This is a genomic window from Pseudomonas sp. SORGH_AS_0199, assembly GCF_031453735.1.
Classification (GTDB): Bacteria; Pseudomonadota; Gammaproteobacteria; order Pseudomonadales; family Pseudomonadaceae; genus Chryseomonas; species Chryseomonas aestiva.
Window position 1 is genome coordinate 565,460 of the sequence record NZ_JAVJAE010000001.1, and the last position, 55,639, is coordinate 621,098.

52 protein-coding genes and 3 pseudogenes (1 of these 55 only partly in view) are annotated in these 55,639 nt (G+C 64.9%); 18 read left to right on the plus strand and 37 right to left on the minus strand.

Annotated features, from left to right (window positions below):
* Positions 1-88 carry the final stretch of a GNAT family N-acetyltransferase gene (locus tag QE444_RS02695; RefSeq protein WP_178083879.1) on the plus strand. It extends 362 nt beyond the left edge of the window, so only the last 88 of its 450 coding nucleotides appear in the window; the start codon falls outside the window, past its left edge; the stop codon is at positions 86-88.
* Positions 85-756 (plus strand): GNAT family N-acetyltransferase, encoded by a 672-nt coding sequence (locus QE444_RS02700; protein WP_273860997.1) that lies wholly within the window; start codon positions 85-87, stop codon positions 754-756. Before QE444_RS02695 ends, QE444_RS02700 begins: the two co-directional genes overlap by 4 nt.
* A gap of 4 nt (positions 757-760) precedes the next feature.
* On the opposite strand, the gene QE444_RS02705 is transcribed toward QE444_RS02700, so the two are convergent.
* From QE444_RS02705 to QE444_RS02730, 5 genes are all read right to left on the minus strand, one after another.
* Complete coding sequence (locus QE444_RS02705; protein WP_007160094.1) at positions 761-1,195, minus strand: CBS domain-containing protein; 435 nt, start codon at positions 1,193-1,195, stop codon at positions 761-763.
* Positions 1,196-1,261: 66 nt separating this feature from the next.
* Positions 1,262-2,107, minus strand: coding sequence for a metal ABC transporter permease (locus QE444_RS02710; RefSeq protein WP_280310155.1), 846 nt, complete (start codon positions 2,105-2,107; stop codon positions 1,262-1,264).
* Entirely contained in the window at positions 2,107-3,723 is a 1,617-nt protein-coding gene (locus QE444_RS23470; RefSeq protein ID WP_405046400.1) for an iron chelate uptake ABC transporter family permease subunit, read from the minus strand. The genes QE444_RS02710 and QE444_RS23470 overlap by 1 nt, the downstream gene beginning before the upstream one ends.
* Positions 3,720-4,613: a metal ABC transporter substrate-binding protein gene (locus tag QE444_RS02725; protein ID WP_309737304.1), complete on the minus strand. Its 894-nt coding sequence runs from the start codon at positions 4,611-4,613 to the stop codon at positions 3,720-3,722. The genes QE444_RS23470 and QE444_RS02725 overlap by 4 nt, the downstream gene beginning before the upstream one ends.
* Positions 4,614-4,810: 197 nt before the next feature.
* Positions 4,811-4,942, minus strand: a complete 132-nt coding sequence (locus tag QE444_RS02730; protein ID WP_256664437.1) for a hypothetical protein — start codon at positions 4,940-4,942, stop codon at positions 4,811-4,813.
* A 135-nt stretch (positions 4,943-5,077) separates the two neighbouring features.
* Here QE444_RS02730 and QE444_RS02735 point away from each other — a divergent pair, with 135 nt between their 5' ends.
* Positions 5,078-5,635, plus strand: coding sequence for a hypothetical protein (locus QE444_RS02735; protein WP_280310149.1), 558 nt, complete (start codon positions 5,078-5,080; stop codon positions 5,633-5,635).
* 12 nt (positions 5,636-5,647) lie between these two features.
* Positions 5,648-6,514: an SDR family oxidoreductase gene (locus tag QE444_RS02740; RefSeq protein WP_309737306.1), complete on the plus strand. Its 867-nt coding sequence runs from the start codon at positions 5,648-5,650 to the stop codon at positions 6,512-6,514.
* Positions 6,515-6,571: 57 nt separating this feature from the next.
* On the opposite strand, the gene oadA is transcribed toward QE444_RS02740, so the two are convergent.
* Both oadA and QE444_RS02750 read right to left on the minus strand, forming a co-directional pair.
* Positions 6,572-8,377 carry a sodium-extruding oxaloacetate decarboxylase subunit alpha gene (gene oadA, locus QE444_RS02745; RefSeq protein WP_273860990.1) on the minus strand — a complete coding sequence of 602 codons (1,806 nt, stop codon included), beginning with the start codon at positions 8,375-8,377 and terminating at the stop codon, positions 6,572-6,574.
* Positions 8,378-8,390: 13 nt separating this feature from the next.
* A complete protein-coding gene (locus QE444_RS02750; protein ID WP_158890719.1) occupies positions 8,391-9,806 on the minus strand; it encodes an acetyl-CoA carboxylase biotin carboxylase subunit in 1,416 nt (471 codons plus the stop codon).
* 138 nt (positions 9,807-9,944) lie between these two features.
* Here QE444_RS02750 and QE444_RS02755 point away from each other — a divergent pair, with 138 nt between their 5' ends.
* Entirely contained in the window at positions 9,945-10,919 is a 975-nt protein-coding gene (locus QE444_RS02755; protein WP_285386037.1) for a LysR family transcriptional regulator, read from the plus strand.
* On the opposite strand, the gene QE444_RS02760 is transcribed toward QE444_RS02755, so the two are convergent.
* A complete protein-coding gene (locus tag QE444_RS02760; RefSeq protein ID WP_081594569.1) occupies positions 10,849-11,070 on the minus strand; it encodes a PA3496 family putative envelope integrity protein in 222 nt (73 codons plus the stop codon). The genes QE444_RS02755 and QE444_RS02760 overlap by 71 nt on opposite strands.
* A 74-nt stretch (positions 11,071-11,144) precedes the next feature.
* The gene (gene hexR, locus QE444_RS02765; RefSeq protein ID WP_017639169.1) at positions 11,145-12,014 is read right to left on the minus strand and encodes a transcriptional regulator HexR; all 870 of its coding nucleotides are present in this window, start codon (positions 12,012-12,014) and stop codon (positions 11,145-11,147) included.
* Between the two features lie 340 nt (positions 12,015-12,354).
* Here hexR and QE444_RS02770 point away from each other — a divergent pair, with 340 nt between their 5' ends.
* From QE444_RS02770 to QE444_RS02780, 3 genes are all read left to right on the plus strand, one after another.
* The gene (locus tag QE444_RS02770; protein ID WP_309737307.1) at positions 12,355-12,873 is read left to right on the plus strand and encodes an Hcp family type VI secretion system effector; all 519 of its coding nucleotides are present in this window, start codon (positions 12,355-12,357) and stop codon (positions 12,871-12,873) included.
* Positions 12,874-13,006: 133 nt separating this feature from the next.
* Positions 13,007-15,175: a DNA helicase II gene (uvrD, locus tag QE444_RS02775; protein WP_187980742.1), complete on the plus strand. Its 2,169-nt coding sequence runs from the start codon at positions 13,007-13,009 to the stop codon at positions 15,173-15,175.
* A gap of 2 nt (positions 15,176-15,177) precedes the next feature.
* Positions 15,178-15,606 (plus strand): EamA family transporter, encoded by a 429-nt coding sequence (locus tag QE444_RS02780; RefSeq protein ID WP_309737308.1) that lies wholly within the window; start codon positions 15,178-15,180, stop codon positions 15,604-15,606.
* Positions 15,607-15,786: 180 nt separating this feature from the next.
* On the opposite strand, the gene QE444_RS02785 is transcribed toward QE444_RS02780, so the two are convergent.
* A complete protein-coding gene (locus QE444_RS02785; protein ID WP_309737309.1) occupies positions 15,787-17,547 on the minus strand; it encodes a cation:proton antiporter in 1,761 nt (586 codons plus the stop codon).
* Between the two features lie 271 nt (positions 17,548-17,818).
* Between QE444_RS02785 and QE444_RS02790 the strand changes: the two genes are divergently transcribed.
* From QE444_RS02790 to QE444_RS02805, 4 genes are all read left to right on the plus strand, one after another.
* Positions 17,819-18,676: a TIM44-like domain-containing protein gene (locus tag QE444_RS02790; RefSeq protein ID WP_309737310.1), complete on the plus strand. Its 858-nt coding sequence runs from the start codon at positions 17,819-17,821 to the stop codon at positions 18,674-18,676.
* Positions 18,677-18,856: 180 nt separating this feature from the next.
* Positions 18,857-19,258 (plus strand): SMI1/KNR4 family protein, encoded by a 402-nt coding sequence (locus QE444_RS02795; RefSeq protein WP_133860206.1) that lies wholly within the window; start codon positions 18,857-18,859, stop codon positions 19,256-19,258.
* 68 nt (positions 19,259-19,326) lie between these two features.
* Complete coding sequence (locus tag QE444_RS02800; RefSeq protein ID WP_027598710.1) at positions 19,327-20,085, plus strand: SDR family NAD(P)-dependent oxidoreductase; 759 nt, start codon at positions 19,327-19,329, stop codon at positions 20,083-20,085.
* 59 nt (positions 20,086-20,144) lie between these two features.
* Positions 20,145-20,627, plus strand: a complete 483-nt coding sequence (locus QE444_RS02805; protein WP_133860207.1) for an acyl-CoA thioesterase — start codon at positions 20,145-20,147, stop codon at positions 20,625-20,627.
* A gap of 127 nt (positions 20,628-20,754) precedes the next feature.
* Here QE444_RS02805 and QE444_RS02810 read toward each other — a convergent pair whose 3' ends face one another.
* Positions 20,755-21,717, minus strand: coding sequence for an energy transducer TonB (locus tag QE444_RS02810; RefSeq protein ID WP_280310132.1), 963 nt, complete (start codon positions 21,715-21,717; stop codon positions 20,755-20,757).
* 131 nt (positions 21,718-21,848) lie between these two features.
* Positions 21,849-22,805, minus strand: a complete 957-nt coding sequence (locus QE444_RS02815; protein ID WP_309737311.1) for a CobW-like GTP-binding protein — start codon at positions 22,803-22,805, stop codon at positions 21,849-21,851.
* A 51-nt stretch (positions 22,806-22,856) separates the two neighbouring features.
* Between QE444_RS02815 and QE444_RS02820 the strand changes: the two genes are divergently transcribed.
* Positions 22,857-23,207 carry an NADH:ubiquinone oxidoreductase gene (locus QE444_RS02820; protein ID WP_158890705.1) on the plus strand — a complete coding sequence of 117 codons (351 nt, stop codon included), beginning with the start codon at positions 22,857-22,859 and terminating at the stop codon, positions 23,205-23,207.
* Positions 23,208-23,225: 18 nt separating this feature from the next.
* Here QE444_RS02820 and glmS read toward each other — a convergent pair whose 3' ends face one another.
* The 21 genes and pseudogenes from glmS to rpmH all read right to left on the minus strand — a co-directional run bounded on the left by glmS (position 23,226) and on the right by rpmH (position 43,328).
* Positions 23,226-25,061 carry a glutamine--fructose-6-phosphate transaminase (isomerizing) gene (gene glmS / locus QE444_RS02825; protein ID WP_309737312.1) on the minus strand — a complete coding sequence of 612 codons (1,836 nt, stop codon included), beginning with the start codon at positions 25,059-25,061 and terminating at the stop codon, positions 23,226-23,228.
* A gap of 66 nt (positions 25,062-25,127) precedes the next feature.
* Positions 25,128-25,898 carry a DeoR family transcriptional regulator gene (locus tag QE444_RS02830; RefSeq protein ID WP_309737313.1) on the minus strand — a complete coding sequence of 257 codons (771 nt, stop codon included), beginning with the start codon at positions 25,896-25,898 and terminating at the stop codon, positions 25,128-25,130.
* 54 nt (positions 25,899-25,952) lie between these two features.
* Complete coding sequence (gene glmU / locus QE444_RS02835) at positions 25,953-27,320, minus strand: bifunctional UDP-N-acetylglucosamine diphosphorylase/glucosamine-1-phosphate N-acetyltransferase GlmU (protein WP_309737314.1); 1,368 nt, start codon at positions 27,318-27,320, stop codon at positions 25,953-25,955.
* 154 nt (positions 27,321-27,474) lie between these two features.
* Positions 27,475-27,901, minus strand: a pseudogene (locus tag QE444_RS02840) (F0F1 ATP synthase subunit epsilon).
* A 38-nt stretch (positions 27,902-27,939) separates the two neighbouring features.
* Complete coding sequence (atpD, locus tag QE444_RS02845) at positions 27,940-29,316, minus strand: F0F1 ATP synthase subunit beta (protein ID WP_017641466.1); 1,377 nt, start codon at positions 29,314-29,316, stop codon at positions 27,940-27,942.
* 30 nt (positions 29,317-29,346) lie between these two features.
* Positions 29,347-30,210 (minus strand): F0F1 ATP synthase subunit gamma, encoded by an 864-nt coding sequence (atpG, locus tag QE444_RS02850; RefSeq protein ID WP_133860215.1) that lies wholly within the window; start codon positions 30,208-30,210, stop codon positions 29,347-29,349.
* A gap of 48 nt (positions 30,211-30,258) precedes the next feature.
* Complete coding sequence (gene atpA, locus QE444_RS02855) at positions 30,259-31,803, minus strand: F0F1 ATP synthase subunit alpha (RefSeq protein ID WP_017641467.1); 1,545 nt, start codon at positions 31,801-31,803, stop codon at positions 30,259-30,261.
* An 18-nt stretch (positions 31,804-31,821) separates the two neighbouring features.
* Positions 31,822-32,358 (minus strand): F0F1 ATP synthase subunit delta, encoded by a 537-nt coding sequence (locus tag QE444_RS02860; RefSeq protein WP_007160121.1) that lies wholly within the window; start codon positions 32,356-32,358, stop codon positions 31,822-31,824.
* Positions 32,359-32,370: 12 nt separating this feature from the next.
* Positions 32,371-32,841 carry a F0F1 ATP synthase subunit B gene (locus QE444_RS02865; RefSeq protein ID WP_007160122.1) on the minus strand — a complete coding sequence of 157 codons (471 nt, stop codon included), beginning with the start codon at positions 32,839-32,841 and terminating at the stop codon, positions 32,371-32,373.
* A 55-nt stretch (positions 32,842-32,896) separates the two neighbouring features.
* The gene (gene atpE, locus QE444_RS02870) at positions 32,897-33,154 is read right to left on the minus strand and encodes a F0F1 ATP synthase subunit C (protein WP_003097235.1); all 258 of its coding nucleotides are present in this window, start codon (positions 33,152-33,154) and stop codon (positions 32,897-32,899) included.
* A gap of 139 nt (positions 33,155-33,293) precedes the next feature.
* Positions 33,294-34,157, minus strand: a complete 864-nt coding sequence (gene atpB, locus QE444_RS02875) for a F0F1 ATP synthase subunit A (RefSeq protein WP_133860216.1) — start codon at positions 34,155-34,157, stop codon at positions 33,294-33,296.
* Between the two features lie 16 nt (positions 34,158-34,173).
* The gene (locus QE444_RS02880) at positions 34,174-34,578 is read right to left on the minus strand and encodes a F0F1 ATP synthase subunit I (RefSeq protein ID WP_133860217.1); all 405 of its coding nucleotides are present in this window, start codon (positions 34,576-34,578) and stop codon (positions 34,174-34,176) included.
* A 146-nt stretch (positions 34,579-34,724) separates the two neighbouring features.
* The gene (locus QE444_RS02885) at positions 34,725-35,597 is read right to left on the minus strand and encodes a ParB/RepB/Spo0J family partition protein (protein ID WP_309737316.1); all 873 of its coding nucleotides are present in this window, start codon (positions 35,595-35,597) and stop codon (positions 34,725-34,727) included.
* A 9-nt stretch (positions 35,598-35,606) separates the two neighbouring features.
* Positions 35,607-36,401 carry a ParA family protein gene (locus QE444_RS02890; protein ID WP_133860219.1) on the minus strand — a complete coding sequence of 265 codons (795 nt, stop codon included), beginning with the start codon at positions 36,399-36,401 and terminating at the stop codon, positions 35,607-35,609.
* Between the two features lie 9 nt (positions 36,402-36,410).
* Entirely contained in the window at positions 36,411-37,055 is a 645-nt protein-coding gene (gene rsmG / locus QE444_RS02895; RefSeq protein WP_309737317.1) for a 16S rRNA (guanine(527)-N(7))-methyltransferase RsmG, read from the minus strand.
* Positions 37,055-38,947 carry a tRNA uridine-5-carboxymethylaminomethyl(34) synthesis enzyme MnmG gene (gene mnmG / locus QE444_RS02900; RefSeq protein WP_187980753.1) on the minus strand — a complete coding sequence of 631 codons (1,893 nt, stop codon included), beginning with the start codon at positions 38,945-38,947 and terminating at the stop codon, positions 37,055-37,057. Before mnmG ends, rsmG begins: the two co-directional genes overlap by 1 nt.
* 444 nt (positions 38,948-39,391) lie before the next feature.
* Positions 39,392-40,756: a tRNA uridine-5-carboxymethylaminomethyl(34) synthesis GTPase MnmE gene (mnmE, locus tag QE444_RS02905; protein WP_187980754.1), complete on the minus strand. Its 1,365-nt coding sequence runs from the start codon at positions 40,754-40,756 to the stop codon at positions 39,392-39,394.
* Between the two features lie 63 nt (positions 40,757-40,819).
* Positions 40,820-42,536, minus strand: a pseudogene (yidC, locus tag QE444_RS02910) (membrane protein insertase YidC).
* 2 nt (positions 42,537-42,538) lie between these two features.
* Positions 42,539-42,787, minus strand: coding sequence for a membrane protein insertion efficiency factor YidD (yidD, locus tag QE444_RS02915; protein WP_133860224.1), 249 nt, complete (start codon positions 42,785-42,787; stop codon positions 42,539-42,541).
* Positions 42,780-43,181 (minus strand): ribonuclease P protein component, encoded by a 402-nt coding sequence (gene rnpA / locus QE444_RS02920; protein ID WP_133860591.1) that lies wholly within the window; start codon positions 43,179-43,181, stop codon positions 42,780-42,782. The genes yidD and rnpA overlap by 8 nt, the downstream gene beginning before the upstream one ends.
* 12 nt (positions 43,182-43,193) lie before the next feature.
* Positions 43,194-43,328, minus strand: coding sequence for a 50S ribosomal protein L34 (gene rpmH, locus QE444_RS02925; protein ID WP_017641476.1), 135 nt, complete (start codon positions 43,326-43,328; stop codon positions 43,194-43,196).
* 526 nt (positions 43,329-43,854) lie between these two features.
* Here rpmH and dnaA point away from each other — a divergent pair.
* The 4 genes from dnaA to gyrB are packed head-to-tail and all read left to right on the plus strand — an operon-like array spanning position 43,855 to position 49,987.
* Positions 43,855-45,318: a chromosomal replication initiator protein DnaA gene (dnaA, locus tag QE444_RS02930; protein ID WP_133860225.1), complete on the plus strand. Its 1,464-nt coding sequence runs from the start codon at positions 43,855-43,857 to the stop codon at positions 45,316-45,318.
* Between the two features lie 28 nt (positions 45,319-45,346).
* Positions 45,347-46,450, plus strand: a complete 1,104-nt coding sequence (gene dnaN / locus QE444_RS02935; RefSeq protein ID WP_309737318.1) for a DNA polymerase III subunit beta — start codon at positions 45,347-45,349, stop codon at positions 46,448-46,450.
* 10 nt (positions 46,451-46,460) lie between these two features.
* Positions 46,461-47,570, plus strand: coding sequence for a DNA replication/repair protein RecF (recF, locus tag QE444_RS02940; RefSeq protein ID WP_309737319.1), 1,110 nt, complete (start codon positions 46,461-46,463; stop codon positions 47,568-47,570).
* Positions 47,567-49,987, plus strand: a complete 2,421-nt coding sequence (gene gyrB, locus QE444_RS02945) for a DNA topoisomerase (ATP-hydrolyzing) subunit B (RefSeq protein WP_133860228.1) — start codon at positions 47,567-47,569, stop codon at positions 49,985-49,987. Before recF ends, gyrB begins: the two co-directional genes overlap by 4 nt.
* 386 nt (positions 49,988-50,373) lie before the next feature.
* Here the strand turns inward: gyrB and QE444_RS02950 are convergent, their stop codons facing one another.
* The 4 genes and pseudogenes from QE444_RS02950 to glyQ form a co-directional block, all read right to left on the minus strand.
* Positions 50,374-51,123 carry a 1-acyl-sn-glycerol-3-phosphate acyltransferase gene (locus tag QE444_RS02950; protein WP_187980756.1) on the minus strand — a complete coding sequence of 250 codons (750 nt, stop codon included), beginning with the start codon at positions 51,121-51,123 and terminating at the stop codon, positions 50,374-50,376.
* Positions 51,123-51,665, minus strand: coding sequence for a D-glycero-beta-D-manno-heptose 1,7-bisphosphate 7-phosphatase (gene gmhB / locus QE444_RS02955; protein ID WP_285386024.1), 543 nt, complete (start codon positions 51,663-51,665; stop codon positions 51,123-51,125). The genes QE444_RS02950 and gmhB overlap by 1 nt, the downstream gene beginning before the upstream one ends.
* A gap of 3 nt (positions 51,666-51,668) precedes the next feature.
* Positions 51,669-53,726: a glycine--tRNA ligase subunit beta gene (glyS, locus tag QE444_RS02960; protein WP_273860977.1), complete on the minus strand. Its 2,058-nt coding sequence runs from the start codon at positions 53,724-53,726 to the stop codon at positions 51,669-51,671.
* Positions 53,726-54,692 (minus strand): annotated as a pseudogene (gene glyQ, locus QE444_RS02965) (glycine--tRNA ligase subunit alpha). Before glyQ ends, glyS begins: the two are co-directional and overlap by 1 nt.
* 344 nt (positions 54,693-55,036) lie before the next feature.
* On the opposite strand from glyQ, the gene QE444_RS02970 reads away from it, so the two are divergent.
* A complete protein-coding gene (locus tag QE444_RS02970; RefSeq protein ID WP_309737320.1) occupies positions 55,037-55,621 on the plus strand; it encodes a DNA-3-methyladenine glycosylase I in 585 nt (194 codons plus the stop codon).
* The last annotated feature ends 18 nt before the right edge of the window (positions 55,622-55,639 follow it).

Genomic DNA, 55,639 nt, shown 5'->3' on the forward strand with positions numbered 1-55,639 from the left:
CAACTACCCGGGGCGTCAGCTCTATGATCGCATCGCCACCCGCTCCGGTTTCATCCAGTACCGCCACCTGCTAGGAGACAGACCATGACCCCTCTCGACTGGACCCCGGCCCTTCCGCCCCAGCCCCGCTTGCTGCAGGGTCGCCATGTACGCCTGGAACCCCTGAACCCTCAGCGCCACGGCGACGATCTCTGGGAGGCCCTGCACGACCAGGACCCGGCCCTGTGGGACTATCTGCCCTATGGCCCCTTCACCGAGCGGGCGGTCTTCGACAGCTGGCTGGCGGGCCTGGCCCAGGGGCGCGATCCCTTGTTCTACGTTGTGGTGGATCCCCACCATGGCCGCGCCCTGGGGCAACTCAGCCTGATGAGCATCGTCCCCGAACACGGCAGCATCGAGATCGGCCATGTCGCCTTTGGCGGGCGCCTGCAGCGAACGCCCCTGGCCACCGAAGCCTTCTATCTGCTGATGCAGGAAGCCTTCGCCCTCGGCTATCGGCGCCTGGAGTGGAAGTGCGACGATGCCAATGCCCGCTCGAAACGCGCGGCCGAACGGCTGGGCATGCGCCATGAGGGGCTGTTCCGGCAGCACCGGGTGGTCAAGGGCCGCAACCGCGATACCGCCTGGTTCAGCCTGCTGGATCACGAATGGCCAACGGTGGACGCCGGCTTCCGGCACTGGCTGGCGGCGGAGAATTTCGACGCCGAAGGGCGCCAGCTCAGCGCCCTTGCTGTAAGCGCCGGACGGACCGGCTGACCCGTCACTCGCCGCGGATATAACCCTCCAGATGGCGAATCAGCTCCGCCTGCTGGACGGTGGTGGCCTTGACCAGATCGCCGATGGACAGCAGCCCGATCAGCTTGCCGTTGCCCATCACCGGCAGGTGGCGCAGGTGGTGGTCGGTCATCATCTGCATGCAGTCGCCCACGGTCTGCTGCGGCAGCACGATGATGACCGCCTCGGTCATGATCTCGCTGACCGGGGTCGCATAGGAGGAACGTCCCTGCAGGGCCACCTTGCGCGCATAGTCGCGCTCGCTGACGATGCCCACCAGCTCGCCGTCGCGCATCACCGGCAGCGCCCCGACGTTCTTTTCCGCCATCAGCCGCAGGGCGTCGAGCACCCAGGCGTCGGGGGCGATGGTGTAGACGTCCTGCTGGGTCTTCAGGGCGAGCAACTGGGCGACGGTTTTCATTGTGGTTCTCCTGAGGTAAGGCGAGCGTGACCGGAAACGCCTGGCAGGGCCGGTCAGCCGATTACATCAGGCCACCTGAACGCCCTTGTCGCCCGAACGACGTCGATCCCGCCACAGGCGCCATGCCAGGGCCAACAGGAAACCGGCCGTCAGCAACACCACCAGGGTGGGCGCCGGCGCGCTGTCCCAGACCAGGCTCAGCAGCACCCCGCCCAGGGCCGCCGTCACGGCCAGCGCCGTGGCCACCAGCAGCATCCAGCCAAAGGAGCGGGTCAGCAGGAAGGCGGTGGCGCCGGGGGCGATCAACAGCGCCACCACTGGCACCATGCCCACCGCCTGCAGGGCGCCGACCACGGTCAGGGCGATCAGGCCGAGCAGGCCGTAGTGCAGCAGCCCTACCCGCAGGCCCAGGGCCCGTGCCTGGGCCGCATCGAAGGCCAGCACCAGCAGGTCGCGCCAGCGACAGGCCAGCGCCAGCACCACCAGGCCGGCGATCACCGCCATCTGCCAGAAGGCCTCCGGGGTCACCCCCAGCAGGTCGCCGAGCAGGATGTGGTCCAGGTGCAGCTCGGTGGGCAGCCTGGCGTGCAGCACCAGGCCCAGGCCGAACATGCCGGAAAAGACCACGCCCATCAGACTGTCCTGCTTTACCCGGCTGTGCCGCTTGAGATAGCCGGTGGCCAGGGCGCAGCCCAGTCCCGCGACAAAGGCGCCCGCCACCAGCGGCGCGCCCAGCGCCGACGCCAGCACCAGGCCGGGAAACACCGCGTGGGCAATGGCATCGCCCAGCAGCGCCCAGCCCTTGAGCACCAGAAAGCAGGACAGCAGTGCCGCGGGCACCGCCACCAGCACGGCCATCAGCAGTGCCTGGCGCATGAAGTCGACTTCCAGGGTCAGCCACAGCCAGTCCATCAGCCCGCCTCCGCCGTCTGCCGCGCCCGCCGGCGGTTGGCCAGCAGGCCGTGACGCGGCGCCAGGACGAAGGCCAGCAGGAAGATCAGGGTCTGCAAGACCACCACGCAGCCACCGGTGGCGCCGTCGAGGAAGTAGCTTAAATAGGTGCCCAGCAGCCCGCTGCCGACGCCGATGGCGACGCTGATCAGCACCACCCGGGAGAAGCGGTCGCTGAGCAGATAGGCCGTCGCCCCCGGCGTCACCACCAGGGCGATGACCAGGAAGGCGCCCACTGTCTGCATCGCCGCCACGGTGCTCAGTGCCAGCAGGGTGAAGAACAGCAGTCGGTATGCCGTGGGATTGAGGCCGCAGGCACGCGCCTGGCCCTCGTCGAAGAACACCAGCAGCAGATCGCGCCACTTGAGCAGCAAAACCAGCAGGGAGAGGGTGGCGATGATCAGCAGCTGGCGACTGGCCTCGGGGGTGATGGCCAGGATGTTGCCGAAGACGATGGTCTGGATGTCCACCGCGACCGGCGCCAGCGAGACCAGGAACAACCCGCCGCCAAAGAAGGCGCTGAAGATCAGCCCGATGATGACGTCTTCCTTGAGCCGGGTGTATTGCCGCAGACCGAGCATGGCCCCGGCCGCCGCGCCACCGGCGAGAAAGGCGCCGAGGGCCAGCGGCAGGCCGAGCAGATAGGCGCCGGCCACGCCGGGCACCACGGCATGGGACAGGGCATCGCCGATCAGCGACCAGCCCTTGAGCATCAGGAAGGCGGAAAGGAAGGCACACAGCCCGCCCACCAGCGCCGCCGCGCCCAGGGCGTTTCTCATGTAGCCGTAGGCCAGGGGTTCCAGCAGCCCTTCCATCAGGCACGCTCCCGGCGCCGCGGCGCCGCCTGGCCCGCCTCGAACAGGCGCAGCGCGCCGCCAAAGGTGCGTTCCAGATTTTCCCGGGGTAAAGACCTCGGCCGTCGGTCCCTGGGCCAGCACGGTGCGATCAAGCAATACGGTGCGGTCGCAGAAGCGCTCGATGCTGGCCAGATCATGGGTCGACACCAGCATCGAGCGACCCTCGCCGCGCAGGGCCTGGAGCAATTCGATGATGGCGCGCTCGGAGGTGGCGTCCACCCCGGTGAAGGGTTCGTCCAGCAGGATCACCCGGCTGTCCTGGGCCAGGGCGCGCGCGAGGAAGACCCGCTTCTTCTGGCCGCCGGAGAGTTCGCCGATCTGCCGCTTGCGCAACTCGGTCAGCCCCACCCGGGCCAGGGCGGCGTCCACCGCCTGATGATCGGCGGCGCGGGCCAGGCGCAGGAAATTCATGCGGCCATAGCGACCCATGAGCACCACGTCTTCCACCCGCACCGGAAAGTCCCAGTCCACGTCTTCGCTCTGGGGGACGTAGGCGACGAGGTTGCGCTTGAGCGCCTGGGCCACCGGCAGGTCATCGACCCGTACCTGGCCAGTGCGCAGGGGCACGAAACCCATGATCGCCTTGAACAGCGTCGACTTGCCGCTGCCATTGACGCCCACCAGGGCGGTGATGGAGCCGCCGGGCACCACCAGACTGGCGTCGCGCAGGGCGGTGTGGCCATTGCGATAGGTCACGCCGACCCCGTCGAGGGCGATCATGGCGCCAGCCCCTTGACCAGGGTTTCGGTGGTGACCCGCAGCAGGTCGAGATAGGTGGGCACCGGTCCCTCGGCGGCGCTCAGGGAATCCACATAGAGCACCCCACCGTAGCGGGCGCCGCTCTCCCGTGCCACCTGCTCGGCCGGGGCGGCGGAAACCGTGCTTTCGCTGAACACCGCCGGAATCCGCTCGGCGCGTACCGTCTCGATCACCCGGCGGACCTGCTGCGGCGTGCCCTGGGCATCGGCGTTGATCGGCCAGAGATAGAGCTCCCTGAGCCCCAGGTCGCGCGCCAGGTAGCTGAAGGCGCCCTCACTGGACACCAGCCAGCGTCGCTGTTCGGGAATCGCCTGCAGCTGCTGGCGCAGGGGTTCGAGGGTGGCGGTGATGCGCGTCTTGTAGGCCTCGGCGTTGCGCCGGTAGGTGTCGGCCTGGCCCGGGTCATGCGCCACCAGGGCATCGCGGATGTTGTCGACGTAGATCAGTGCTGCCCGGGGCGACATCCAGGCATGGGGATTGGGCTTGCCGGCATAGGGGCCCTGGGCGATGGCGATGGGCTCGACGCCCCGCGAGACCACCGCGCTGGGCACATCCTTCATGCGGCTGAAGAAGCGCTCGAACCAGAGCTCCAGATTCAGGCCGTTCCACAGCATCAGCTGGGCATCGCGTGTCTTGAGCAGATCGCCCGGGGTGGGCTGGTAGTTGTGGATCTCGGCGCCGGGCTTGGTGATGGATTCCACCCGTGCGGCATCACCCGCCACATTGCGCGCCATGTCGGCGATCACCGTGAAGGTGGTGACTACCTTGAACGGCTCCGCGGCCTGGGCGGCGTTGCCCAGCAGCACTCCCAGCAGACCCGCCAGGGTCCAGCGTCTCGTCTTCTCCAGCATCCAGCCCGCCTCTCGGTGGTTATAGCCTTGGCTAAATTAGATAGCACAACCTATCAGAGGTGCAGGGAGACTTTGTAACCTGGGATGAGAGGGGTCCAAGACAGAGACGAACAGGGGGAAGGTGCCTCGCCCAAGACGCAACGGAGGCACTGATGAAGGGGGCAGAGGCCGCCCGGCCCCTGCCTGATCGGCAGGGATCAGTGCGCGGCGTGGACCGTCATGCCGCGAGAGCGCTCGGGCTGGGTCTCCAGTGGGCGACGTTCGGCGTGCCCGTCGAGCAGCTTGTCCAGCAGACCACGCAGGGCGCGTTTCTTGAGATCTTTCAGCATCGCGAATCCTCCCGGGATCGTTATAGCCTTGGCTATATTAAATAGCAGACCCTATCGAGAGGTGTTAGTGCTTTTTCTCAATCAGATAAATAGAGGCGCCCTAAACAGCAGGCGCTAGCGCGCTCGGACGTGCTGTTGCACCATCTGCAGCACGGCAACATCCAGGCGCGTCCGGACATCGCCCACTTCGAGGGCGACCAGGTGGTGTTTCGCGATGGCAGCCGGGAGAGTCTCGACCTGGTGCTCTATGCCACCGGCTATCGCTGGAGTTGCCGCTACGCTGCCGACTACTTCACCTGGCAGCACGGCCGGCCGCAGCTCTACCTGTCCATCTTCAGTCGCGAGCACCGCAACCTGTTCGGCATCGGCTACCTGGAGACCAATTCCAGCGCCTACAAGCTGTTCGACCAGGAAGCCCACCTGATCGCCTGCCACCTGGCCGACCAGCTGCAACGGCCGCACCAGGCGCGCGAATTCCAGGCGCTGATCCAGCAGGACGATCCAGACCTCTCCGGCGGCATCCGCTTCGTCGACTCGCCGCGCCACGCCGTCTACCTGGAGGTGCACGCCCTGCAGACCTACCTGCGCCAGCTGCGCCGCCGGCTGGGCTGGAGCGACCTGACCCCGGGCTATTTCGATCCCCTGCGCCAGGCGCCCGAGCCGCTTCCGGCCAGCCTGGCCACCCCGTCCTGAGCGAGCCTGCCCATGAGCGACGTCATCCTGATCACCGGTGCCGCTGGCGGCATTGGTCAATGCCTGGCGCGGCAACTCAGCCACCGGCCCGTCCAGTTGGTCCTGGTGGACCGCGACGCCAGGGGCCTGGCCGCCCTGCGCGCCGAACTGGGCGAAGCCACCCTGACCTACGCCGCCGATCTCTGCGACGAAGACCAGCTCGCCGCCCTGATCGACTTTGTCCAGCAGCGCTGCGGTCGCCTCGACGCCCTGGTCAACAACGCCGCCATCGTTCGCGTCGGCCCCCTGACCGAACGCAGTCCGACCAGCATTCGCCAGGAGCTCGACATCAACCTGCTGGCGCCCCTGCTGCTCGCGCGCCTGGCCATCCCCCTGCTCAGGCGCTCGACCAATGCCCGGCTGGTCACCACCGTGTCCCTGGCGGGCATCTTTCCCACCCCGGAGAGCCCCGTCTATTGCGCCAGCAAGTTCGGCCTGCGCGGCGCCATGCTCGCCCTGGCCCAGGATCTCGCGCCCCAGGGCATCCGCGTCTGCTGTGTCCTGCCGTCGGCCACCGACACCCCGATGCTGCGCCACGAAGCCATCGCCGGCGGCAATGCCCTGCAATTCATGGATCCGCCCCAGTCGCCCGAGACGGTGGCGCGGCTGCTGGTCCGGGTGCTGGATCGACCGCGGCTGGAAAGCGCCCCGCGCGCCGGCGAACTCTGGCTGAGCCGGCTGGCGATGCTGGTCCCCGACCTGCTGCCGCGCGTCTTGCCGTTCTTTCAGCGTCGCGGCGAACGCGGTCTGCGCCGCTATCTCAGCGACCTGGAGCAGCGCGGCCTGGCCGAGCGCCACGAGGGCGCCTGGCGCCTGCGCCCGGACGACCGGCCCGACTAGCCCGCCGGCGGAAACAAAAAAAGGGGCCCGAGGGCCCCAAGGGAAATCGAAGTGATCTCAGCCTTCGATTTCGATCAACACCTCGCCCGGATTGACCCGGTCGCCCTTGGCCACCCGTACCGCGGTGACGGTGCCGGCGATGGGGGACTGGATCTCGGTTTCCATCTTCATGGCTTCGGTGACCAGCACGCCCTGCCCGGCCTTGACCTGATCACCCTCCTTGACCAGCACCTCGACGATGTTGCCCGGCATGGTGGTGCTGACGTCGCCCGGACGCTCCGCCTGACGGCGTCGTTGGCCGCCCTCGGCGACGAACTCACCGCTGGCTTCGAACACCACCTCTTCCGGCACCCCGTCGATGGACAGGTAGAAGTGCCGCTTGCCCTCGCTCTTGAGGCCGATACCGGTGATGTCCACCTGATAGGTCTCGCCATGCACGTCGACGCTGAACGCGGTCGGCACGCCCTGGCCACCCACCGCGGCCACGCCATCGGCCGACGGCATGGGCAGCAGGGCTTCCGGCACCAGGGTCCCGGCGGCGCGCTCCTCGAGGAACTTGCGCCCGATGTCGGGGAACATGGCGAAGGTCATCACGTCCTCTTCGCTCTTGGCCAAGTCGCCGATCTCGGCACGCAGTCGCGCCAGCTCGGGGCTGAGCAGATCGGCCGGACGCACCTCGATCACCTCTTCCTGGCCAATGGCCTGCTTGCGCAGCTGCTCGCAGATGGCGCCCGGTGCCTTGCCGTAGCGGCCCTGCAGATAGAGCTTCACCTCGTTGGTGATGGTCTTGTAGCGCTCGCCGGCCAGCACGTTGAAGAAGGCCTGGGTGCCGACGATCTGCGAGGTCGGGGTCACCAGGGGCGGGTAGCCCAGGTCCTTGCGTACCCGCGGGATCTCTTCCAGCACCTCGTTCATGCGATTGAGGGCGCCCTGCTCGCGCAACTGGTTGGCCAGGTTGGAGATCATGCCGCCCGGTACCTGGTTGACCTGTACCCGGGTGTCGACCCCGGTGAATTCACTCTCGAACTGGTGGTACTTCTTGCGCACCGCATGGAAGTACAGGCCGATCTCCTGCAGCAGTTCCAGGTTCAGGCCGGTGTCGTAGGGCGTGTCGCGCAGGGCCGCGACCATGGACTCGGTCCCCGGGTGGCTGGTGCCCCAGGCCAGGCTGGAGATCGCCGTGTCGATGCGATCGGCGCCGTTTTCCACCGCCTTGAGCTGGCACATGGCGGCCACCCCGGCGGTGTCGTGGGAGTGCACCACCACGTCCAGGCTCAGGGCCGCCTTGAGCGCCTTGACCAGTTCGCCGGTGGCATAGGGCGTCAGCAGACCGGCCATGTCCTTGATGGCGATGGAGTCCACGCCCAGGTCGGCCATGCGCCGCGCCTGCTCGACGAAGGCCGCCACCGTGTGCACCGGGCTGGTGGTGTAGCAGAGGGTGCCCTGGGCATGCTTGCCGCTGGCCTTGACCGCGCGGATGGCGGTTTCCAGGTTACGCACATCGTTCATGGCATCGAAGATGCGGAAGACGTCGGTGCCATTGGCCGCGGCGCGCTCGACGAAGGCCTCGACCACGTCATCGCTGTAGTGCCGGTAGCCGAGCAGGTTCTGGCCGCGCAGCAGCATCTGGAGCCGGGTGTTGGGCAGGGCCTGGCGCAACTGGCGCAGGCGCTCCCAGGGATCTTCCTTGAGGAAGCGCACGCAGGCGTCGAAGGTGGCGCCGCCCCAGACTTCCAGCGACCAGTAGCCGACCTGGTCGAGCTTGGCGCAGATCGGCAGCATGTCTTCGGTGCGCATGCGGGTCGCCAGCAGCGATTGGTGGGCGTCGCGCAGGATGGTGTCGGTGATCTGGATGCTTTTCATTGTTCTGTCGTCCTTACAGACCGGCGTGGGCGGCGATGGCGGCGGCGATGGCGATGGCCAGGTGCGTCGGGTTGCGCTTGATCGAGTACTGGGTCAGCTCCGGATGGCTTTCCACGAAGCTGGTGTTAAAGCGCCCGCTGCGAAATTCCGGATCGCGCAGGATGGCCTGGTAATAGGGTGCGGTGGTCTTCACCCCCTGCACGCGCATGTCGTCCAGCGCGCGCAGGCCGCGATCCATGGCCTCTTCCCAGGTCAGCGCCCAGACGATCAGCTTGAGGCACATGGAGTCGTAGTACGGCGGGATCACGTAGCCGGTGTAGATGGCCGTGTCGGTGCGCACCCCCGGTCCCCCCGGCGCGTAGTAGCGGGTGATCTTGCCGAAGCTCGGCAGGAAGTTGTTCTTCGGGTCCTCGGCATTGATGCGGAACTGCAGGGCGAAACCGCGGTGCAGGACGTCTTCCTGGGCGAAGGACAGCGGCAGCCCCGAGGCGATGCGGATCTGCTCGCGAACGATGTCGATGCCGGTGATTTCCTCGGTGATGGTGTGCTCCACCTGCACCCGGGTGTTCATCTCCATGAAATACACCTCGCCCTCGGCGAGCAGGAATTCCACGGTACCGGCGTTCTCGTAACCCACCGCCTTGGCCGCGCGTACCGCCAGGTCGCCGATATAGGCGCGCTGCTCGGGGGTCAGCTGAGGGCTGGGCGCGATCTCGATCAGCTTCTGGTTGCGCCGCTGGATGGAGCAGTCACGCTCGAACAGGTGCACGGTATTGCCGTGGCTATCGGCGAGGATCTGCGCCTCGATGTGCTTGGGATTGACGATGCACTTCTCGAGAAACACCTCGGCCGAGCCAAAGGCCTTGGTCGCCTCGGAGATCACCCGCGGATAGGCCTGCTCCAGTTCCTCGCGGGAGTTGCAGCGGCGGATACCGCGACCGCCGCCGCCGGAGGTAGCCTTGAGCATCACCGGGTAACCGATACGATCGCCTTCGCGCAGGGCCTCGGCGATGTCCGCCACGTTGCCCTCGGTGCCAGGGGTGCAGGGCACGCCGGCGGCGATCATGCTGCGCCGCGCCTCGGTCTTGTCGCCCATGCGGCGGATGACCTCGGCGGACGGTCCGATGAAGCGAATGCCGCGCTGGGCGCAGATTTCCGCCAATTCGGCATTCTCGGAAAGGAAGCCGTAACCGGGATGCAAGGCATCGCAGCCGGTTTCCACAGCAAGGTTCACCAGCTTGCGCGGATTGAGATAACCCTCCAGCGGATCGCTGCCGATCCCATGGGCTTCGTCGGCACGTTTCACGTGGAGCGCTTGGCGATCGGCGTCGGAGTAGACCGCCACCGAGCGAATGCCCATCTCGGCACAGGCACGCACGATGCGCACGGCGATCTCGCCCCGATTGGCGATAAGTATCTTCTTGATCACACCTGGCTCCTTGTCTGCTGCAGCGTGCAGCCGCTTGTTATTGCCGGTGACCTGAAGCTACGCCAGGGCTTCTCTTATGGAAAATAAATAATTGTTGGATACTCCATAAGTCATTCCTTATGGATCTCGCCGATGCCTATGCGCAAGCCATTGATGCGACTCACCTTTCGCCAGTTGCAGGTGTTCGAGGCCGTCTGCGAGGCTCGCTCCTACAGCCGGGCGGCCGACATCATGGCGCTGACCCAGCCGGCGGTGAGCCTGCAGGTGCGTCAGCTCGAAGAGGTGGTGGGCGCACCGCTGTTCAACTACCTCAATCGCACCCTCTACCTCACCGAGGCGGGCGAGGCCCTGCGCCAGACCGGTCGCGATCTCTTCGCCCGGCTGGGCAGCCTGGACATGCAGCTGTCGAATCTGCGCGGCGCCCTGCACGGCCAGCTGCGCCTGGGAGTGGAAAGCAGTGCCCAGTACCTGGCGCCGCACCTGTTCAGCCAGTTCCGCAGCAGCCATCCCCAGGTCGACCTGGCGCTGACCGTGGGCAACCATGCCCGGGTGTTGCGTCGATTGACGGAGAATCGCGAAGACGTGGCACTGATGTCCGGGGTGCCGAGCAACGCGGACCTGGATTTCCTGCCACTGCTGGACAATGCCATCGTCGCCGTGGCGCGTCCCGGCCATGCCCTGGCCGAGCGCAGCGGCCTCAGCCTGCGCGACCTGACGGCCTATCCGCTGCTGGTGCGCGAGATCGGCTCCGGCACGCGCCAGGCCTGCGAGGACTACCTCAAGCAGAAGCGCGCGCACTTCGCCGATCAGCTGGAGATCGGCGCCTTCGAAGCGCAACGCGAAGCGGTCCGCGCCGGACTCGGGCTGGCGCTGCTGCCGCGCCAGGCCATTCGCAGCGATCTCGCCGCCGGCAGCCTGGTCGAGCTGGACGTCGCCGAGCTGCCATTGCGCCGTTCCTGGTGCGTGGTCCAGGTACGCGGCAAGCCGCTGTCGCCAGTGGCCCAGGCCTTCGTCGACTATCTGCGCGGCCAGCGCAGCCTGATCAATGCGTTAGGTATTGCCCTGGAGCCTGCTGCCGGCGCTGGGCCTGGCGTTCGTCCAGCAGCTGATTGAGAAACAGCAGTTCATCGAGTTCCACGGCAAGCCGCTGTTCTTCGGCTCGGGCCTCGATGGCACGGCGGAATTTCATCCGCCGTTGATCCTGTAGCTTTCTGCGAGTCTTGCTGTCGAGACGAACGCTGGATTGCTGGATGAGAGCGGTCATGCCAATTCCTCCGGGCTGGGATCGGAATGGGCAGCTTCACCCTAACAGGTGACGGTTTGGCGACAGCGAGACGACTATTGGGTGTCGCTGTGCTTGGTCGACTTCGACGACAGCCGCAAACTGCGCAGGCTGCGCTTCACGCTCTTGAGATGCTCGACCAGCGCCGGACCACGGGACATGGCCACGCCCATGGCCAGTACATCGATCACCACCAGGTGGGCGATGCGCGAGGTCAGGGGCACATAGATGTCGGTGTCTTCGTGCACGTCGATGGCGATGTTGACCGTCGACAGGTCGGCCAGCGGCGTCTGTCCCGGGCAGATGGTGATCAGCGCGGCGCCGTTGTCGCGCACCAGATTGGCGGTGATCAGCAGGTCCTTGGAACGCCCCGACTGGGAGATGCAGATGGCGGCGTCGGACGGCGTCAGGGTCGCCGCCGACATGGCCTGCATGTGCGGATCGGAATAGGCGGTGGCGCTGAGCTGCAGGCGAAAGAACTTGTGCTGGGCGTCGTTGGCCACCGAACCCGAGGCGCCGAAGCCGTAGAACATCACCCGCTGGGCCTTGGCGATCGCCTCGATGGCCGTTTCCAGCGCCCGCATGTCCAGGCGCTCGCGCACGTCCATGAGGGTGTGCAGGGTGGTGTCGAAGATCTTCAGGCTGAAGTCTTCCACCGCATCGTTCTCGTGGATGGCGAACTGGCCGAAACTGGCCCCCGCCGCCAGGCTCTGCGCCAGGCGCAGCTTGAGATCCTGGAAGCCATCGCAACCGATGGCCCGGCAGAAACGCACGATGGTGGGCTCGCTCACGCCGACGTTGTGGGCGAGGTCGGCCATGGAGCTGTGCATGACGGCAGCCGGATCCACCATGACCTGCTCGGCGACCTTGAGCTCCGACTTGCGCAGCAGGTGGCGGGATTGAGCAATGTGTTGCATGAGGTTCACAGGCGTATCTCGTCTAGCGGGCGGATGTAGTGCGTCGCACTTATACTACATAACGATCGCCAAGGCTCTTGGTCATTACGATTCAGCACGGTCTTTTTCGCCCTCCCGCCAGCACTTGGTAGTCGCCCGGACAGGCGACTACCTGAGCCGGAGCAGCTTTTGAACCGCTCTGCGCAAGGCCTTACGCAGATTCCCGAGCAGTGGCGCACAGTAGTCCGGCCCCCGTCTTGTAGTCCTTTTACAAGTCACTGATCAGAAAGGATTTTTCGGTTCTGGCACGGCCCTTGTTAAGACCTGGTACCCGGGCCATGAAGCCCTATCACCAGGCAAGGAGAGCACCATGCCAATCCCCGCGTATCTGTCCCTCGAAGGCACCAAGCAAGGCCTGATCACCGCCGGCACCTTTACCGAAGACTCGGTCGGCAACATCTTCCAGGAAGGCCACGAAGACCAGATCCTGGTCCAGGCCTTCAATCACCAGGTGATCATTCCCCGCGATCCCCAGTCGGGTCAGCCCACCGGCCAGCGCGTGCACAAGCCGCTGATGATCACCAAGGTCTTCGACAAGGCCTCGCCGCTGATCTTCAATGCCCTCACCTCCGGCGAACGCCTCGGCAAGTGCCGCCTGGAGTGGTACCGCACCTCGGCCACCGGCACCCAGGAGCACTACTTCACCATCGAGCTGGAGGACGCCATCATCGTCGATGTCCAGTCGCGCATGCCCAACTGCCAGGACCCGAGCATGGCGCACTTCACCCACCTGGAAGACGTCTACTTCACCTACCGCAAGATCGTCTGGACCCACGAGGTCTCCGGCACCTCCGGTTCCGACGACTGGCGCTCGCCGATCGCCGCCTGACGCGCCGCTCCCAAGCCTTCCCCTGATCCCCGGCCAGCCCTGCTGGCCGGGGGTTCGGCTGCCCCGCGCTACCCGCCTCGCCTCCCATCCGTCTGGTTTGGCGCTCCTTCTACCGCATCGGTAGAATGCGGCGATGAATGACGACATCTCCCTGCTGCTCAATTCCCTCAACGATGCCCAGCGTCAGGCCGTGGCCGCGCCCCTGGGTCGCCAACTGGTCCTGGCCGGTGCCGGCTCGGGCAAGACCCGAGTGCTGGTGCACCGCATCGCCTGGCTGATCCAAGTCGAGCGCGCCTCGCCGCACTCCATCCTCTCGGTGACCTTCACCAACAAGGCCGCCGCCGAGATGCGCCACCGCATCGAGCAATTGCTCGGCATGAGTCCCCAGGGCATGTGGGTCGGCACCTTCCACGGTCTCGCGCACCGTCTGCTGCGGGCCCACTGGCAGGAAGCGGGGCTGTCGCAGAATTTCCAGATCCTCGACAGCGACGACCAGCAGCGCATCGTCAAGCGGGTGATCCGCGAGCTGGGCCTCGACGAGCAGCGCTGGCCGGCGCGCCAGGCGCAGTGGTTCATCAACGGCCAGAAGGACGAAGGCCTGCGGCCGCAGCACATCCAGGCCGCCGGCGATCTCTTCCTCAGCACCATGCGCAGCATCTACGAAGCCTACGAGGCGGCCTGCGCTCGTGCTGGAGTGATCGACTTCTCCGAGCTGCTGCTGCGCGCCCTGGATCTGTGGCGCAACAATCCCAGCCTGCTGGAACACTACCAGCGGCGCTTCCAGCATCTCCTGGTCGACGAATTCCAGGACACCAATGCCGTCCAGTACGCCTGGCTCAAGCACCTCGCCCAGAACGGCGCCAGCCTCATGGTGGTGGGCGACGACGACCAGTCCATCTATGGCTGGCGCGGCGCCAAGATCGAGAACATCCAGCAGTTCAACGAGGACTTCTCGGCCGAGATCATCCGCCTGGAGCAGAACTACCGTTCCACCGATACCATTCTCAAGGCCGCCAACGGCCTGATCGCCCACAACTTCGGCCGTCTCGGCAAGGAGCTGTGGACCGATACCGGCGAAGGCGAGGCCATCACCCTCTATGCCGGCTTCAACGAGCACGACGAAGCCCGCTACATCGTCGAAACCATCGAGAGCGAGTTCAAGAAGGGCAGCCGGCGCAGCGAGATGGCGATCCTCTACCGCTCCAACGCCCAGTCGCGGGTGCTGGAAGAGGCGCTGCTGCGCGAGAAGATCCCCTATCGCATCTATGGCGGTCTGAGATTCTTCGAGCGCGCCGAGATCAAGAACGCCATGGCCTACCTGCGGCTGATCCAGCATCGCCATGACGACGCGGCTCTGGAGCGGGTGATCAACGTGCCGCCGCGGGGCATCGGCGAGAAGACCGTGGAGGCGCTGCGCAGCGCGGCCCGGGCGCAGAACACCTCACTGTGGCAGGCGCTGCACGACCTGGTCGGCGCCCGCGCGGTGTCGGGTCGCGCCGCCTCGGCGCTCAACGTCTTCGTCGAGCTGGTTGATACCCTGGCCCTCAAGGCCGAGGACCTGTCCCTGCACAACCTGGTGCAGCAGATCATCGAGCAGACCGGCCTGGTCACCTTCCACAAGGAAGAAAAGGGCGAGAAAGGCCAGGCACGGGTGGAAAACCTGGAAGAACTGGTCAGCGCCGCGCGTTCCTTCGATTTCAGCGGTGACGAGGAGATGACGCCCCTGGCGGCTTTCCTCGACCACGCGGCCCTGGAATCCGGGGACACCCAGGCCGACAGCCACGAAGACAGCGTTCAGCTGATGACCCTGCACAGCGCCAAGGGCCTGGAATTCCCCCTGGTGTTCCTCGCCGGCATGGAGGAAGGGCTGTTTCCGCACAAGATGAGCCTGGAGGAACCCGGCCGTCTGGAAGAGGAACGTCGCCTGGCCTATGTGGGTATCACCCGCGCCATGCGCCGCCTGGTGATGAGCTATGCGGAGACCCGCCGTCTCTACGGCAGCGAGACCTACAACAAGGTGTCGCGCTTCGTCCGCGAGGTACCGGACGGCCTGATCCAGGAGGTGCGCCTGTCCAATGCGGTCAAGCAGCCCTTCGCCGGCAGTCGTCCCAACCTCTTCGCCCAGGCGCCGGTGCCGGAAACCACCTTCAGCCTCGGTCAGCCGGTGCGTCATGCCCTGTTCGGCGAAGGCGTCATCCTCAACTACGAGGGCTCCGGCGCCCATGCCCGGGTGCAGGTCAACTTCAAGTCCGAAGGCAGCAAGTGGCTGATGGTGAGCTACGCCAAGCTCGAACCCCTCTAGCGATGACCGCCTCCTGGCTGTTCTGGGCGCTCCTGGCGGCGGCCTTCGCCGCCCTCACGGCCATCTTCGGCAAGCTGGGCGTGGAACACGTCAACGCCGATTTCGCCACCCTGCTGCGCACCCTGGTGGTCGTGGTGGTCCTGGCGGCCATCGTCCAGGCCACCGGGCAGGCGCAACCCCTGGCCGGCATCGCCGGGCGCAGCTATCTGTTCCTGCTGCTCTCGGGCGTGGCCACCGGCCTGTCCTGGCTGTGCTACTACCGGGCGCTCAAGCTGGGCCCGGCGTCGCTGGTGGCGCCAGTGGACAAGCTGAGCGTGGTGCTGGTGGCGATCTTTGGCGTGGCGCTGCTGGGTGAGCGCCTGGACCTGCGCCAGTGGTGCGGCATCGCCGCCATCGGCGGGGGCGTGCTGCTGCTCGCCTGGCGACCTTGAAGGGGCGCAGGAAAAGGGCCTGACCGCCGGTGGGAGATTGCCGGACGGCAGAAAGCGGCCAAGCCGATTTCCTGCATTGCGCATTCCCTTGCCATCGCCCCGTTCATTCAAACGGGCGACTTAGAGCGATTCTGCCGCGTCGATCCCCAGCCGGCAATGGCAGGATTGCGCAAAAGCGGCCTAATGCTGTCCGCCCTTGTCCTGTTCCAGGGTCTCGATGAAGGCGATCTGCAGTCGCGAATGGACGCGGATGAACCAGCGCCACAGCACCGCGATCACCACCACCGCGACCAGGCCGATCAGCAGCAACAGCTCGCCGCGCGGCAGGATGCTGCTGCTCAGGGCCGCCAGCAGCACCAGGATGCCGGCCAGCGACAGCAGCGGGATCAACTCGCTGACCAGTCGCCGCACCGGCTGCGTATAGCGCCCGGCCTGGTTCTGCCTGACGCTGAGTTCGGCCATCAGCATGGCCAGGGCCTTGAGCTTGCGATAGGCGGCGATCAGGCAGGGCAGCGACAGCAGCAACGCGCCACCCCAGATGCAGGCCTTCTGCAGATCGGAATCGGCGATCCAGGTGCTGAGCCAGCTCGCCAGGCCGCCGGCGAAATAGGCCCCGCCCAGGAAGATGGCGATGACCAGCGACAGGTTGATGCCGACCTGCAGCAGGATGCGCCTCATCATGCCGGCCAGGACCGCCTTCTCGCCCTGGGGCTGGATGCTGCGCAGCCATTCGCCATAGATGCCCAGCACCCGCTGCAGGGGCTGCGGCAGCCAGCGGCCGATCCACAACGCCAGCGGATCGGCGGCCCTGATCAGATAGGGGGTGAGCAGCGTGGTGACCGCCGACACGGCCACCGCCACCGGATAGAGGAAATGGCTGGTGACGCCCAGGGTGATCCCCAGGGTGGCGATGATGAAGGAGAACTCGCCGATCTGCGCCAGACCCATGCCGACCCGCAGCGAAGTCCGGCCGTCGTTGCCGGCGATCAGGGTCCCCAGGCTGCAGGCGAGGATCTTGCCCAGGACCACGGCGACGCTGATCACGGTGATCGGCCAGGCGTATTCCACCAGCACCTTGGGGTCGAGCAGCAGGCCGATGGCGACGAAGAAGATGGCGCTGAACATGTCGCGCAGCGGCTCCACCAGCTTTTCGATCTGCAGCAGCTGGCGCGACTCGGCCATGATGGCGCCGATCAGGAAGGCACCCAGCACCACGCTGTACTCCAGCTTGGCCACCAGCAGGCAGAAGCCGAAGCAGAGTCCCAGCACCGTGATCAGCAGCATCTCGTTGCTTTCGAAGGTGGCCACGTAGGCCAGCAGCCGCGGCACCAGCAGGATGCCGATGACCAGGGCCACGATCATGAACAGACTCAGCTTGCCCAGGGTCGAGGCCACCGCGCCCGGCTCCACCGAGCCGCTCACCGCCAGCCCCGACAGCAGGGCGATGATGCCGATGCCGAGGATGTCCTCGACGATCAGCACGCCAAAGATCTGCTGGGCGAAGCGCTCGTGCTTCATCTTCAGCTCGTTGAGCGCCTTGACGATGATGGTGGTCGAGGAGATGGCCAGGATGGCGCCGAGGAACAGCGAATCCATGTGCGACCAGCCGAACATCTGCCCCACCTGGTAACCCAGCCAGAGCATCAGGCTGATCTCGAGGAAGGCGGCGATGAAGGCCGTGGCGCCCACCCGGAACAGCTTGCGCAGCGAGAATTCCAGACCGAGGCTGAACATCAGGAAGATGACCCCCACCTCGGCGAGGGTCTTGATGCTTTCTTCGTCGTGGATCAGACCGAATGGCGGGGTGTGGGGTCCGATGATGAAGCCGGCGAGGATATAGCCCAGGACCACGGGCTGCTTGAGGCGATGGAAGAGGATGGTCACCACGCCGGCCACCAGCATGATGACGGCCATGTCCTGGATAAAAGCTAGAGCATGCATCGGCCGGGCCCTCCTCTGACGGGCCGGGCACTCTCCCGACACCTGCGCTGACTGGAGACCAAGACTAGCATCTGCAAACTCTTGTGACGGATTTTGCAAAAATCTGTAATAGATTGATGTGCTTGGAAATTTTCAACGGTCGCAGGCACTTGGCGGCCTGCTTCCAGGGAACGCCGACAGGGCAAAATACCGAAACAATTCACGCTGGCTGTACTTGACCGGGCAGCGCAAGATGTATCCAACACCAGACTCTTCACAGAGAGAACACCACATGCAACGCCTGATGAGCATCTTCATGATCCTGTGCCTGGGCCTCACGCTCAGCCTGGATGCCAATGCCAAACGCATGGGCGCCGGCAAGTCCGCTGGCGCCGCGCCCATCCACCAGACCCGCCAGGCCGCGCCGACCCAGCAGCCGGGCATGGCCGCTCCTGCCGCCGGTGCTGGCGCCGCCGCCGCTGCCCGTCCCAGTGGCGCCTCGCGCTGGCTCGGCCCGCTGGCCGGTATCGCCGCCGGTGGTCTGCTGGCCTCCATGTTCATGGGTGACGGCTTCGAAGGCTTCCAGTTCTTCGACTTCCTGATCCTGGCCCTCATCGCCTTCGTGATCTTCCGCCTGATCGCCCGTCGCAAGCAGCAGGCCGGTCCGCAGCCCGCCGTGGCCGGTCATGCGCCCATGCAGCGCGAGATGCCCAACCAGCCCAGCAATGGCGGTCTGTTCGGGGGTGCCGCTGCCGGTACCGCGCCGGTGATCAACGCACCGAGCTGGTTCAATGCCGAGCGCTTCGTGGCAGCTGGTCGTGATCACTTCATGAGCCTGCAGCAGCACTGGGACGCCAACGAGATGGACAAGATCTCCGAGTTCGTCACCCCGCAGATGCTGCAGTGGCTGCGTGACGAGCGCGCTGCGTTGGGCGAAGGCTTCCAGTCCACCTACATCGAGAACCTGAACGCTACCCTGGACGGTGTCGAGGATCTGCAAGGCAAGACCATCGCCACCATCACCTTCAACGGTGTCTCCAAGGAATCGCGTTTCGACCAGGGCCAGCCGTTCAGCGAAAGCTGGCGCATGGAGCGCATGGCCGGCGAGAACCAGCCCTGGCTGCTGGCCGGTATCCGCCAGAACGCCTGATAACGGCGCTTTACCGAAAAGCCCGGCTCTACGCCGGGCTTTTTCATGGGCGCCGCCTGCCGAACATCTCTCGAAACCGCTATCAAGTCCGCACGGAAGCTGCCGTTATCCCGGACTGAACTGCTAACCTTGCGCGCCTCTTTTCCCTTTATCCGGTGCGCATTTCGAGAGAGGCCTGCTATGGAAGACGTCATCGAACGCCTGCGTGAAGAAAACGAACCCGTTCCCGTACCCCTGGAGCTGCCCGACGAAGACCTGCTGGTCGAGATCGAGGAAGAACTGCTCATCAGTCTGCCGCCGGAATTCCGTGAATTCCTGCTGACCGTCAGCGACGTGGTCTATGGCCGTATCGAGCCGGTGACCGTCACCGATCCGCAGTCCCACACCTATCTGCCGGAAGTGGCCGCCACTGCCTGGGACGAAGGCCTGCCACGGGAGTACATTCCCCTCTGCGCCAGCGACGACGGCTACTACTGCGTCAGTCAGGAAGGCGAGGTACTGTTGTGGGAAGACGGCGACCTGACCGACGAATCCTGGGATTCGGTGTGGATCTGGGCGCGCGACGTCTGGCTGGAAGGCTGACCGGGCCGGTACTGAACGACCCCGCCCGACACGGGTCTGGATAAGGCCATCACTCCGGAGGAAGCGTCATGAGCACTCCCGTCGTCCTGATCACCGGCGCTGCGGGCGGCCTCGGCCGCGCCCTGGCGCAACGCTTCGCCCAGAGTCGCTGGCGCGTTGCCGCCGCCGACCGCGATGCCGAGGGCCTGCATGGGCTGAACGGCATCGTCGGCCTGGATTCCAGCGTGACCGCCGATATCTCCAGCGCCGAGGGCTGCCGCTCCCTGGTCAGCAAGGTCATGGCCCGTACCGGGCGCCTGGATGCCCTGATCAATGCCGCGGGCATCTGGCGCGAAGGCGAGGTGGAGACCTTTACCGAGGACGACTACGACCTGGTGATGGCGGTCAATCTCAAGGCCACCTTCTTCATGTGCTCGGCGGCCATCCCCTTCCTCAAGGAAAATCGCGGCGTCATCATCAATGTCGCCAGCGGCGCCGGGCGTCAGCCCATCGCCGGTGCGGCGGCCTATGGTGCCGCCAAGGCGGCGGTGCGCTTCTTCAGCCAGAATTTGGCGGTGGAGCTGGCGCGCGATGGCGTGCGGGTCAACGCCGTCTCGCCAGGTGACATCGACACCCCCATGCTGGACTTCCAGGCTGCCCACTACGGCAGCGGCGATCCGGCGGGCTATCGTCGCAACCTGCTCAATCGCTATCCGCAGGGCGAAACCGCGCGTTTCATCCAGCCGGAAGAGGTGGCCGAGTTCGTCTATTTCCTCTGTCAGCCCCAGGCGGCAGCCATTTCCGGCGCCGACCTGCCCATCGACTTCGGTCTCTCCGCCGGCCGTTGATGGCTGTGACAGACGGCGCCGCTGCGCCGTCTACAGGATTTCCCCTCGAGGATTCGCCCATGGAAGCCGGCAACCACCAGTTGAGCATGACCATCCTGATGACCCCGGACCTGGCCAACTTTTCCGGCAAGGTCCACGGGGGCGCGCTTCTCAAGTATCTCGACGAAGTGGCCTATGCCTGCGCCAGCCGCTATGCCGGGCGCTACGTGGTCACGCTATCGGTGGACCAGGTGATCTTTCGCGAACCTATCCATGTCGGCGAGTTGGTGACCTTTCTCGCCTCGGTGAACTACACCGGGACCACCTCCATGGAGATCGGCATCAAGGTCATCACCGAGAACATCCAGCAACGCTCGGTACGCCATACCAACAGCTGTTTCTTCACCATGGTCGCCGTGGACGAAGACGGCAAATCCTGCCCGGTTCCCCAACTCGAACCGGCGACGACGGACGAGAAGCGACGCTGTGTGCAGGCGCAGCAGCGCCGGCAGATCCGCCGGGAACTTCAAGAGCGCTATCAGGCGCTCAAGGAAACCTTTTGAGTTTTGCCGGTTAGATCGCCGTCGTTCGACGGCATCGGGCTCGGGCTCGGGCAATGCTCGACCATGGCGCGTCCCGTTATCCAGACCTGGAGCGATCCAGCGAACAGGGACTGCGCGATCTGACGACCTAGCGGCGCTGGATCTTGAAGTTGAAGGTCTTGGTCGCCTTGCGCGGCACGATCTGACCACCGGAGACCCGCGGGGCGAAGCGCCACTCGCCCAGCACCTCGAGCACGGCGCGCTCCAGTTGCTTGTTGGAGGCTTCCAGCACCTGGATGTCGGCCAGTCGACCGTCAGCGGTCACGGTGAACATCACCCGCACCTCGCCACCCACACCGCGACGACGGAGCATTTCCGGGTATTCCGGCGGTGTCATCTTGACCGGCCGGATATCGGCGTCGTCGATGCTGCCGGTAGGCAGACCCGCGGTCTTTGGCGGGCCGGAAGGCGCCGCGGCCGGCGCCGGCTGACTGGGTGCAGCGGTGGCCGCAGGCGCGGGTGCCGGTGACGGCGCGGCCTGGGCGACGGGCTCCGGAGCAGGCTCGACCTTTTTCGGCAGCGGCTTCTGCTGGCTGTGTTCGACCGGCTTGGGCTTCGGCTTGGGTTTGGGCTTTTCCACCACTGGCTTGGGCGGCTCCACCGGCTTCGGTGGTTCCACGGGCTTGGGAGGCTCCGGGGGCGGCGGTTCGGGTTGTGGCGGCGGCGGCGCGGGCGGTGCCGGGGTTTGCGCCGGGGGTTCAGGAACCGGTTTGGGCAACTGGATGAAGCTGACCTGCATGGGTTCGTCACCCTTGGCGATCTTCAACTCCGGCGGCGCCTGGACCACCATGAACAGCGCCGCTGCCATGCTGGCATGCATGATCAGCGACAGCGCCGAGGCGGCGCCCCAGCCACGGCCACGCGGTGGCTGCTCGCCCGGCTCGGCCGCACCGACCGGGGTCAGTACCGGTGTCAGGATCTCTTCGTTACGCTCGGGCATGCGGAACGACAGGATGGTGGCCGAAGGCTCGCTTCGCTCGGCATTGACCCCTGCCACCGGCTCCACGTCGCCGGTCAGGGCGGCCCTGACGGGTCCCTGGACGGATTCCACCTCATCGCCGTCGGAACGTGCAGCGATTACGAGGGGGTCAGGCTTGGCAAGCGACGTCGGAGCCATGGGAGCAATACGCAGAGGAAGTAAATTTAATAATCATTATCATTAACTGAAGAAATTTGGCAACCTCAAATGTCGCGAATGGTCCCGCGCAGCGCCTTTTCGAGAGCCTCTAGATCCGGCCTCTCCTTCAGGATCAGCTCCAGCCGGTTGTCACGCCGCCATGGCGTCGGTTCCCAGCGCCCTTCTCCGGCGAGACCATTGTAGGCCTGCCAGCCGTCCGCCAGTTGCAGGACCGCCTTCAATCTGAGCAGGCCAGGAAGACCACCCAGCAGGGTCAGCAGCGCCGGCCCATCGAAGCTGTGACTGGAATGCCAGCGCCAACCGACGGCCTGGTGTCCCTCCTGGATATGGCTGAAGCGCAGCGGACGCCCCGGCAGCAGCAGTGCCTGCGGGCTGATGACGGCGCCAGGCTCGGGCAGCTCGCCGCCAGTCGATGCCTCGGCATTTGCCACGGGTAGTTCAGTTAAGGGGATCTGTCCGCCCTCGGTCCAGTACAGCGGCCGGTCGCCCAGTTGCGCAGGCAGGAGCGTCCGATCCAGACCGGCGCTCTTGTTGAGCACGACCAGACCGGCCTGCTCCAGCGCCTGTTGCTGGGCCTCCGGCAGGGGCTGGCCTTGCAGCACCTGCCGGGCATCCACTACCCAGATCAGGGGTTGCAGGCTCAGCACCCCGGCCCAGGGCGAGGCCTGGAGTTGCCGATAGAGGCTGGCGGGATGGCCGAGACCGGAGGGCTCGATGAACAGCCGCTGCGGCCGAGCGCGTCGCAACAGCCGTGTGAGGGCCACCTGCAGGGGTACGCCCTGGACGCAGCACAGGCAACCACCCGGGACCTCGGCGATACTCAGGCCCTCGTCGTCCGGGGTCATCAGCGCCGCATCGAGTCCGACCTGGCCGAATTCATTGACCAGGATCGCCCACCGTTCATGGGCGGGACGCTGGGCGAACAGCTGGCGGATCAGGGTGGTCTTGCCGGCCCCCAGAGGACCGGCGATCACATGGGTCTTGATATCGGCGAGGCGCATGGCGGGAGGTCGAATGCTAGAGTGGCGATTTGATCGAGGAGAGGGGCTGGAATGTGGCGATCGCTGATCCCGCTGCTGCTGTTGCCGTCACTGGCACTCGCCGATGCCTGCGTGATCCGCAGTCGTCAGGCCAGTGTGGACGTGCAGATCTGCCAGAGCAACATCGATATCCCCGCCCAGCTGTTTCGTGACGGCTTCTGCCAGCCGCAGCTCAAGGGTCAGCAGACCGAGGTGCGCTTCGTCGACCGCTGCCCGGTGGGCGAGATCGGGATCTGCCAGGGTGCGCGTAGCCCGGGTGTGCCCTATCGGCAGGACATCCACTATTACGGTGAGCCCGGCGACGGCCGCTTCCTGGCCGTCGCCTGCAGTCAGCAGAATCAGGGCAGCTGGCGCGTACCCTGAGGTTCCACGTGGAACCGCTTATTCCACGGTTACCGACTTGGCCAGGTTGCGCGGCTGATCCACATCGGTGCCCTTGAACACGGCCACGTGGTAGGACAGCAGCTGCAGCGGGATGGTGTAGAGGATCGGCGACAGGGCATCGTGGATGTGCGGCATGGGCACGATGCGGGTGCCCTCGCCTTCCTCGAAAGCGGCGCGCTCGTCGGCGAAGACGATCAGCTGACCACCCCGCGCCCGCACCTCCTGCAGGTTGGACTTGAGCTTTTCCAGCAGCTCGTTGTTGGGCGCCACCGTCACCACCGGCATATCGGCATCCACCAGCGCCAGCGGACCGTGCTTGAGTTCGCCGGCCGGATAGGCCTCGGCGTGGATGTAGGAGATCTCCTTGAGCTTGAGTGCGCCTTCCATCGCCACGGGATACTGCTCGCCGCGCCCCAGGAACAGGGTGTGGTGCTTCTCGGCAAAGGACTCGGCGAGCTTCTCGACGGTCTTGTCCATGGCCAGCGCCTCATCCAGACGCGCCGGCAGCCGGCGCAGCTCGGCCACCAGCTCGGCCTCGACACCGGCATCCAGGCGTTGCTGGCAGCGTCCCAGACTCAGGGTCAGCAACAGCAGAGAGACCAGCTGGGTGGTGAAGGCCTTGGTCGAGGCCACGCCGATCTCCGGACCGGCCTGGGTCAGGAAGCTCAGCTGGGATTCGCGCACCAGGGAGCTGGTCGCCACGTTGCAGATCGCCAGACTGCTCAGATAGCCGGATTGCTTGGCCATGCGCAGCGCGGCCAGGGTATCGGCGGTCTCGCCGGACTGGGAGATGGTGACGAACAGGGTATCCGGGCTGACGGCGACGCGGCGGTAGCGGAATTCGCTGGCCACCTCGACCTGGCAGGGAATGCCCACGTATTCCTCGATCCAGTAGCGCGCCACCGAACCGGCATGGAAGCTGGTGCCACAGGCGACGATCTGTACATGGCGCACCTTGGCAAACAACGCGGACGCCGAGGGGCCAAAGGCCTCGGGCAGCACCTGCCCATCACCCAGGCGCCCTTCCAGGGTGCGCTGGACCACGCTGGGCTGCTCGTGGATCTCCTTGAGCATGAAATGACGATAGGCGCCCTTGTCAGCCGCTTCGCTGCCTTCGTGGTACTGCACCGTCTCGCGCTGGACCGGCACGCCGTTCACGTCCCAGAGGTGGACCTGATCCAGGCGGATCTCGGCCACGTCGCCCTCTTCCAGATAGACGAAACGGTCGGTGACCTGACGCAGCGCCAGCTGGTCGGAGGCCAGGTAGTTCTCGCCGAGGCCAAGGCCGATCACCAGGGGACTGCCGCTGCGGGTCGCCACCAGGCGATCCGGCTGCTGGCGCCAGACCGCCGCCAGGCCGTAGGCGCCGTGCAGCTCCTTGACCGCTGCCTTGAGCGCCGTGGTCAGGTCGCCGCTGTCCTGCAGTTTGAGGTGCAACAGATGGACGATGACCTCGGTGTCGGTCTGGGAGGTGAAGACATAGCCCTGAGCCTTGAGCTGGGCGCGCAGGGCTTCGTGGTTTTCGATGATGCCGTTGTGCACCACGGCCACGTCACCCTGGGAGAAATGCGGGTGGGCATTGGCTTCGGTGGGTGCACCATGGGTCGCCCAGCGGGTGTGAGCAATGCCCAGGCGACCGGCCAGGGGATCGGCCAGCAGCGCCGCTTCCAGCTCGCTGACCTTGCCGATGCGGCGCAGGCGCTGCAACTCGCCCTGAGCATCCAGCAGCGCCAGACCGGCACTGTCGTAGCCACGGTATTCCAGGCGCTTGAGACCCTCGACCAGAATGGCGGTGATGTTACGCTCGGCAATGGCGCCGACGATTCCACACATGCTTACCTCCCGTTGCCGTCTTATCCACAGCGACCCGGCAGGGCCGCCTGTGGATGACCTGATTGTCTAGTTTTCCACAGGGGCGCAGACCACCTGCACCCCCCGGGTTTCGATTGCCCGGGCTGCCTCGGCGGGCAGGCGCTCATCGGTGATGAGCACGTCCACCCTTTCCCAAGGTAGTTCCAGATTGGGAATTCGCCTGCCCAGCTTGCTCGCTTCGGCCATGACCACCACTTCCCGCGCTACCTCGGCCATCACTCGCGACAGCGACAGATGCTCGTTGAAGGTGGTGGTACCGCGCTCCGGATCGAGACCGTCGGCGCCGATGAACAGCTGGTCGAAGTCGTAGGATCTGAGCACTTGCTCGGCGACCTGGCCCTGGAAGGATTCCGAATGCGGATCCCAGGTACCGCCGGTCATCAGCAGCATGGGTTCCTGCTCCAACTCGCGCAGCGCCATGGCCACCTGCAGGGAATTGGTCATGACCACCAGCCCGGGGCGGCGATCGAGCTGGGGAATCAGCGCCGCCGTGGTGCTGCCGCAGTCGATGATGATCCGTGCATGTTCGCGCAGGCGCTGGGCGGCGGCCCGGGCGATGGCCTGCTTGAAAGGCGACGCCTGAGGCGGTGCCTCGGCCAGCAGTTCCTGAGGCATGGCCACCGCGCCGCCGTAGCGACGCAGCAGCAGGCCATTGCGCTCGAGGGTGGCCAGGTCCTTGCGGATGGTGACCTCGGAGGTCTCCAGCTGACGGGCCAGCCCGTCCACGCTCACCTCGCCCTGCTCCTGAAGCTGGGCGAGGATGGCATGACGGCGCTGCGCGGTATTGCGACGGGTCATAAATTTCGATTCGAAAGATAATGGATCGAATCAAAACCTAATAGCGAGCGGCCGTCAAGTCTTGGGGGCCTTCTTCGGTCGCTGCCAGCCGGTCTTGTTGACCTGCCGGGCCCGCCCCAGCGCCAGGGTATCAGCGGGAACATCTGCCGTGATGACCGAGCCAGCCGCCGTGGTCGCGCCCGCGCCGAGGTTGACCGGAGCCACCAGCGAACTGTTGGAACCCACAAAAACATCCGCGCCGATTTCGGTTCGAAACTTGTTAGCGCCGTCATAGTTGCAGGTAATAGTACCCGCGCCTATGTTGCTGCCTGGACCTATGCTGGCATCACCCAGGTAGGTGAGGTGACCGGCCTTGGCGCCATCCTGTAGATGAGCGTTCTTCAGCTCGACGAAGTTGCCCACATGGGCCTTGCTGCCCAGTTCGCTACCGAGTCGCAGGCGAGCGAAGGGACCGACGTCGGCACCCTCCCCCACCACGGCGCCATCCAGATGACTGTTGGCCTTGATGATGGCGCCGCGCTTGAGGACGCTGTCCTTGATCACGCAATTCGGGCCGATGCTCACGCCGTCCTCCAGCACCACCCGACCCTCGAGAATGACATTGACGTCGATGGAGACGTCGCGGCCGGCCTCGACCTGCCCACGCTGATCGAAGCGCAGGGGGTCCAGCAGGGTCACGCCCTGCAGCATCAGGCGCTCGGCGGCGCGTTGCTGGAAGTGCCGCTCCAGCTGGGCCAGTTGCCGGCGATCGTTGGCGCCCTGTACTTCCATGGCATCCGCTGGCTGGCTGGTGGCGATGGTCAGGCCGTCCGCTACCGCGAGGGCGATGACGTCGGTCAGGTAATACTCGCCCTGGGCATTGCTGTTGGACAAGCGGCCCAGCCAATCCGCCAGTCGCCGACCGGGTACCGCAAGAATGCCGGTATTGCCTTCGCGAATGGTGCGCTGGGCGTCGCTGGCGTCCTTGTGCTCGACGATGGCGGTTACCCGCCCCTGGTCATCGCGCAGGATGCGGCCATAGCCAGTGGGATCGTCCAGCTCCACGGTCAGCAGCGCCAGGTGACCGTCATCCACCTGCTGCAGCAGGCGCTGCAGGGTCTCGGTCTGGATCAGGGGAACATCGCCATAGAGGATCAGCACCCGCTCCGCCGTCAGCGCCGGCGCCGCCCGGGCCACGGCATGGCCGGTGCCGAGCTGCTCGGCCTGGACCACGAAGCTCACGTCGTCGGCGGCCAGCTGGCTACGGACCTGGTCGGCGCCATGCCCGATGACGACGTGAATGCCGGCTGGCTGCAATTCACGGGCGCGGTCGAGGACATGCCCCAGCATGCTGCAACCGGCCACGGGATGCAGCACCTTGGGTAGAGCGGATCTCATGCGGGTGCCCTGGCCAGCAGCCAGGATGACGATTTCCAGGGACATCGGAACCTCGGAGACAGGAGGAAGGATCGGGCCGGCGACCGAAGGCGACAGGCGCCTTTCGAGTCCGACCACGCGAAATTTCTCGCCCACTTTTCGGGCGACAAAAGAAAAGGGTAGCCGAAGCTACCCTTGTCGTTACAGCCTGACCTTGCGCTTAGCGCTTGGCCTGCCGCTTGAGCTGCTGAATGGTGCGCAGCTGGGCGGCGGCTTCGGCGAGCTGAGTGGCGCGCAGCGGTGTAGTCGAACTCCGTGCCCTTGTCGCTCAGGGCTGCCTCGGCGCGCTGCTTGGCTTCCAGAGCGGCAGCTTCGTCGATGTCACCGGCGCGGCTGGCGGTATCGGCCAGCACCTCGACGACATTCGGCTGCACTTCCAGGAAACCACCGGAGATGTAGAACACCTCCTCGACGCCCCCGGCCTTGACCAGGCGGATGGGGCCCGGTTTCAGATCGGTGAGCAGCGGCGCATGGCCCGGGGCGATACCCAGATCACCCAGGTGGCCGTGGGCGATGATCATCTCCACCGCGCCGGAGAAGATTTCCCCTTCCGCGCTGACGATGTCGCATTGGACTGTCTTGGCCATAGCGTGCCTCTAAGAGCGCCCGTCGCCGGGCGCGGCAGTTACAGTTTCTTGGCTTTCTCGATGGCTTCGTCGATGCCGCCGACCATGTAGAACGCCTGCTCGGGCAGGTGATCGTAGTCGCCACGCAGGATCCCGGAGAAGCCGGCGATGGTGTCCTTGAGGGACACGTACTTGCCGGGCGAACCGGTGAAGACCTCGGCCACGAAGAACGGCTGGGACAGGAAGCGCTGGATCTTACGAGCACGGGATACCAGCTGCTTGTCGGACTCGGACAGTTCGTCCATGCCCAGGATCGCGATGATGTCCTTCAGCTCCTTGTAGCGCTGCAGCACGTACTGAACACCGCGAGCGGTGTCGTAGTGCTCCTGGCCGATCACGTTCGGGTCCAGCTGGCGCGAGGTGGAGTCTAGGGGATCGACCGCCGGGTAGATACCCAGGGAGGCGATGTCACGGGACAGAACCACGGTGGCGTCCAGGTGGGCGAAGGTGGTCGCCGGGGACGGGTCGGTCAAGTCATCGGCAGGGACGTAAACGGCCTGGACGGAGGTGATCGAACCCAGCTTGGTGGAGGTAATGCGCTCCTGCAGGACACCCATCTCCTCGGCCAGGGTCGGCTGGTAGCCCACCGCGGACGGCATACGACCCAGCAGCGCGGACACTTCGGTGCCGGCCAGGGTGTAGCGGTAGATGTTGTCGACGAACAGCAGGACGTCACGGCCTTCGTCACGGAATTTCTCGGCCATGGTCAGACCGGTCAGGGCCACGCGCAGACGGTTGCCCGGCGGCTCGTTCATCTGGCCATAGACCAGGGCGACCTTGTCCAGAACGTTGGAGTCCTTCATCTCGTGGTAGAAGTCGTTCCCTTCACGGGTACGCTCGCCCACGCCGGCGAACACGGAATAACCGCTGTGCTCGATGGCGATGTTACGGATGAGTTCCATCATGTTGACGGTCTTGCCCACGCCGGCGCCGCCGAACAGGCCGACCTTGCCGCCCTTGGCGAAGGGGCAGACCAGGTCGATGACCTTGATGCCGGTTTCCAGCAGATCGTTACCACCGGCCTGCTCCGCGTAGGACGGGGCCTTGCGGTGGATTTCCCAGCGCTCTTCCTCGCCGATGGGGCCGGCTTCGTCGATGGGGTTGCCCAGCACGTCCATGATGCGGCCGAGGGTCTTGACGCCGACCGGGACCTTGATGGCCTCGCCGGTGTTGCCCACGTTCAGGCCGCGCTTGAGGCCTTCGGTGCTACCCATGGCGATGGTACGGACCACGCCGTCGCCCAGCTGCTGCTGGACTTCCAGGGTGGTTTCGGCACCCTGCACCTTGAGGGCGTCAAAGACGCGCGGTACCGCGTCGCGCGGGAATTCCACGTCGATCACGGCGCCGATGATTTGTACGATACGTCCGCTACTCATTTCGCGTTCCTCGAATGTTTAAGCTGTCCGTCAGACCGCGGCGGCGCCGCCGACGATTTCCGAAATTTCTTGGGTGATCGCAGCCTGGCGAGCCTTGTTGTAGACCAGCTGCAGGTCCTTGATGAGATCGCCGGCGTTGTCGGTGGCGTTCTTCATCGCGATCATCCGCGCGGCCTGTTCACTGGCAGCGTTCTCGACCACGGCCTGGTACACCTGGGATTCCACGTAGCGCACCAGCAGACCGTCGAGCAGGGTCTTGGCGTCGGGCTCGTAGAGGTAGTCCCAGTGCTTGCCCTGCAGCTCACCGCCCTCGCCCGGCACCAGAGGCACCAGCTGCTGGATGGTCGGCTTCTGGGTCATGGTGTTGACGAAGACGTTGGACACCACGTACAGACGGTCGATACGGCCGTTCAGGTAGGCATCCAGCATCACCTTGATGCTGCCGATCAGATCGCCGATCGCCGGGGCTTCGCCAAGGTGGCTGATGGCCGCGACCACGTTCCCGCCGAAGCTGCGGAAGAAGGAGGCACCCTTGGCCCCGATCACCGCCAGATCGATTTCCACACCCTTGCCGCGCTGGTCGCTCATGTCGCGAACCAGAGCCTTGAACAGGTTGGTGTTCAGACCACCGGCCAGACCCCGATCGGAGCTGACCACGATGTAGCCGACGCGCTTGACCTCGCGTTCCACCATGAAGGCATGGCGGTACTCGGGGTTGGCGTTGGCCAGGTGGCCGATCACAGCGCGGATGCGCTCGGCATAAGGCTTGCTGGCAGCCATGCGGGCCTGAGCCTTACGCATCTTGCTGACCGCAACCTTTTCCATGGCGCTGGTGATCTTCTGTGTGCTTTTGATGCTCGCGATCTTGCCGCGAATCTCTTTTGCGCCTGCCATGTGACACCTATCGGGTTGGCAAACGGGGGCTGGCGCCCCCGTCGCGGCTTACCAGGTTTGCGTGGCCTTGAACTTCTCGATTCCCGCCTTGATGCCGGCGTCGATCTCGTCGTTGAAGTCGCCCTTCACGTTGATCTTGGCCATCAGGTCGGCGTGATCGCGGTTGAAGTAGGCGATCAGGGCCTGCTCGAAGCTACCGATCTTGTCCAGGGACACATCGCTCAGGAAACCACGCTCGGCGGCGTACAGGCTCAGGGACATCTCGGCGATGGACATGGGCGCGTACTGCTTCTGCTTCATCAGCTCGGTGACGCGCTGACCATGCTCGAGCTGCTTGCGGGTGGCTTCGTCCAGGTCCGAGGCGAACTGGGCGAAGGCCGCCAGTTCACGGTACTGGGCCAGCGCCGTACGGATACCGCCGGACAGCTTCTTGATGATCTTGGTCTGGGCCGCACCACCCACACGGGATACCGAGACACCGGCGTTGACCGCCGGGCGGATGCCCGAGTTGAACAGGCCGGCTTCCAGGAAGATCTGGCCGTCGGTGATGGAGATCACGTTGGTCGGAACGAAGGCGGACACGTCGCCGGCCTGGGTCTCGATGATCGGCAGCGCGGTCAGCGAGCCGGTCTTGCCGGTCACGGCGCCGTTGGTGAACTTCTCGACGTAGTCGGCGGAGACGCGGGAAGCGCGCTCGAGCAGACGGCTGTGGAGATAGAACACGTCGCCGGGATAGGCTTCACGGCCCGGCGGACGACGCAGCAGCAGGGAAATCTGGCGATAGGCCACGGCCTGCTTGGACAGATCGTCATAGACGATCAGGGCGTCTTCACCGCGGTCGCGGAAGTATTCGCCCATGGTGCAACCCGAGTAGGGCGCGAGGAACTGCAGGGCAGCCGATTCGGACGCACTGGCCGCCACCACGATGGTGTTGTGCAGAGCGCCGTTCTCTTCCAGCTTGCGCACCACGTTGGCGATGGTCGACTGCTTCTGACCAATGGCGACGTAGACGCAGCGGATGCCGCTGTTCTTCTGGTTGATGATGGCATCGATCGCCATGGCGGTCTTGCCGATCTGACGGTCACCGATGATCAGCTCACGCTGACCACGGCCTACCGGGATCATGGCATCGACGGCCTTGTAGCCGGTCTGCACCGGCTGGTCGACCGACTGACGCCAGATCACGCCCGGTGCGACCTTCTCGACGGCGTCGGTGGCGCTGGCGTTCAGCGGACCCTTGCCATCGATGGGGTTGCCCAGGGCGTCGACGACGCGGCCCAGCAGTTCCGGACCAACCGGGACTTCCAGGATGCGGCCGGTGCACTTGGCGCTCATGCCTTCGGCCAGACCCAGGTAGCTACCCAGGACCACGGCGCCGACGGAGTCCTGCTCCAAGTTCAGCGCCATGCCGTAGATGCCGCCGGGGAATTCGATCATTTCGCCGTACATGACGTCGGCCAGACCGAAGATCCGCACGATACCGTCAGACACGCTGACGATGGTGCCTTCGTTGCGGGCTTGCGAGGTCACGTCGAGCTTGTCGATGCGACCCTTGATGATTTCACTAATTTCGGAAGGATTGAGTTGCTGCATGCTACTGCCCCTTCAAACTCAAGGTTTCAACGCTTCGGCCAGTTGCGCGAGCTTGCCGCGAACGGAGCCATCGATTACCAAGTCGCCGGCGCGGATAACCACACCACCGATCAGGCTCGCATCCTCGGATGCATTTAGTCGCACTTGTCGACCTAGCCTTGCGCTGAGAGCCTTGGCGAGTTTGTCTTGCTGTTCGTCGCTCAGGGCGAAAGCACTGGTGACTTCCGCCTCGATGGATTTTTCCTGCTCGGCCTTGTACGCCTCGTAGATCTCGGCGATGGCCGGGAACAGGTCGATCCGGTTGTTTTCTGCCACGGTCCGAACGAAGTTCTGGGACTGTGCATCCAGCTGATCGCCACATACATCGATGAGCAATCCGGCCTTGGCGTCCGCAGTCAACTGCGGCTGCTGAAGCAGCTGGCGCACGGTCCCATCTTGGGATACCGCGGCGAGCAGCCCTAGCGCGGCCGACCACTGGGTCAGCTGCTGCTGGGACTGTGCGAACTCGAAAGCCGCCTTGGCATAGGGCCGGGCCAGCGTGTTCAGTTCTGCCATTGGTGGCCTCGCTTAGATTTCCGCTGCCAGTCGGTCGACCAACTGGGCATGAGCATTGGCATCAACGGTCGATCCGAGGATCTTCTCGGCGCCGGCCACGGCCAGCACGCCGACGCGAGCACGCAGAGCGTCCTTCGCGGTGTTGATTTCCTGCTCGATTTCCGCCTGAGCCTGCGCCTTGATCCGGTCGCCTTCGGCACGGGCCTTGGCCTGTGCGTCCTCGACGATCTGAGCGGCACGCTTGTTGGCTTGCTCGATGATCTCGGCTGCTTGACCCTTGGCTTCGTTCACTTTCTGGTTGGCTTGCTGCTGTGCCACTTCCAGATCACGAGCCGCGCGGTTGGCAGCGTCAAGGCCATCGGCAATCTTCTTCTCACGCTCACGCAGCGCCGAGATGATCGGCGGCCACACGTACTTCATGCAGAAGAGCACGAAGATGAAGAAGGCAACGGACTGGCCTATCAGGGTTGCATTAATGTTCACGCCAACACCTCGCTCGTTCGTTGTCCATCAGTCCTGCCTACACCCGTGAGGGTGATCAGCCGGCGATCTGACCAACGAAGGGGTTAGCGAAGGTGAAGAACAGGGCGATACCAACACCGATCATGGTCACGGCGTCGAGCAGACCGGCGACGATGAACATCTTGACTTGCAGCATCGGAACCATTTCCGGCTGACGAGCGGCGCCTTCGAGGAACTTGCCACCTAGCAGACCGAAGCCAATGGCGGTACCCAGAGCGCCCAGGCCAATCAGCAGAGCAACGGCGATCGCGGTCAAACCAACTACAGTTTCCATCTTTCCTCCCGACTTTTTTAGTCGTCTTGGTTAAGGTTGAAGCGAAAAAGTTTTCCCAAGTTACCCGGCGGACAACGTCCTCCGGGACTCACGGCAGAACCGCCTCCGGACGCCGTCAGCAGCGTCCGGGGGCCATTCCTTAGTGACTTTCTTCGTGCGCCATCGACAGGTAGACGATGGTCAGCATCATGAAGATGAAGGCCTGCAGGGTGATGATGAGGATGTGGAACACTGCCCACGCCCACTGCAGCACGATACCCAGGCCACCCAGCGCCAGACCGTTGGCGAACATGATGGCGATGAGGATGAAGATCAGCTCGCCAGCATACATGTTGCCGAACAGTCGCAGTGCCAGCGAGATCGGCTTGGCGATCAGGGTGACGAATTCGAGCAGGAAGTTGATCGGGACCAGGATGATCTGCAGCAGCATGTTCTTGCTGCTGAAGGGATGCAGGGTCAGCTCGCCGAAGAAGCCGCCCAGGCCCTTCATCTTGATGCTGTAGAAGATCAGCAGGGCGAACACCGACAGGGCCATGCCCAGGGTGGCGTTCGGGTCGGTGGTGGGCACCACGCGGAAGTAGGTGTGCTCGCCGAACAGCATGCCGGCCACGGACGGCAGCCAGTCCACCGGCACCAGGTCCATCAGGTTCATCAGGAAGATCCAGACGAAGATGGTCAGGGCCAGGGGCGCGATCAGCGGATTCTTGCCATGGAAGGTGTCGCGGACGCTGCCGTCGACGAATTCGACCAGCACCTCGACGAAGTTCTGCAGGCCGCCGGGCTGACCACTGGTGGCCTTCTTGGCGACGCTGCGGAACAGCACCAGGAAGATCAGGCCGAGGGCGACCGACCAGCCGAGGGTGTCCACGTGGAAGGCCCAGAAGCCCATTTCCTTAGCTTCAGCGGGGGTGTGGGCGAAGCTCCAGCCGTTCACCGGGTGCATACCATAGGTCAGGTTCTGCAGGTGGTGCTGGATGTAGCCCGAAGCGGAGTCTGCTGCCATGTGTGCCTCGAATGCCTTAAGGTCTAGTCGGTTTTTTCAGTAGCAGGGGCGCGCCGGCATTGACCATCAGCGTCAACAGGTAGACGCCGAACAGTGCAGGAGCCGAAAGCGGTTTTACCCCAGCAAACGTCAGTGCAAAGAGCACTGCCGTGAGAATCAGTTTGCCCGCCTCGCCCGAGTAGAAAGAACGGACGATGTCTTGGGCGGCATGGGCGCCACGATAGCGGAACGCCTTGAACGAAAAATACAGATTGGGCAGCCAGGCAATCAGCCCGCCCAACAATCCGGAATAACCGGCGACCTTACCGACGAAGCAATACAAGACAACGGCGGCACACGACGCGACAGCCAGTTGGACGAGCAGCAGGCGAAAGGCAGGCTGGTGATGGAAAGGCAGGCGTTTGGGCGTGCGGCGGTCCATCGGCTCGAAGTCCTCTGGTGTCGGCTTAATAGTTGTTTTCACTGGCATGCTTTGTGCCGACAAAAAGCGGGCAAAGTATAGGGGCGCGTCCAGAGTGGTTCAAGCCACCCCGGACAGATTGCCGTCCAGGCTCGCAGGCATTTGTGTCAGCGAATGTGCGCCAGTACGCCTTGAAGTTCGTCCAAAGAGGTGTAGCGGATCACCAGCTGGCCCTTGCCTTTCTCGCCATGGCGGATCTGCACGTTGGCGCCCAAACGTTCGGCCAGACGCTGCTCCAGCCGACTGATGTCGGGATCGACCACCGCGGCCTTCTCCTCCGGCTCCGTGCCGCTGAGCCACTGGCGCACCAGGGCTTCGGTCTGGCGGACGGTGAGGCCCCGTGCGACAACGTGCCGCGCCCCTTCGGCCTGGCGCGCCTTGGGCAGACCGAGCAGTGCCCGGGCATGGCCCATCTCCAGCTCGCCCCTGGCCAGCATTTCCTTGGCGTCTTCGGCCAGCGCCAGCAGGCGCAGCAGGTTGGTCACGCCCGAGCGCGACTTGCCGACGGCTTCGGCCACCTGGGCCTGGGTCAGCTCGAATTCGTCCTGCAGCCGCTGCAACGCCATGGCCTCTTCCAGCGGATTGAGATTCTGCCGCTGGATATTTTCGATCAGCGCCAGGGCGATGGCCACCTGATCGGGCACGTCGCGCACCAGCGCCGGGATCCGCTCCAGACCGGCCTGCTGGCTGGCCCGCCAGCGGCGTTCGCCGGCGATGATCTCGTAACGGCCTTCACCGATGGCACGCACCACGATGGGCTGCATCAGCCCCTGGACGCGAATGGAGTTGGCCAGCTCTTCCAGAGCGGTCGGATCCATGTGCCGGCGCGGCTGGTACTTGCCGCGCTGGATGATGTCCAGCGGCAGCGATTGCAGTTCGCTGACCGGGGTGGCGGCAGCCTGCTCCTGCAGGACCTTGACGCTGGCACCGCCGAGCAGGGCGTCGAGACCGCGGCCCAGACCTCGTTTCTTCACAGCCATGGGGATTCCTTAGGCAGTCTTGGCGACGCGAGCCGCCTTGCGCTGACGTTTGACCAGCTCGCTGGCCAGCTCCAGGTAGGCCGCGGCCCCCTTGGAACTCTTGTCGTAGACCAGGGCGGGCATGCCGTAGCTGGGCGCTTCGGCCAGGCGGACGTTGCGCGGAATGATGGTTTCGTAGAGCTCGTCGCCGAAGTGCTGCTTGAGCTGGGCGGCGACGTCGTTGGCCAGGCCGATGCGCGGATCGAACATGGTGCGCAGCAGGCCCTCGATCTTCAGCTGCGGATTCAGCCGCTGGGCGATGTGCTGGATGCTGCCGACCAGATCGGTCAGGCCTTCCAGGGCGAAGTACTCGCACTGCATGGGAATGATCACGCCATCGGCGGCCACCAGGCCGTTGATGGTCAGCATGGACAGCGACGGCGGGCAGTCGATGAGGACGTAGTCGTAGTTGTCCCGCACGGGGGCGAGGGCATCGCGTAGCCGGCTCTCGCGCCCGGTCATCTCCAGCAGCTCGACTTCCGCGGCGGTGACGTCGCGGTTCGAGGGCAGCAGCTGGTAGCCGCCGTGCTCGGAGAAGTGCATGGCGTCGAGCAGGCCGCAGGCCCCGGTGAGGACGTCCAGCACCGAATGCTCGAGGGCGTGCTTGTCCACCCCGCTGCCCATGGTGGCGTTACCCTGGGGATCGAGATCGATCAGCAGCACCTTGCGCCGGTTGGTGGCGGCCAGAGAAGCGGCGAGATTGATGCACGTCGTGGTCTTGCCCACCCCGCCCTTCTGGTTGGCTATCGCGTAAACCTTGGCCATGTACCCGCCTTACCCCTTTCCGTTCGTGCGGCGCAGTATCAGCAAGTGCCGCTGGCCTTGGCAACCGGGAACCGCGAGGACGTGCGCCGCCGCAATCCGGAAATCCGCTGGTAGCTTGGCCAGCTCGTCGTCGGGGTGCAGTCCCTTCATCGCCAGCCACTGTGTTTGGTTGTCGCCCAGGTGGCGCGTCCAGGTGGCGAAGTCGTCGATGGCGCTGAACGCCCGCGAGACGATGCCGGTGAAGGGCGCGGCAGGCTGGAAGGCCTCGACGCGGGCGTGGACCACCTCGAGATTGGCCAGGCCCAGCTCGATCTTGGCCTGGGTCAGGAAGCGGGTCTTCTTGCCGTTGCTGTCGAGCAGGGTGAAGCGCGACTCGGGAAAGAGGATCGCCAGGGGAATGCCCGGCATGCCGCCGCCGCTGCCCACGTCCAGCCACTGCCCGGCGCCCACGTGGGGGACGATGCTGAGGCTGTCCAGCAGGTGCCGCGAGACCATCTCGTTGGGATCGCGCACCGCGGTGAGGTTGTAGGCCTTGTTCCACTTGACCAGCAGGTCCAGGTAGCCCAGCAACCGCTCTTCCACGGCGGCGCTCAGGGCCACGCCGAGGGTCTCGGCGCCCTGGCGCAGTTCGTTGGCTTGGATCGCGCTGGCCATCAGGCGCTGTGCTCCAGGCTGCGACCGGCGCTGCGCTTCTTGAGGTGGATCAGCAGCAGCGAGACCGCCGCTGGCGTGACGCCCGGAATGCGCGAGGCCTGCCCCAGGGTCTCGGGACGGGCCTGGGCCAGCTTGTGCTGGATCTCCTTGGACAGTCCGGAGATGGTGGCGTAGTCGAGCTCCGCCGGCAGCGCCACGGCGTCGCTGGCGCGCAGGCGCTGGATCTCGTCCTGCTGGCGATCGATGTAGCCGGCGTACTTGGTCTTGATCTCGATCTGCTCGGCGACCTGGGCCTCGGCCGGTGTCTGACCTACCGCAGCCAGCAGACCGGCATAGTCGATCTCCGGACGAGCCAGCAGATTCTGCAGGTTGTATTCGTGATTGAGCGGCGTGCCGAAGCGCTCGGCCACCGCCGTGCCCTCGGGCGTGCCCGGGCGAATCCAGATCGCCTTGAGACGCTGCTCTTCCAGGGCGATGCCCTCGCGCTTGGCTTCGAACAGCGCCCAGCGCTGGTCGTCCACCAGACCCAGCTCGCGCCCCTTTTCGGTCAGGCGCAGGTCGGCGTTGTCTTCGCGCAGGATCAGCCGGTACTCGGCGCGGGAGGTGAACATCCGGTAGGGCTCCTGGGTGCCCAGGGTGATGAGATCGTCGACCAGCACGCCGAGGTAGGCCTCGTCGCGGCGCGGACACCAGGCTTCACGGCCCTGGGCGCGCAGCGCGGCGTTGGCACCGGCGAGCAGACCCTGGGCGCCGGCTTCTTCGTAACCGGTGGTGCCATTGATCTGGCCAGCGAAGAACAGGCCGGCGATGACCTTGGTTTCCAGGCTGTACTTGAGATCCCGCGGATCGAAGAAATCGTATTCGATGGCGTAGCCGGGTCGCAGGATGTGGGCGTTCTCCAGGCCGCGCATGGAGCGCACCACCTCGAGCTGCACATCGAAGGGCAGCGAGGTGGAGATGCCGTTGGGATAGAGCTCGTGGGTGGTCAGACCCTCGGGTTCGAGAAAGACCTGATGGCTGTCCTTGTCGGCGAAGCGATGGATCTTGTCTTCGATGGACGGACAGTAGCGCGGCCCTACCCCTTCGATCACGCCCGAGTACATGGGCGAACGATCCAGGTTGGCGCGGATGATGTCGTGGGTGCGGGCGTTGGTGTGGGTGATCCAGCAGCTGACCTGCGCCGGATGCTGCTCGCGATTGCCGAGAAAGGACATCACCGGCAGCGGGGTATCCCCTGGCTGCTCGGTCATCACCGAGAAGTCCACCGAGCGGCCGTCGATACGTGGCGGCGTGCCGGTCTTCAGGCGGGAGACCCGCAGCGGCAGTTCCCGCAGGCGCTGGGCCAGGGCGATGGCGGGCGGGTCTCCCGCTCGTCCACCGCTGTGATTCTGCATGCCGATGTGGATAAGACCGCCGAGGAAGGTTCCAGCGGTCAGCACCACGTTGTCGCCATGGAATTTCAGGCCCATCTGGGTGATCACGCCGGCCACCCGATCGCCTTCGACGATGAGGTCGTCACAGGCCTGCTGGAATATCCACAGGTTGGGCTGGTTTTCCAGGGTGTAGCGGATAGCCGCCTTGTACAGCACGCGATCGGCCTGGGCGCGAGTGGCGCGGACGGCAGGTCCCTTGCGGCTGTTGAGAATGCGGAACTGGATGCCGGCGAGATCCGTCGCCGCGGCCATGGCGCCGCCCAGGGCATCGATCTCCTTGACCAGATGGCTCTTGCCGATGCCGCCAATGGCGGGATTGCAGCTCATCTGGCCGAGAGTTTCCACATTATGCGTGAGCAGCAGGGTGCGCACACCCATGCGAGCGGCCGCCAGGGCCGCTTCGGTACCGGCATGGCCGCCACCGATCACGATGACGTCGAAACGGGAAGGAAAGTCCACCACGCACCTCGTGCCTGTTGGCAGGAATTCGAAGGAAAGCCGGCAAGTATAAGGCCTAGGCCAGTCTTGCAGAAGGGGCCCTGGCCAAAAAATGACCAGGCGCCGTGGTAGACGCTCAATATAAACAATAGAGAAGAAAGTTTTAAAAGGACTGATATAGAGCTTATGTATATGCAGGCCCTTCGCTGTGGATAAGCTTATCCAGCCCTTGGCAGGTCTGGGCTGGGGAAAAACTGAACCCGGTGTACGTCTTGTGCTGTGGATGAACACAAGCTATCAGCATCCTGTGGACCCTTTGCCCGCTTATCCACAGTGGCAATCATGGACAGGTCGTGCACCGATTTATGGGCAGACCTCAGGCGGGGTTATCAACAGGGCTCTGGAAGGGGGAAGTGAGGACAGACAAGGCCTGCATTGCACAGGCCTGCTACAGCGGAGCGGGAGTTACTTGCCGATGCAGAAGCTGGAGAAGATGCGGCCGAGCAGATCGTCGGAGCTGAAGGCACCGGTGATCTCGCCGAGTACCTGCTGAGCCTGGCGCAGATCCTCGGCCAAGAGCTCGCCGGAACCAGCCAGGGTGAGCTGGCGATAGCCGTGGTCCAGGGCGCTGGCCGCCCGCTGCAGGGCATCCAGATGGCGGCGGCGGGCGCTGAAGCCGCCCTCGGTGGTCTGCTCGAAGCCCATGCAGGCCTTGAGATGCTCGCGCAGGGCCTCGACTCCGCCGCCATCGGTGGCGCTGAGGGCGATCTCCACCGGTGCGGTCGACCCCAGCAACCCGGTGGGCTCACCGGTGAGGTCGGCCTTGTTGCGGATCACCGTCAGCTTGTCCAGCGGCGGCCTGGCGCTCAGCAGTTCCGGCCAGAGCGCCTGGGGATCGCGGGCTTCCGGTGCGCTGGCGTCCACCACCAGCAGCACTCGATCGGCTCCGGCGATGGCGTCCAGGGCCCGCTGGACGCCGATCTGTTCCACCCGGTCATCGGTGTCGCGCAGACCGGCCGTATCGACCACGTGCAGCGGCATGCCATCCAGGTGGATATGTTCACGCAGGACATCGCGGGTGGTGCCGGCGATGTCGGTGACGATGGCGGCTTCGCGGCCGGCCAGGGCATTGAGCAGGCTGGACTTGCCGGCATTGGGACGGCCGGCGATCACCACGGTCATGCCGTCACGCAGCAGGGCACCGCGATTGGCTTCGCGACGGACCTCCTGCAATTCGGCCTGGACCCCCTCCAGCAGGCCCTGGACCCGACCGTCGGCGAGGAAGTCGATCTCTTCCTCGGGAAAGTCGATGGCAGCTTCGACGTAGATACGCAGCTGGATGAGTTGCTCGACCAGGCTTTCCACGCGACGGGAGAATTCGCCCTGCAGCGAGCGCAGGGCATTGCGCGCCGCCTGTTCGGTGCTGGCCTCGATGAGGTCGGCGATGGCCTCGGCCTGGGCCAGGTCGAGCTTGTCGTTGAGAAAGGCGCGTTCGCTGAACTCGCCCGGGCGGGCCAGGCGCGCCCCCTCTTCCAGGGTACGGCGCAGGAGCAGGTCGAGGATTACCGGGCCGCCATGGCCCTGGAGTTCCAGCACGTCTTCGCCCGTAAAGGAGTTGGGACCGGGAAAGAACAGCGCGATGCCGGCGTCCAGCACGCTGCCGTCGGCGGCGAGGAAGTTGCCATAGTGGGCATGTCGCGGGGGCAGCTCACGGCCGCAGATCGCCCGCGCCAGGGGGGCGGCGAGGGGCCCGGAGACGCGGACGATACCGACTCCGCCGCGCCCGGTAGCGGTGGCGATGGCGGCGATGCTGTCGGAAGGCAGGGACATGACGATCCTCCAGAAAGCACGACGCCCCAATCAAGGGGCGTCGTGTGGACAGGGTGAACGGGGTCAGGCCTTCTTGCTGGCCGCCTCGATCTTCCGGGTAATGTACCACTGCTGCAGGATCGACAGGCAGTTGTTGACGATCCAGTACAGCACCAGACCGGCCGGGAACCACAGGAAGAAGAAGGTGAAGATGATCGGCATCATCTTCATGACCTTGGCCTGCATAGGATCCGGCGGTGCCGGGTTGAGCATCTGCTGCACCAGCATGGTGCCGCCCATGATGATCGGCAGGATGAAGAAGGGATCCTTGGCCGACAGGTCGGTGATCCAGAACATCCAGGGCGACTGGCGCATCTCGACGCTTTCCAGCAGCACCCAGTACAGTGCCAGGAACACCGGCATCTGCACCACGATGGGCAGACAGCCACCCAGGGGATTGATCTTCTCCTTGCGGTAGAGCTCCATCATCGCCTGGGACATCTTCTGGCGATCGTCGCCATGCTGTTCCTTCAGCGCCTGCAGTCGCGGGCCGACGGCACGCATGCGGGCCATGGAGCGGTAGCTGGCGGCGGACAGCGGGAAGAACAGCATCTTGATGATGATGGTCAGGACGATGATCGACCAGCCCCAGTTACCCAGGATGCTGTGGATATGCTGCAGCAGCCAGAAGATCGGCTGGGCGATGAACCACAGGAAGCCGTAGTCGACGGTCAGTTCCAGACCGTGGGACAGGGTCTTGAGGTGCTCCTGGATCTTCGGACCGGCATAGAGGGTCAGCGAGGTCTCGCCCTTGCCACCCGCCGGCACGCTGAACTGCGGACCGGTGAAGCCGACGATGTAGTTGCCCTGGGCATCCTTGCGGGTGGTGATCTGGTGCTGCTCGTCCTTGTTCGGCACCCAGGCGGTGACGAAGTAGTGCTGCAGCCAACCGACCCAGCCGCCCTGCACCGCTTCCTGCAGGCGATTCTTGTCCATGTCGCTCATGGACACCTTGCGGTAGGGCTCGGCCGGGGTACCGACCGCGGCGCCCAGGTAGGTGGACACGCCGGTAGCGGTGGTGGCCGAGGGATCGCCGCTCTTGTCACGCTTGAGCTGGGCATAGAGCACGCCGTTCCAGGCGCTGGCGCTCTGGTTGTCGATCAGGTAGCTGACCTGGATCTGGTAGGCGTCCGGGTTGATGCAGGCGATCTTCTTCTGCGCCTTCTCGGCGTCCGAGCAGTCGACCTTCAGGCCCCGGTGGAAGGTGAATCTCTTGATGTAGTCGACGCCATTGGCCTGGTACTTGAGATCCCACCACCAGCTGCTGCTGGCCATCGGCGAGCACGTAGCTGGACTGCGCCGAGGTGTACAGCGGACGACCGGCGCTGTTGGCATCGGGACCGTTGGCACCGGTCAGGCCGCTCTGCGCCAGGTAGAGACGCTGGGCGCCGTTGTCGAACAGCATGAAGGGATCGTTGGGATGGTCCTGGCGGCTCGGGTACTGCACCAGGCCGAGCTGGACGATGTCGCCGCCGCGGGGGTCGATGGCCAGATCCAGGACGTCGGTACGCACCTTGATGAGCGCGGTGCTCGGTTGGGCAGCCGCGTTGTCCACCGGGGCAGCTGCCTTGGCATCGGCCGGGACATCGGTGGGCACGTTGGGGGTATCGCCCGGCAGGACGCTGGTCTGCGTCTTGGCCGTGGGCAGATCGCCTTGGCCGTAATCCTTGTTCCACTGGAAAACCAGGGTGTAGGACACGATCGCCAAGGCGGCAATGAGTAGCGGGCGCTTGATATCCATGTTTACTCGGCCATCGAAGAGGTCGGGGCTGGGTTCTTTGCGGGAGGAACGGGATCGTATCCGCCTGAGTGCCAGGGATGGCACCGGCACAGTCGCCGTGTGGTCAGCCAGCCACCACGCAGCAGCCCGTGGCACTCGATGGCTTCGAGGGCGTAACCGGAACAGGTCGGATAGAAACGACAGTGACTGGCCATCAAGGGGCTGATGGCATAACGGTAGAAGCGAATCAGCAGCAGGGCCGGTTTACGCATGAGCACCGTCGGGACTGTCAATGGGGTGGGCAATCGTCTTGCTCGCCTGGCGATTGAGACGTTTCCACAGTTGCAGCAGCTGATCGTGCAATTCGGGATTGTCGACCTCGCCGAGTCCCTTGCGGGCGACGAAGACCAGATCGAAGCTGCCGAGGCGGTCCTGATTCAGCCGGAAGGAATCCCGGATGACCCGCTTGATGCGATTGCGCTCGACAGAAAGCTTGACGCTTTTCTTGCCGATGACCAGCCCCAGGCGGGAATGGTCGAGCCCATTGGCATGGGCGAGCAGCAGCAGGTGCTTGCCGGATGCCTTGTGGGTGGGAGAGTCAAAGACCGCCTGGAACTGTTGGGAGCTCAGTAAGCGCCTGTCCCGACCGAAACCCTGACTCACCACCTGACCGGGCAATCAGATCGCCAGACGCTTGCGGCCTTTGGCACGGCGACGGGCGAGAACCTGACGGCCGTTCTTGGTTGCCATACGAGCACGGAAACCGTGGACACGGGCGCGCTTCAGGGTGCTGGGTTGGAAGGTGCGTTTCATGGACTTTTACCTAGGTGAAAGCGGCAAGGCATGAGTGCCCCGCGCAAAGAGACCGGCGATTCTAGAGAAAGCCTCGGTACAGGTCAATTTCCAACCAGCACCGGCTGGCAGACGAGCGCGTAAATAAAATCAACAGGTCAGAAGGTTTTAAAAGACTGTTGAAGTGAATATGTATGGTGCAGCGGTTTTCTGTGGATAGAACGTGGCAGCCCGGGTCCAGCCTGGTCGGAGCGGCAGCGGAAAGTCTGTTTTCAACAGGTGTGCCGAAGGTGGTCAGGCTGTCCAGGAGCTGTGGATAAGCAGAGCTGTTACGCACAGCCGGATTATCCACAGAGAAAAACCCCGGGATGTCCAGAGAGGTCAGACGGCCTTATCCACAGTGCTGACGGTCATACGCCCGGTCGTGACGGTTGAGGCGGCTATCTGCCGGGAAACTGCGCAGTCATGTGGATAACCCAGGTGGGGAGGGATACAATGGGCGTTTGCTCATGGCCCGTCCGGGCCGCTCCAGTTCTTGGGAGACGCTGTGTCGGTCGAACTCTGGCAACGTTGCGTGGATGTGCTGCGCGACGAGCTGCCTTCGCAACAATTCAATACCTGGATCCGGCCACTGCAGGTGGAAGCGGAAGGGGATGAGCTGCGGGTGTTCGCGCCCAACCGCTTCGTGCTCGACTGGGTCAACGAGAAATACCTGGGTCGCCTGCTCGAATTGCTCGAGGAGCATGCCGACGACGGTATCGCCCCGGTGCTGTCCTTGCTGATCGGCAGCAAGCGCAGCAACAAGCCGCGCGCTGTCCAGACGCCGAGCAGCCAGAGCACTCCGTTGCCACCACCGGTGCAGGCCCCGCAACCGATCCAGTCGGACATCGTCACCGCGGGCGTTGCCCTGGAAGACGTGACGGCGGAATTGGCCGACGAGCCGGTCGTCAAGACCGAACGTACCGTGCAGGTGGAGGGTGCGCTCAAGCACACCAGCTATCTGAACCGTACCTTCACCTTCGAGAACTTCGTCGAGGGCAAGTCCAACCAGCTGGCGCGCGCGGCGGCCTGGCAGGTGGCGGACAATCCCAAGCACGGGTACAACCCGCTCTTCCTCTATGGTGGCGTGGGTCTGGGTAAGACCCACCTGATGCACGCGGTGGGCAACCACCTGCTCAAGCGAAATCCGAACGCCAAGATCGTCTATCTGCATTCGGAGCGCTTCGTCGCCGACATGGTCAAGGCGCTGCAGCTCAACGCCATCAACGAATTCAAGCGTTTCTACCGCTCGGTGGATGCGCTGCTGATCGATGACATCCAGTTCTTCGCCCGCAAGGAGCGTTCGCAGGAAGAGTTTTTCCACACCTTCAATGCCCTGCTCGAAGGTGGACAACAGGTGATCCTCACCAGCGACCGCTATCCCAAGGAGATCGATGGCCTGGAAGAGCGGCTCAAGTCGCGCTTCGGCTGGGGGCTCACCGTGGCCGTGGAGCCGCCGGAGCTGGAGACGCGGGTCGCGATCCTGATGAAGAAGGCCGACCAGGCCAAGGTCGACCTGCCCCACGACGCCGCCTTCTTCATTGCCCAGCGCATCCGTTCCAACGTGCGGGAACTGGAAGGCGCGCTCAAGCGGGTGATCGCCCATGCCCACTTCATGGGCCGCGACATCACCATCGAGCTGATCCGCGAGTCGCTCAAGGATCTGCTAGCGCTGCAGGACAAGCTGGTCAGCATCGACAACATCCAGCGCACCGCGGCCGAGTACTACAAGATCAAGATCGCCGATCTGCTGTCAAAACGCCGCTCGCGCTCGGTCGCCCGGCCGCGGCAGGTCGCCATGGCGCTGTCCAAGGAACTGACCAACCACAGCCTGCCGGAAATCGGCGACGCCTTTGGCGGACGCGATCACACGACGGTGTTGCACGCCTGTCGCAAGATCGCCGAACTTCGGGAATCCGACGCGGATATCCGAGAGGATTACAAGAACCTGCTGCGTACCCTGACCACCTGACGGACGCGGCCCTGGCAAGGACCTGACCATGCATTTCACCATTCAACGCGAAGCCCTGTTGAAACCGCTGCAGCTGGTGGCCGGTGTCGTGGAACGTCGGCAAACGCTGCCGGTGCTGTCCAACGTACTCCTGGTCGTGGAAGGCCAGCGCCTCTCGCTGACCGGTACCGACCTGGAAGTCGAGCTGGTTGGCCGGGTCGATCTGGAAGAAGCCGCCGAAGCCGGCGAGATCACCGTGCCGGCGCGCAAGCTGATGGACATCTGCAAGAGCCTGCAGCCCGATGCGCTGATCGACATCCGTACCGAGGAGCAGAAGCTGCTGATTCGTGCCGGACGCAGTCGCTTCACCCTGTCCACCCTGCCGGCCAACGACTTCCCCACCGTGGAGGAAGGTCCGGGTTCGCTGAAGTTCAGCATTCCCCAGGGCCGCCTGCGCCGTCTGATCGAGCGCACTGGCTTCGCCATGGCCCAGCAGGACGTGCGCTACTACCTTAACGGCATGCTGCTGGAAGCCAGCACCGGCTGGCTGCGCGCCGTGGCCACCGATGGTCACCGCCTGGCCATGTGCATGCTGGAAGCTGACGTCGACCAGGCCGAGAAGCACCAGGTCATCGTGCCGCGCAAGGGCATCCTGGAGTTGTCGCGCCTGCTCACCGAACCGGAAGAGCCGGTCAACGTGGTCCTGGGCCAGCACCATATCCGCGCCACCACCGGCGACTTCACCTTTACCTCCAAGCTGGTGGACGGCAAGTTTCCCGACTACGAGCGCGTGCTGCCGCGGCATGGCGACAAGCTGGTACTGGGCGAGCGCCAGCATCTGCGCGAAGCCTTCAGCCGCACCGCCATTCTCTCCAACGAGAAGTACCGTGGTATCCGCCTGCAGCTGGAAAACGGCTTCATGAAGATCCAGGCCAACAACCCGGAGCAGGAAGAGGCCGAGGAAGAACTGCAGGTCGACTACGACGGCGGCAGCCTGGAGATCGGTTTCAACGTCAGCTACCTGCTCGACGTGCTCGGCGTGATGACCACCGATCAGGTGCGCATCACCCTGTCCGATTCCAGCAGCAGTGCGCTGTTGCAGGAGGCGGGCAACGACGACTCCTCCTATGTCGTGATGCCGATGCGCCTCTGATCGCCGCTCGATGACGCTGATCCGCTTCAACGCCGACCGCCTGCGCAATCTGCAGGCGGTCGCGCTTCAGCCCTCGCCCCGGGTCAACCTCCTGCATGGCGCCAACGGCAGCGGCAAGACCAGCCTGCTGGAAGCCATCCACCTGCTGGGCCTGGCCCGCTCCTTTCGCAGCACCAAGCTGGCGCCGGTCATCCAGCACGAGCAGGCCAGTTGCACGGTGTTCGGCCAGGTGCGGCTGCCCGGTGGCCAGGATTGCAACCTGGGTATCCAACGCGAGCGCGGCGGTGACTACCAGATCCGCATCAATGGCGAGAATGCCCGTAGCGCGGCGCAACTGGCCGAGGTGCTGCCGCTGCAGCTGATCAATCCCGACGGCTTCCGGCTGCTCGAAGGCAGCCCCAAGATCAGGCGGCAGTTTCTCGACTGGGGCGTGTTCCACGAGGAACAGCGATTTCTACCGCTATGGCAACGCCTGCAAAAGGCGCTCAGGCAGCGAAATCACTGGCTCAGACGTGGTAAAATCGACCCTGCGGCGCAGGCCGCCTGGGATCAGGAACTGGCCCTGGCCAGCGCCGAGATCGATGGCTTTCGCCAGGCCTATATCCAGCGTCTGAAGCCGGAATTCACCGCGGTACTGGCCGAGCTGATCCAGCTCGACGGCCTGACCCTGAGCTACTACCGCGGCTGGGACCGCGAGCGCGATCTGCGCGAGGTGCTGGCGTACAGTCTGCCGCGGGATCTGCAGCTGGGACATACCCAGGCCGGGCCCCAGCGCGCCGACCTGCGCATTCGCATCGGCAACCACAACGCGGCGGACATCCTGTCGCGCGGCCAGCAGAAGCTGGTGGTGTGCGCGTTGCGCATCGCCCAGGGGCGGTTGGTCAACCAGGTCAAGCGGGGCCAGTGCGTCTATCTCATCGACGACCTGCCCTCGGAACTGGACGAGGGACACCGGCTGGCCTTGTGCCGGCTGCTGGAGGCACTGGAGTGCCAAGTCTTCATCACCTGTGTCGAGCGCGAGACGCTACAGGCCGCCTGGCGGCCGGAGACAGAGGTCAGCGTGTTTCACGTGGAACACGGCCATATCAAGCAGACCCACACTAGCGGGAGCCAAGCATGAGCGAGACCAATACCTACGACTCTTCCAGCATCAAGGTGCTGAAGGGACTGGATGCCGTGCGCAAGCGCCCCGGCATGTACATCGGCGACACCGATGACGGCACCGGCCTGCACCACATGGTCTTCGAGGTGGTGGACAACTCCATCGACGAGGCCCTGGCCGGCTTCTGCAGCGAGATCAGCATCACCATCCACATGGATGAATCCATCACCGTGCGTGACAACGGCCGCGGCATCCCGGTGGACATCCACAAGGAAGAAGGCGTCTCGGCGGCCGAAGTCATCATGACCGTGCTGCACGCCGGCGGTAAGTTCGACGACAACACCTACAAGGTGTCCGGCGGCCTGCACGGCGTGGGCGTCTCGGTGGTGAACGCCCTCTCCGAGGAACTGCGCCTGACCATCCGCCGCGCCGGTCAGCTGTGGGAGCAGGTCTATGTGCACGGCGTACCCCAGGCGCCGCTGGCAGTGATCGGCGAGACCGACACCACCGGTACCCAGGTGCATTTCAAGCCGTCCGCCGAGACCTTCAACAACATCCAGTTCAGCTGGGACATCCTGGCCAAGCGGATTCGCGAATTGTCCTTCCTCAACTCCGGCGTCGGCATCGTCCTGCGCGACGAGCGCAGCGGCAAGGAAGAGCTGTTCAAGTACGAGGGCGGCCTGCGTGCCTTCGTCGACTATCTGAACACCAACAAGACCGCGGTGAACGAGGTGTTCCACTTTCAGGTGCAGCGCGAAGACGATGGCGTTGGTGTGGAAGTGGCGCTGCAGTGGAACGACAGCTTCAACGAGAACATCCTCTGCTTCACCAACAACATTCCCCAGCGCGATGGCGGCACCCACCTGGCGGGCTTTCGCTCGGCGCTGACACGCAACCTGAACAGCTACATCGAGGCCGAGGGCCTGGCCAAGAAGTTCAAGGTGGCCACCACCGGTGACGACGCCCGTGAAGGCCTGACCGCCATCATCTCGGTCAAGGTGCCGGATCCCAAGTTCTCCTCCCAGACCAAGGACAAGCTGGTCTCCTCCGAGGTGAAGACCGCGGTGGAACAGGAGATGGGCAAGCACTTCTCCGACTTCCTGCTGGAGAACCCCAACGAAGCCAAGGCGGTGGTCGGCAAGATGATCGACGCGGCCCGGGCCCGGGAAGCGGCGCGCAAGGCGCGCGAGATGACCCGCCGCAAGGGCGCCCTGGACATCGCCGGCCTGCCGGGCAAGCTGGCGGACTGCCAGGAGAAGGATCCGGCGCTGTCCGAACTCTACATCGTGGAGGGTGACTCCGCCGGTGGTTCGGCCAAGCAGGGCCGCAACCGGCGCACCCAGGCGATCCTGCCGCTCAAGGGCAAGATCCTCAACGTGGAGAAGGCGCGCTTCGACAAGATGCTCTCCTCCCAGGAGGTGGGCACCCTGATCACCGCGCTGGGCTGCGGCATCGGCCGCGAAGAATTCAACATCGATAAGCTGCGCTACCACAACATCATCATCATGACCGATGCCGATGTGGACGGTTCGCACATCCGTACCCTGCTGCTGACCTTCTTCTTCCGCCAGATGCCGCTGCTGATCGAGCGGGGCTACATCTACATCGCCCAGCCGCCGCTGTACAAGGTGAAGCGTGGCAAGCAGGAGCAGTACATCAAGGACGACGAGGCGATGGAGGAATACCTGACCCAGACCGCCCTGGAAGAGGCCAGCCTGCACGTCAACGAGAACGCCCCGGGCCTGTCCGGCGTGGAACTCGAAAAGCTGGTGAACAGCTATCGCCAGGTGATGAAGACCTTCAAGCGCCTGTCGCGGCTGTATCCGGCCGCCGTCAGCGAACACCTGCTGTACCTGCCGCGGGTCGGTGTCGATCAGCTGGCTGATGAAGCGGCGATGCGTCAGTGGCTGGAAGGCCTTAGCGCGCGCCTGCAGACCTCCGAACGCTCTGGCACTACCTACCGCGTCAGCTTGCGCGAGGACCGCGAGCGAGGCCTATGGCTACCAGAGGTGGAAACCCGCGCCCATGGCCTGTCCAGCTACGTCACCTTCAACCGGGATTTCTTCGGCAGCAACGATTACCGCCTGGTGACCGAGCTGGCCGCCCAGCTGGACAACCTGCTGGAAGAAGGCGCCTATGCCAAGCGCGGTGAACGCCGTCGCCCGGTCAGCACCTTCAAGGAAGCCTGGGAATGGCTGATGAACGAGACCAGCAAGAGATTCAACATTCAGCGCTACAAGGGCCTGGGTGAGATGAATCCGGATCAGCTGTGGGAAACCACCATGGACCCGAACGTGCGCCGCATGCTGCAGGTAACCATCGAGGATGCCGTAGCTGCCGATCAGATCTTCAATACCCTGATGGGCGATCACGTGGAGCCGCGTCGCGACTTCATCGAGAGCAACGCCCTGGCGGTATCGAACCTCGACGTCTGATCGACTGCGGTTATGCACAAGCCCCGCCATGCGGGGCTTTTTTGTGGAAAACCTTCTGGCTAGAGAGTCGCGCCGTTTCGTTCCACGACAACGAACGCCGTTCATCTTATAGCCGAAGGTTTTGTGGATAGTTTTCCTCAGCCGCTTTTGATTAACGCCGAAAATATCCGTAAAGGGGCCGTGCCATGCGGCATAGAGACACAGGATATAAAGGACGTTCCTGTGGATAAGCCTGGGAATAAGCTTTTCGGTACTTGTGGATGACGGTCAATCCGCGCTAGCAGCCCAAAATTCGGATGCGCGAAAAACTTGGCACAGCCTGTGGATAAGTCTGTGGGAAAAGGGAGGACAAGAGGTGGAAAGAGCCAGGCCTTGCGGCCTGGCGCTCAGGCTACGCAGCGCTCGGCCGGGTCGGCATCGGGCTTGGGCGCCAGGGCCTGCTCGATGAAGGCGAAGCAGCGATTATTGAGATCGACGATGGCGCGGGGATCCTGGCCCTGGGGATGGAGCAGCGGGCCGATGCTGACCTTGATGGTCCCCGGCGACTTGATCCAGGAGCGATTGGGCCAGTAGGCGCCGGCATCGTGGGCGATGGGCAGGATAGGCACGTTGAGGCTGCAGGCCAGGGCGGCGCCACCGCGGGAGAACTTGCCCATCTGACCGTAATCGATGCGGGTGCCCTGGGGAAAGATCAGTACCCAGCAGCCCTGGGCAAGATAACGGCCGCCCTGCTCGGTCAGCTGCTGCAGGGCCAGTTTGCCGTTGTCACGGTCGATGGCGATGGGCTTGAGCAGCGAGAAGGCCCAGCCAAAGAAGGGGATCCTGAGCAATTCGCGCTTGATCACCTGGGAGGTGGGCTCGAACTGGGCGGACAGGAAGAAGGTTTCCCAGGTGCTCTGGTGGTTGGCCACGATCACGCAGGGCTGCGCCGGGACGTTTTCCAGGCCGTCGATCTCGTAGCGGATGCCGCAGATGACCTTGGCCAGCCAGACGGCGAAACCGGTCCAGGCCTTGACCACCAGCCGATAGCGGGCGCGATAGGCCAGGAAAGGCGCGATCAGCAGGCTGACGCAGGACCAGAGGATGCCGCTGGTCCCCAGCAGCACATAGAACAACAGGGTACGCAAGAGCCGCATCAGGGCGCTTCCTCGAGCAGATGATCAGCCACCGCCGCCAGGTCGGCGAAGACCCGGGTACCGGGTGGCAAAGGCTTGGCCAGGGTGCGCTCGCCCTTGCCGGTACGCACCAGGTAGGGCGTGCAGCCAAGGGCCGCGCCGGCTTCCAGATCGCGCAGGCTGTCGCCCACCACCGGGACGCCGCCCAGGTCGACACGCCCATAGTGGTGGGCGATGGCGCGAAACAGGCCGGGCAGCGGCTTGCGGCAGTCGCAGCCGGCTTCCGGGCCATGGGGGCAGTGGAGGATCAGGTCGACCCGACCGCCCTCCTCCGCCAGCAGCCGCTGCAGTTTCTCGTGCATGGCCGCGAGGTCGTCTTCCGTGAAGTAACCGCGCGCCAGGCCGGACTGGTTGGTGGCCACGGCCACCTGCCAACCGGCCCGGTTCAGCCGGGCGATGGCCGCCAGGCTACCGGGCAGCGGTTGCCACTGCGCGGCGCTGCGTACGTAGTCATCGGAATCGACATTGATGACGCCGTCGCGGTCCAGCACGATCAGTTTCATGCCCTAGCCCAGCACCGAGATGTCGGCGATGCCGAGGAACAGGCCACGCAGGTGAGCGAGCAGCGCATAGCGATTGGCGCGGACACGCTCGTCCTCGGCGTTGACCAGCACCTCGTCGAAGAAGGCATCCACCGGCGCGCGCAGACTGGCCAGGCGCTCCAGGGCTGCGCCATAGCGACGGGCTTCGGCCAGGGGCGCGGCATCCCGCTCGGCCTCGGCGATGGCGGCGGCCAGGGTGCGTTCGGCGTCGGTCTCGAACAGGGCGGCATCGGCCTGGGCCGCGACCTGGCCTTCGAACTTGCCCAGCAGGTTGGAGACGCGCTTGTTGGCGGCGGCCAGGGCCTCGGCCTCGGGCAGACGACGGAAGGCCTGCACGGCCTGGACGCGCTGGTCGAAGTCTAGCGCCGAGGCCGGACGGAGGGCGCGTACCGCCAGGTAGGCCGCGGTGTCGACGCCTTCGTCCTCGTAGCGGGCGCGCAAACGGTCGAAGACGAAGTCCAGCACCTGCTCCTGCAGGCCGGCAGCCTTGACCCGCTCGCCATAGCCGGCGATGGCGAAGGCGACGGCGGCTGGCAGATCCAGCTCCAGTCCCTTCTCGATGAGGATGCGCAGCACGCCCAGGGCCTGACGGCGCAGGGCGAAGGGATCCTTGCTGCCGGTGGGCAGCATGCCGATACCGAAGATGCCGACCAGGGTGTCGAGCTTGTCGGCCAGGGCCACGGCGGCGCCGGTCAGGGTCTGCGGCAGTTCGGCGCCAGCACCGCGCGGCATGTACTGCTCGTTGAGCGCCAGGGCCACGTCTTCGGCCTCGCCGCCTTTCCTGGCGTAGTAGTAGCCGGCGATGCCCTGCATCTCGGGGAATTCGCCGACCATCTCGGTGGCCAGGTCGCACTTGGCGAGCACACCGGCACGGTGGGCGCGCTCGGCATCACCGCCGATACGCTCGGCGATAAAGGCGGCCAGGGCGGCGACGCGCTGGGCCTTGTCGTAGACGGTGCCGAGCTGGGCCTGGAAGACCACGTTCTTGAGGCGCTCGTTGAAGCTTTCCAGCGGCTGCTTCTGGTCCTGCTTGAAGAAGAACTCGGCGTCGGTGAGACGGGGGCGGACCACCTTCTCGTTGCCGCTGACGATCTGCGCGGGATCCTTGCTCTCCAGGTTGGCCACGGTGATGAAACGTGGCAAGAGCTTGCCCTGGGCATCCAGCAGGCAGAAGTACTTCTGGTTGTCCTGCATGGTGGTGATCAGGGCTTCCTGGGGCACCTCGAGGAAACGTTCCTCGAAGGCGCAGACCAGCGGCACCGGCCATTCCACCAGGGCGGTCACCTCGTCCAGCAGCGCGGGCGGCACCACGGCGCTGCCCTGCTCCGCCGCGGCCAGCTCGGCTACGCGGGATTCGATGAGCTGGCGGCGCTCGGCGAAGTCGGCCAGCACATGGGCGGCGCGCAGGTCGGCGGCGTAGTGGGCCGGGGCGCTGATGCGCACGGCGTCGGGATGGTGGAAGCGATGGCCGCGGGACTCACGGCCGGCACGGCGGGTGAGGATCTCGCAGTCGATGACCTCGTCACCCAGCAGCATCACCAGCCACTGGGTGGGACGGACGAATTCCTCGCGGCGGGCGGCCCAGCGCATGCGCTTGGGAATCGGCAGCTCGGCCAGGGAGGCTTCGACGATGCCGGGCAGCAGGCTGGCCGCCGGCTGCCCAGGAATGCTCTGGGAGAATCTCAGCTTGGGGCCGCTGCGATCGATGGCACTGATGTCGACGCCACACTTGCGGGCGAAGCCCAGGGCCGCCTGGGTGGGCTGGCCATCGGCGCCAAAGGCGGCCTGGAGCGGCGGGCCGTCCAGATTGACGCTCCGCTCGGGCTGCTGGGTCTGCAGGGCTTCGACCAGCACAGCCAGGCGGCGCGGCGCGGCATAGGCGCGGGCGCTGGCATAGCCGAGACCGGCCTGCTTGAGGCCCTTCTCGATGCCGGCGAGAAAGCTGTCGCCCAGGGTCTTGAGCGCCTTGGGTGGCAGTTCTTCGGTACCCAGTTCGACCAGGAAATCCAGAGTGGTGCTCATCATTCGCCCTCCTTGAGCAGCGCCTGGACATCGTCGCGACCCAGGACCTCGTCACGCAGCGCGGGGCTGGCCAGCGGGAAGCCCAGCCGGGCACGGGCCTTGAAGTAGCCCTGGGCGACGCTGCGCGCCAGGGTGCGCACGCGCAGGATGTAACGCTGGCGCTCGGTCACCGAGATGGCGCGGCGGGCGTCCAGCAGGTTGAAGGTGTGGGAGGCCTTGAGCACCATCTCGTAGGTGGGCAGCGGCAGGTCCAGGGCGATCAGGCGATTGGCCTCGGACTCGTAGAAGTCGAACAGTTCGAACAGCTTGGGCACATTGGCGTGCTCGAAGTTGTAGGTGCTCTGCTCCACTTCGTTCTGGTGGAAGACGTCGCCGTAGGTCACGGTGCCGAAGGGGCCGTCGGCCCAGATCAGGTCATAGACCGAATCCACACCCTGCAGGTACATGGCCAGGCGCTCCAGGCCATAGGTGATCTCGCCGGTCACCGGATAGCACTCGATACCGCCCGCCTGCTGGAAGTAGGTGAACTGGGTGACTTCCATGCCGTTGAGCCAGACTTCCCAGCCCAGACCCCAGGCGCCCAGGGTGGGCGATTCCCAGTTGTCCTCGACGAAGCGCACGTCGTGCACCAGCGGATCCAGGCCGATGGCGGCCAGGGAACCAAGGTAGAGCTCCTGGAAGTTGTCCGGGTTGGGCTTGAGGACCACCTGGAACTGGTAGTAGTGCTGCAGGCGGTTGGGGTTCTCGCCATAGCGGCCATCGGTGGGACGGCGGCTGGGCTGCACATAGGCGGCGTTCCAGGTCTCGGGACCGATGGCGCGCAAGGAAGGTGGCGGTGTGGAAGGTACCGGCGCCGACTTCCATGTCATAGGGCTGGAGTACCACGCAGCCCTGCTCGGCCCAGTATTGCTGCAAGGCCAGGATCAAGTCTTGGAAGGTGCGCACGGTGGGCTTGGACTGGCTCACGAAAGATACCCGTTCGGCTGCGACGAAAAGCCGGGGAGTATAGCTGAAAGCCGGGGGTGGCCGCATTGGCGGATTAGGGCTGCCTGGCGGTATTGGGCAGAGATGACCGGCTGCGCGCTTTATCGCGGCCATGGGCCGCTCCTACAGGTACGGGTTGGCCTGTAGGAGCGGCCCATGGCCGCGATATAGGTAGCTGCTGCTACGGTAGCAGCGCCTGCAGTCTGTTAGAAACGTGCGTTCAGCGCATTCGCCGTGCTACCCATTCCAGAGGCCGTTATGACTCGCCTCCGCTGGCGCTCAATTGCGCTAAGGTGACGTCTCCCCTCGCCGTCCGAGCCTTCGCCATGCCGCGTTGTTTCTGGTGCACCGCCGATCCGCTGTACATCGAGTATCACGACCATGAATGGGGCGTGCCCCAGCGCGATCCGGCGGTGCTCTTCGAATTCCTCCTGCTGGAAGGCTTCCAGGCCGGACTGTCGTGGATCACCGTGCTGAAGAAGCGCGAGCGCTATCGCCAGGTGCTGCATGGCTTCGATCCCGCGCGCCTGGCGCAGCTGAGCGATGCCGAGATCGCCGTGCTGATGCAGGACCCGGGCATCATCCGCAATGGCGCCAAGTTGCGCGCCGCTCGTCAGAATGCCCAGGCCTGGCTGAGACTCGAAGACCCTTCCGGCTGGCTGTGGTCCTTTGTCGGTGGCGCGCCCAGGATCAATCGCTTTCGCGATCGCCAGGAGGTGCCGGCGATCACCCCGGAAGCCGAGGCCATGAGCAAGGCGCTCAAGCGGGCCGGTTTCACCTTTGTTGGTCCGACCATCTGCTACGCCTTCATGCAGGCCATGGGTCTGGTGATGGACCATACCCTCGATTGCGACCGCCATGCCGAATTGGCGTCCTCGTCGGCAAAACTGCAGGAAAAGTCGAATGTATAGGCGTCAGTTGGCGCGAAC

Excerpts from the sequence above, each read along its gene's own strand:
- yidD (WP_133860224.1), bottom strand. The coding sequence starts at position 42,787 with ATGCGTAAACCGGCCCTGCTGCTGATTCGCTTCTACCGTTATGCCATC.
- recF (WP_309737319.1), top strand. The coding sequence starts at position 46,461 with ATGACGCTGATCCGCTTCAACGCCGACCGCCTGCGCAATCTGCAGGCG.
- QE444_RS02830 (WP_309737313.1), bottom strand. The coding sequence starts at position 25,898 with ATGACCCGTCGCAATACCGCGCAGCGCCGTCATGCCATCCTCGCCCAG.
- dnaN (WP_309737318.1), top strand. The coding sequence starts at position 45,347 with ATGCATTTCACCATTCAACGCGAAGCCCTGTTGAAACCGCTGCAGCTG.
- QE444_RS02760 (WP_081594569.1), bottom strand. The coding sequence starts at position 11,070 with ATGACCGCTCTCATCCAGCAATCCAGCGTTCGTCTCGACAGCAAGACT.
- QE444_RS02710 (WP_280310155.1), bottom strand. The coding sequence starts at position 2,107 with ATGGACTGGCTGTGGCTGACCCTGGAAGTCGACTTCATGCGCCAGGCA.
- QE444_RS23470 (WP_405046400.1), bottom strand. The coding sequence starts at position 3,723 with ATGATCGCCCTCGACGGGGTCGGCGTGACCTATCGCAATGGCCACACC.
- atpE (WP_003097235.1), bottom strand. The coding sequence starts at position 33,154 with ATGGAAACTGTAGTTGGTTTGACCGCGATCGCCGTTGCTCTGCTGATT.
- glyS (WP_273860977.1), bottom strand. The coding sequence starts at position 53,726 with ATGAGCACCACTCTGGATTTCCTGGTCGAACTGGGTACCGAAGAACTG.
- QE444_RS02795 (WP_133860206.1), top strand. The coding sequence starts at position 18,857 with ATGGAAGACGTCATCGAACGCCTGCGTGAAGAAAACGAACCCGTTCCC.
- QE444_RS02730 (WP_256664437.1), bottom strand. The coding sequence starts at position 4,942 with ATGCTGAAAGATCTCAAGAAACGCGCCCTGCGTGGTCTGCTGGACAAG.
- QE444_RS02780 (WP_309737308.1), top strand. The coding sequence starts at position 15,178 with ATGACCGCCTCCTGGCTGTTCTGGGCGCTCCTGGCGGCGGCCTTCGCC.
- gmhB (WP_285386024.1), bottom strand. The coding sequence starts at position 51,665 with ATGAAACTGATCGTGCTGGACCGCGACGGCGTCATCAATGTCGATTCC.
- rsmG (WP_309737317.1), bottom strand. The coding sequence starts at position 37,055 with ATGGCCAGCGCGATCCAAGCCAACGAACTGCGCCAGGGCGCCGAGACC.
- QE444_RS02880 (WP_133860217.1), bottom strand. The coding sequence starts at position 34,578 with ATGGACCGCCGCACGCCCAAACGCCTGCCTTTCCATCACCAGCCTGCC.
- QE444_RS02800 (WP_027598710.1), top strand. The coding sequence starts at position 19,327 with ATGAGCACTCCCGTCGTCCTGATCACCGGCGCTGCGGGCGGCCTCGGC.
- QE444_RS02755 (WP_285386037.1), top strand. The coding sequence starts at position 9,945 with ATGCGCAAGCCATTGATGCGACTCACCTTTCGCCAGTTGCAGGTGTTC.
- atpG (WP_133860215.1), bottom strand. The coding sequence starts at position 30,210 with ATGGCAGGCGCAAAAGAGATTCGCGGCAAGATCGCGAGCATCAAAAGC.
- QE444_RS02950 (WP_187980756.1), bottom strand. The coding sequence starts at position 51,123 with ATGCGGCTCTTGCGTACCCTGTTGTTCTATGTGCTGCTGGGGACCAGC.
- QE444_RS02725 (WP_309737304.1), bottom strand. The coding sequence starts at position 4,613 with ATGCTGGAGAAGACGAGACGCTGGACCCTGGCGGGTCTGCTGGGAGTG.
- QE444_RS02705 (WP_007160094.1), bottom strand. The coding sequence starts at position 1,195 with ATGAAAACCGTCGCCCAGTTGCTCGCCCTGAAGACCCAGCAGGACGTC.
- QE444_RS02805 (WP_133860207.1), top strand. The coding sequence starts at position 20,145 with ATGGAAGCCGGCAACCACCAGTTGAGCATGACCATCCTGATGACCCCG.
- QE444_RS02740 (WP_309737306.1), top strand. The coding sequence starts at position 5,648 with ATGAGCGACGTCATCCTGATCACCGGTGCCGCTGGCGGCATTGGTCAA.
- gyrB (WP_133860228.1), top strand. The coding sequence starts at position 47,567 with ATGAGCGAGACCAATACCTACGACTCTTCCAGCATCAAGGTGCTGAAG.
- mnmE (WP_187980754.1), bottom strand. The coding sequence starts at position 40,756 with ATGTCCCTGCCTTCCGACAGCATCGCCGCCATCGCCACCGCTACCGGG.
- QE444_RS02770 (WP_309737307.1), top strand. The coding sequence starts at position 12,355 with ATGCCAATCCCCGCGTATCTGTCCCTCGAAGGCACCAAGCAAGGCCTG.
- QE444_RS02890 (WP_133860219.1), bottom strand. The coding sequence starts at position 36,401 with ATGGCCAAGGTTTACGCGATAGCCAACCAGAAGGGCGGGGTGGGCAAG.
- QE444_RS02970 (WP_309737320.1), top strand. The coding sequence starts at position 55,037 with ATGCCGCGTTGTTTCTGGTGCACCGCCGATCCGCTGTACATCGAGTAT.
- QE444_RS02820 (WP_158890705.1), top strand. The coding sequence starts at position 22,857 with ATGTGGCGATCGCTGATCCCGCTGCTGCTGTTGCCGTCACTGGCACTC.
- atpA (WP_017641467.1), bottom strand. The coding sequence starts at position 31,803 with ATGCAGCAACTCAATCCTTCCGAAATTAGTGAAATCATCAAGGGTCGC.
- atpB (WP_133860216.1), bottom strand. The coding sequence starts at position 34,157 with ATGGCAGCAGACTCCGCTTCGGGCTACATCCAGCACCACCTGCAGAAC.
- QE444_RS02815 (WP_309737311.1), bottom strand. The coding sequence starts at position 22,805 with ATGCGCCTCGCCGATATCAAGACCCATGTGATCGCCGGTCCTCTGGGG.
- QE444_RS02860 (WP_007160121.1), bottom strand. The coding sequence starts at position 32,358 with ATGGCAGAACTGAACACGCTGGCCCGGCCCTATGCCAAGGCGGCTTTC.
- uvrD (WP_187980742.1), top strand. The coding sequence starts at position 13,007 with ATGAATGACGACATCTCCCTGCTGCTCAATTCCCTCAACGATGCCCAG.
- glmU (WP_309737314.1), bottom strand. The coding sequence starts at position 27,320 with ATGTCCCTGGAAATCGTCATCCTGGCTGCTGGCCAGGGCACCCGCATG.
- QE444_RS02790 (WP_309737310.1), top strand. The coding sequence starts at position 17,819 with ATGCAACGCCTGATGAGCATCTTCATGATCCTGTGCCTGGGCCTCACG.
- QE444_RS02785 (WP_309737309.1), bottom strand. The coding sequence starts at position 17,547 with ATGCATGCTCTAGCTTTTATCCAGGACATGGCCGTCATCATGCTGGTG.
- oadA (WP_273860990.1), bottom strand. The coding sequence starts at position 8,377 with ATGAAAAGCATCCAGATCACCGACACCATCCTGCGCGACGCCCACCAA.
- glmS (WP_309737312.1), bottom strand. The coding sequence starts at position 25,061 with ATGTGTGGAATCGTCGGCGCCATTGCCGAGCGTAACATCACCGCCATT.
- atpD (WP_017641466.1), bottom strand. The coding sequence starts at position 29,316 with ATGAGTAGCGGACGTATCGTACAAATCATCGGCGCCGTGATCGACGTG.
- rpmH (WP_017641476.1), bottom strand. The coding sequence starts at position 43,328 with ATGAAACGCACCTTCCAACCCAGCACCCTGAAGCGCGCCCGTGTCCAC.
- QE444_RS02885 (WP_309737316.1), bottom strand. The coding sequence starts at position 35,597 with ATGGCTGTGAAGAAACGAGGTCTGGGCCGCGGTCTCGACGCCCTGCTC.
- QE444_RS02700 (WP_273860997.1), top strand. The coding sequence starts at position 85 with ATGACCCCTCTCGACTGGACCCCGGCCCTTCCGCCCCAGCCCCGCTTG.